Genomic DNA, 54,333 nt, shown 5'->3' on the forward strand with positions numbered 1-54,333 from the left:
AGAGCCCGCGATGCGCCCAGCGCCGGTAGCTCCGCGCCACGGTGCCGTGCCGCCCGAAGGCCGCCGGCAGGGCCGACCAGGCGGCGCGGCCGCCGCCCTCGGCGTTGCTCCGCTTCAGCGTCACGGCGCGGAAGATGGCGTCCAGCCGGCCGCGCGGATCGGCCATCCGCTCGCCCGCCCGGCCCGGCGCCGCGAGGCCGCAGCCGAGCGCCGCGAGATGCGGCGCCAGCGCCTCCCATTCGGCATCGCTCAGCGGCGCCCAGGGCGCCGGCGGCGTCAGCTTGGTCAGCGGATCGAGATAGAGCCGGCGCCAGAGCGCATGCCGGCGCAGCAGGTCGGGCGGCAGCAGGCCGGGTGGCAGCGGGCTGGGCGGCAGGGCGGCGGGGGATCGGGCGGAAGGGCGGCGGGGCATGCGGGCGGCTCCACTCCGGCGGGCCCGGGAGCAAAGCATATCATAGGAATTTTTTCAAGATGATCCCGAAACGGACGCCACCCCGGGCGCTTGCCATGGGATACCCCCCTACCCTATCCTCGCCGCCATGGCCCATACCCATCAGCAGAAGCCGAAGCTCATCGCCCGGCTGCGGCGCATCCGCGGGCAGGTCGAGGCGGTGGAGCGCGCCCTGGAGGAGGATCGCGGCTGCGGCGAGGTGCTGATGCTCGTCGCCTCGCTCCGCGGCGCGGTGCAGGGCCTCAGCGCCGAGCTGCTGGAGGAGCATATCCGCCACCATGTGGTGAACCCCGAGACCGAGCCCGATCCCGGCCGCGCCCGCGCCGCCGCAGAGCTGATCGAGGTCGTCCGGACCTACCTGAAATGAGCGCCGGCCCGCCCCCCGCCCCCCTCGGCCCGGCCGCCCTCGCCGCCGCCGCGCCAGGGGAGGCACATGAGCATGTCTTCCTCGGCGCCAGCCATGGCCGCAACGAGCGCCGGAGCTGGATCGTCATCGGCCTCACCACCGGCATGATGCTCGCCGAGATCGCCGCCGGGCATCTCTTCGGCTCCATGGCCCTGGTCGCCGATGGCTGGCACATGGCCACCCATGCGGCGGCGCTGCTGATCGCGGCGCTCGCCTACCGCTATGCCCGCCGGCATGCGCGGGACCGCCGCTTCACCTTCGGCACCGGCAAGCTCGGCGACCTCGCCGGCTTCGCCAGCGCCATCGTGCTCGCCCTCGTCGCCCTGCTGATCGGCTGGGAGAGCCTGCTGCGCCTGCGCGCGCCGGTGCCGATCGACTTCGCCGAGGCCATCGCCGTCGCCCTGCTCGGCCTCGGGGTGAACCTCGCCAGCGCCTGGCTGCTGCGCGACGCGCCGCATCACCACGGGCACGGGCCCGGCCACGACGACCACGACGACCACGACGACGATCACCATCACGGCCACCACCACGGCCACCGCCATGGCGGCGACACCAACCTGCGCGCCGCCTATCTGCACGTGCTGGCGGATGCGCTGACCTCGGTGCTGGCGATCGCCGCGCTGCTGCTCGGCAGCCTCTATGGCTGGCTCTGGCCGGACCCGCTGATGGGCCTCGCCGGCGCCCTCGTCATCGCCCGCTGGTCCGCCGGGCTGATCCGCGAGGCCGGCGGCGTGCTGCTCGACGACCTGCCGGCGGAGGCGCGGCTGCCGGCCGCCATCCGCGAGGCCGTCGAGGATGGGGAGGCGCGGATCACCGACCTGCATGTCTGGCAGCTCGGCCCCGGGCATCACGGCGCCATCCTCTCGATCGCCGCCGCGGCGCCGCGCCCGCCCTCGCATGACCGGCGCAAGCTCGCGCATCTGCCCGCGCTCTCGCATGTGACGATCGAGGTGGAGCCGGCCGCGCCACGGGGCGGCTGACCGCGCCGGCCCGACCCGCCGCGGCCCCGGCGACGCCGGGACGCGGCTTCGCGGGGCGCGGATGGCCGCGCGCCCCGCCGCCTGCCATACTCCGCGCCCAGGGGAAGAACGCCGCCCTCCACGGCCAAGCATTCGGAGGAGCGGTATGCACCGCATCGCAACCCGCATCGGCGGCCTGGCGCTCGCCGCCCTGCTCGCGCTCGCCGGCCCGGCCGGCGCCCAGACCAAATGGGTGATGGCCTCGCCCTATCCGGACGGCAATTACCACACCCAGACCATCAAATACTTCCTCGCCGAGCTGGAGCGGGCGGCGCCGGGCAAGCTGCAGGTGCAGCTGCACAGCAACGCCTCGCTGCTGCCGCTGCTGCAGATCAAGCGCGCGGTACAGACCGGCCAGGTGCAGCTCGGCGAGATCCTGCTCGGCGCCTATGGCAACGAGGACCCGGTCTTCGAGGTGGATTTCATCCCCTTCCTCGCCACCACCTATCCGGAGGCGCGCCGGCTGCACGCGGCGAGCGAGGCGGCGCTGCAGGCGCGCTTCGAGAAGCAGGGGGTGACGCCGCTCTACTACGTGCCCTGGCCGAGCCAGGCGCTCTACGGCAAGGCGGAGCTCCGCAGCCTCGAGGATCTGAAGGGCTCGCGCTTCCGGGCGCAGACGCCGATCATCGCCCGCATGGCCGAGCTGCTGGGCGCGACGCCGGTGCTGGTGCAGGCGGCCGACGTGCCGCAGGCCTTCGCCACCGGCATCGTCAACGCCATGCTGACCAGCGCCCAGACCGGCGCCGACAGCGCCGCCTGGGATTTCGCGAAATACGTCTACGACATCGGCTTCACCCTGACGCGCAACGCGGTGCTGGTGAACACCCGCGCCTTCCTGGCGCTCGAGCCGGCGGTGCGCACGGCGATGCGCGACGCGGCGGCGAAGGCGATGGAGCATGGCTGGGCGGCGGCGCAGGAATCCGAGCCGGTGCAGCTCGACCGGCTGCGCAGCCACGGGATGCAGACGCCGGAGCCGAGCCCGGCCCTGCTCGCCGGGCTGCGGGCGATCGGCGCGAAGCAGGAGGAGGAATGGGCGCAGAAGGCGGGCCCGGACGGGCGGGCGCTGCTCGAGCGCTACCGGGCGCTGGCGAAATAGGGGCGCCGCGCGGCCCCGTGCCCCCCGGTGCCGGGGGGCGCACGTTCAGGCTGGGGGCCGGCGCCGGGCCGGCCCCCATCCTTGCCGGGTTCAGCGCTTCTTGGCCGGGGCGCGCTTCTTCGCCGGGGCGGCGGGCGCGGCGGCGGCGGGCGGCGCGGGCGAGGCGGCCGGCGGGGCCGCATACTCCACCGTCACCAGCACGCGCAGCGCCGGGTTGCCCGGCAGGAAGCGCACGGTGAAGCGGTCCTCGCCGCCGAAGGCGGCATCCGGGATGTAGTCGACGCGCGTCGCGTCGCCGACCTTGTGCACGAAGACCCGGCCATGCTCCGGCCGGCCGACCAGCAGCCCGGCGTCGTAGGGCTTCGGCCCGGCCTGGGCGACGGTGACGCCGCACCAGCCGCCATCGTTCTTCATCACCATCGTCGTCTCGGCCTGCTGGCCGTTCGACAGCTCGACCTTCGGCGGCACGGTGCAGAGCGCGGACTGGCCCTGGGTGTCGGCGTAGTAGATCCGCGCCCCCTGCCGGGCCTGCTGCTGCGGGGCGCAGGCGGCCAGGCCGGCCAGGGTGGCGAGGGCAGCGAGGCTGCGCAGGCTCCGGTAGCTCACTTGCGCTTGCTCCCGTGGGCGGCGGCGGTCTTGGCGGCGGCGGCCGGCGCCGCGGCGCCGCCCGGGCAGGCGGTGACGCCGGAGGCGAGCAGGTTCTTGGTGGCGGCATAGGCCGGCAGGTCGGTCAGCCCCTGCAGCGCCATCACCTCGTCGAACAGGCCGGCGTTGCGGGTGCAGAAATCGCTGCCGAGCGCGCGCGCGTCGTTCGAGCGGGCATTGGCCAGCTCGGTGATGAAGATGTCCTGCTGCCGCTGGCCGTTGCGGCCGTAGCGGCGCGTGAAGTACTGCCCGACCTCGCGGTTGGAGACGACCAGCGCCGGCTGGTAGCGGCGGACGAAGTTGTTGTAGCGCTCCTCGTTCTCGCCCTTGCAGGTGGTGGCGACGACCATGAGCTCGGTCTTCAGCGCCTCGACCTCGAAGACCGCCTGGTCGGTCTCGTTGCTGCAGCGCTGCACGGCGAGCGCGGGCTGGCTGAGCAGCGTGGCGGCGGCGAGCAGGGAAGCGAGGCCGGTCCTGCGGCCCCGAACCCGCTGGGACCGCGGGGTTGCGTGTGACATTCCTGATGCCCTTCCTGGCAGCGGCGGGAGGCCCTGGCGTCTCTTCGTGTGGCGTCTCGGACCGGCCCGGTGGCGTGCCCGCACCGGAACCGGAGGGCTCTTTCAGCACAACCGCGCGACGGGCGCGATAGGGAGGTTGGGGAACCGATGCGGTTGCCGCGCGGGTGTGTCCTGGCGGCAGGTTGGCGCCACCGGCTGACAGGGGAAAGCGTGGTTGATCAAGGGCTTGCAAACTGTGCTTGGCGGCGTTCCGCTCCCCCACATAGGATCGGCTCCGCAACGGCGCCGGCGGCGGCGGGCGACTCGGCCGGACTCGCCGCCCCCAAGGCAGCGGGCGGGCGGGCAGCGGGCGGTCGCCCGGGTGGGGAGAGGCGGATGCGACGGCTGATCGTGATGGCGCCGCTGCTGCTGCTCGGCTGCGGCACCGGGCGCGGGCCGCTGCCGGAGGGCGGCGCCGGCGGCCTCTCCTGCGTGCCCTATGCGCGGGCCCGCTCCGGCCTCGCGCTGCGCGGCGATGCCTGGACCTGGTGGGCGGCGGCCGAGGGGCAGTACCGGCGCGACCAGCGCCCGCGCCCGGGCAGCGTGCTGGTGCTGATGCGCACCTCCCGCCTGCCGCAGGGGCATGTGGCGGTGGTCAGCCGCCTCGTCTCGGCGCGGGAGATCCGCGTCGACCACGCCAATTGGGCCTCCGGCCGGGCCAAGGGGCGGGAGGCGCGGGACCAGCCGGTGCTCGACTTCTCGCCCGGCAACGACTGGTCGCTGGTGCGGGTCTGGTATCCGCCGGCCGGCGGCTACGGCGCCAGCCAGTGGCCGGCCTATGGCTTCATCCATGCGGGATGAGGCCGGTCGCGAAAAAGGCCGGGCGGACCCCGGCCTTCGCGTGTCCCTCGATCGCCGGGGAGCCTATTTCAGGTTGACCGCCTGCCGGCCGCGCTGCCCGTCGCGGACGTCGAGATCGACCTTCTCGCCCTGCTGCACATCCTGCCGGCCGGCCCGCTGCAGGACGGAGGAGTGCAGGAACACGTCCTGCCCGCCATCCTCGGGGGTGACGAAGCCGAAGCCGCGCACCTGGTCGAACCACTTCACCGTGCCGCTGACGGCATAGGTCGGGCCGCCGCCGCCATCGCGGTCGCCGAAGTCGCGCCGCGGCGGGCGGTCGCCGAAATTGCCGCGCGGGGCCCCGAAGCCGCCGCCGCCGCCCCCGAAGCCGCCACCGCCGCCGCCGAAGTCGCGCCGCGGCGGGCGGTCGCCGAAATTGCCGCGCGGCGCGCCGAAGCCACCGCCGCCACCCCCGAAGTCGCGCCGCGGCGGCCGGTCGCCGAAGCCGCCGCCGCCCCCGCCGAACTCACGCCGCGGCGGCCGGTCGCCGAAGCCATCGCGGAAGGGCCGGCGGGCCGCGCCAGCCGCGCCGCCGCCCTCGCCGCGCCGCAGCTCGGTGATGCGGGTCACCAGGCGGCGCCCCTGGCGGTCGGTCCCGATCTCGCAGACGAGGGTATCGCCCGTGTCCGGCGGCTCGATGCCCGCCTCGGTCAGGGCCGAGGCGTGGAAGAACACGTCCTGACCATCGGGACCCAGCACGAAGCCGAACCCCTTGCGGGCGTTGTACCACTTCACCTGGGCCTCGACGGGCCCGGCATCGTCCCGCAGATCGTTGTCGGAAGGCACTTGCGCTAGTTTCCGTGTCTCGTGTTTGGCCAGCCCCAAGGTGCAGGCCCGCCATGGTTCGAAGCATGACACCCCCTCGCGGCCTTTGCGAGCGGTAAATCAACGGAACCGGGCCGGATCATAGGGCCGCGGATCGATCTCCGGCGCCCGGCCGGCGAGCATCGCCGCGACCAGCCGGGCGGTGCGCGGCGCCGCCACCAGCCCGACATGGCCATGGCCGAAGGCGTGCAGGATATCCGGGCAGCCGCGCGCCGGCCCGATGCAGGGCAGCCCGTCCGGCAGGCTCGGGCGGTGGCCCATCCAGACCCGCACCCGCTCCGCCGGCAGGTCGCGCGGCAGGCCAGGGAAGCTGCGCAGCAGGTGATCGCGAAGAATTTCGGCGCGCCGCCAATCCGGCGCCGCCTCGAGCCCGGCGATCTCCACCTGCCCGGCGCAGCGCAGGCCGCGATCGGTCATGGTGATGGACATCTTGCCGTCCGAGGGCATCAGCGGCGTGCGCGGCCCGACCTCGGCGCCCTCGATCATCGCGTGGTAGCCGCGCTCGCTCTCGAGCGGCAGGCGGTCCCCCGCCGCGGCGGCGAGGGCGCGGGAATGGGCGCCGGCCGCGATCACCGCGCGGTCCGCCGCCACCTCCCCCGCCTCGGTCCGCACCGCACGCAGCCGCCCGCCCTCGATGCGGAAGCCGGTGGCCCGCTGCGCCAGGCGCGTCGCGCCCGCCGCCTCGGCCAGCGCCACCAGCGCCGCGACATAGGCGCCGGGATCGCGGCAATGCCCGCCCTCCTCGACCAGCGCGGCGAAGCCGTAGCGCCGGTCGAGCGCCGGCTCGCGCTGGCGCAGCTCCTCGGCCGGCAGCTCCAGCCATGCGATCCCCACCTGGCGGCGGATGCGCCAAGCCATGGCCTCGGCCTCGAACTCGGCGCGCGAGGGATAGACATACATCAGCCCGCGCCGCTCGATCAGCCCGGGCACCCCCGCCTCGTCGGCCAGCGCCGCATGCAGCGCCGGGGCGTCGCGCAGCATGGCGCGCAGCGCGACGGCGGTGCGGGCGACCCGCGCCTCGGTCCAGCCGGCGGCGAGGTAGCGCGCCAGCCAGGGCAGCACCCGCGGCAGGTAGCGCCAGCGGATGGCGAGCGGGCCGAGCGGATCGGCGATGAAGCCGGGCACCTTGCGCCAGAGCCCGGGCACCGAGGGCGGGATCACCGACATCGGGCTGAGCCAGCAGCCATTGCCGTAGCTCGCCGCCTGCTCGCCGCCGGGCGGGCCGGGCTCGATCAGGGTGACCCGGTGCCCCTCCCGCTGCAGGGCAAGCGCGGTGCAGGCGCCGACGATGCCGGCGCCGATGACGACGGCATGAAGTTGCCGCGGCCGATTCACGCCCTCGCTGCCGCTCGGCCGATCGGACGCTTTGTCTTGGCGCGGCCGATTCACGCCCTCGCTGCCGCTCGGCCGATCGGACGCGAGGATGGAGCGGCCCCCGGCCCCGCTCACGGCGTCTGCACCGCGTCGCCGGCCAGCGCCCGCTCGAGGAAGAAGAGCCGGTCCTGGCCCCAGAGCCAGAGCTCGCCCCCGGGCGTCGGCAGGAAGAAGGTCGGGCTGCCGAAGACGCCGCGGGCGATCGCCTCCTCGCGGTTGCGGTCCCATTCGGCGAGCACCGGCGGGCTCTCCTCGGCGGCGACCAGCGCCGCGCCGTCCATCCCCAGCGCATCGGCGATGGCGGCGCGCTCAGCCGGCAGGGCGATGTCGCGCTCCTCCACCCAGAGCGCGGTGAGGATCGCCTGCGACAGCGCCTGCGCGTCCAGCCCCGCCGCCTGCGCCGCCATCACCATCCGGCCCGCCGGGCGCTGGTCGCCCGGCGGGTAGTGGCGCGGGCGGAGGTTGAGCGGCATGCCGAGATGCCGCCGCCAGCGGTCCAACTCCAGCGCATGGTAGTCCTGCCGCGGCTGCGGCCGGGTGCGCAGCGGGATGCCGCCGGTCTCCGGCACCACGGCGGGGAAGTCGAAGGGCCGCAGCCGCACCCGGGCGCCGTGCCGCGCCGCCATCTCCCGCAGCCGCGGCGCGGCGAAATACATCCAGGGCGAGGACAGGGTGTAGAAGCACTCGATCACCGTCTCGGCCATGCGCTGCGTCCCGTCGCTGTGGGGGGCGAGCATAGAGGCGCGCGCGGCGGGCGGGAATCCGCGGCCCGGGCGGCAGCCGTCATCCCGGCGCAACCGAAGCGTCGCCGAAGCGTCACGCGGCGGCGCTACAGCCCGGCCAGCCAACGCGACAGGAGACGGGCATGAGCACCCTCCGCATCCCCCGGCGCGCCGCCCTCCTCGGCGCCGCCACCCTCGCCGCCGGTAGCCAGAGCCGACTCGTCTTCGGCCAGGGGAGCGCGCCCGGCGTCATCGCCGCCGAGGCGGCGCGGCCGCGCGCCGACTGGGGCGCCGCCACCGGCGACGTCACCGCCGACCGGGCGCTGCTCTGGAGCCGCGCCGACCGCACCGCGCGCATGGTCGTCGAATGGTCGACCGACGAGGGCCTGCGCAACGCCACGCGGCTGCGCGGCCCCTGGGCGACCGAGGCCACCGACTTCACCGCCCGGCTCGACCTCACCGGCCTGCCCGCCGATGCCGAGATCTTCTACCGCGTCAGCTTCGCCGGGCCGGAGGCCGGGGCGCCGCTCTCCGCCCCGGTGCTGGGGCGCTTCCGCACCGCGCCGGCGGCGCGCCGCGATGTCCGCTTCCTCTGGTCGGGCGACACGGCCGGCCAGGGCTGGGGCATCAACGAGGCCTGGGGCGGCTATCGCTGCTACGAGACCATGCGCAGGACCGGCGCCGATTTCTTCATCCATTGCGGCGACACGATCTATGCCGACAGCCCGATCCCGGCCGAGATCACGCTGGCCGACGGCACGCTGTGGCGGAACCTGGTGACGCCGGAGGTGGCGAAGGTCGCCGAGACGCTCGCCGAGTTCCGCGGCCGGCACCGCTACAACCTGATGGACCGGAACCTCCGCGCCTTCCATGCCGAGGTGCCGCAGCTCTGGATGTGGGACGACCACGAGGTCACCAACAACTGGTCCGACAGCAAGGTCCTGGACGGGCGCTACACGGAGAAGCGCATCGCGCAGTTGCAGGCGATGGCGACCCGCGCCTTCCTCGACTACGCGCCGATGCGCCCGCATGGCGCGGACGAGCAGGAGCGGATCTACCGCCGGATCGGCTACGGCCCGCATCTCGACGTCTTCGCCCTCGACATGCGCAGCTATCGCGGGCCGAACGGGCCCAACCGGCAGGAGGCGGCGGGGCCGGAGACCGCCTTCCTCGGCGAGGCCCAGCTTCGCTGGCTGCTCGCCGGGCTGCGGGAGAGCCGCGCCACCTGGAAGGTGATCGCCGCCGACATGCCGATCGGCTTGCAGGTGCCGGACGGCCAGGATGCGGCGGGGCGGCCGATGTTCGAGGCGGTGGCGAATGGCGACGGCCCGGCGCTCGGGCGGGAGATGGAGATCGCCGGGCTGCTCTCGGCGATCAAGGCGGCGAATCTCAGGAACATCGTCTGGGTCACCGCCGATGTGCACTACACCGCGGCGCATCGCTACGACCCGGCGCGGGCGCGGTACCGCGATTTCGCGCCCTTCTGGGAGTTCGTCTCCGGCCCGCTGCATGCCGGCGGCTTCGGCCCCAACCCGCCGGACGACACCTTCGGGCTGGAGGTGGTGTGGCAGAAGGCGCCGGACGGGCGGATCAACGTCTCGCCGGCCGAGGGCGGGCAGTTCTTCGGCGAGGCGGTGATCGAGGGCCGCAGCGGCGCGCTGACGGTGATGCTGAAGGATATGGCCGGCGACACGCTGTGGCAGCGGAGCTTCGAGCCGGAGCGGGGATAGAGCATCGTCACCCGGTCAGGTAAGCCCACCTGATCGGGATCTGCTCGAGGAGATCAGCCAGGGCGCCGATGCACGGAACGCGGATTCGCGGCCAGGTAGCTTGCGAAATCCGCCGCCACCGCGGCGAACAGCCTCGGCGGGATCAGCCCATACTCGAACGATCCATCCGAACCCGGCACCGGCTCGAGATCGAAGGGCCAGTCATCCTCGACCGCATAGGAGGTGTAGAGATACGAGGCCTGATGGGTGAGCCCCAGATGCCGGGCGACGCGCGGCGGGATCGGGATGGCCTGCTCGCCGGCACGGGGCGCGACATGCGAGATCGGCAGATAGGTCACGCGCGTGACCAGCCGGCCGCCGGCGGCGGGTTCCCGCACCGCCTCCAGATCGACCACGAGGCAGGGCCGGCTCTTCCCGGCATCGGGCGGGGCGCGGCGACCGGCCCCCGCCCAGACGAAGCCGTAGTGGACAACCAGGCCGAGCACCGGCTCCGGCAGCGGCAAAGCCTCACTCGTCCATCAGCGCGTCGAGATCGGCATGCTCCGGCGCCATGCGGTTGCCGGCGATCCGTTCGATCCTGGCGTCGGGCATCTCCTCGCGCAGGAACGCCAGCCGCCGGTTCGTGCGGAGCAGGGCATAGTCCTCGACCGACATCACGACCAGCTCGGGCCGGCCGTGATAGGTGACCTCAACCGGCGCGCGCCGGGCCTCCGCCCGCACATACCCGCTGGCCTTCTGCAGCCGCTCGCCCGTGACGGTGACCATCGCGGTCTCCATAGTCTACGTAGATTATGGAGAATTCCGCGCCAAGCATCAAGCCCTGCGCCACGCCCAGGGCCGGGGCGAGGCGCCATCAACCACACGGTCGCCGCCCGCCCCCTGCCGCGGCGCGCAACGACGCCGTGGGGCTCACACCACCCTGAGCGCCCGCCGCCGCCCGCGCGGCCCCGCCGCCGGCAGGTCGAGCGGCAGCAGCGGCGCCACCTGCGCCGCATGCCCCACCGCATCGCCGAGGCAATCCGCCTCCTCCGGCTGCGGCAGGTCGTGCCGGCCGAGATAGTCCAGCGCCAGGCGCCGGAAGGCCCAGTCCAGCACCGAGGTGGCGCGCGGGATCGCCGGGTCGCCCTCCACCGCCCCGGCCGGGCCGAAGCGGGTATAGGCGAAGGCCTCGACATATTCGGCGAGCGGCACGCCGCCCTGCAGGCCGAGCGAGACGGAATGCGCGAAGGCCTCCATCAGGCTGCGGAAGGCCGCCCCCTCCTTCGACAGGGTGAAGGCGATCTCGAGCAGCCGCCCGGCCGCGTCCTCGGTGGTGCGCAGCGTCACCCGATGGCCGCCGACCGTCACATGCATCACCGTGCCGGCATGCCGGCGGATCGCCGGGGCGGGCCGCGGCGCCGGCCGCGCCGGGGCCGGCAGCGCCACCGGGGCGGGCGGCGGCGCGTGCAGGAAGGGCGCGACCGCGGCGCGCATCGCGGCGCGGCCGGTCTCCGGCACCGGGCCGAGCAGCGCCGCGGCGCGGGCGCCGGCCCGGAGCGCCGCCCGGGTCGGCCATTCCACCGGCTGGCCCGCCGCGTCGAGCGTGCTGCGGCTCGGCCCGGCGGCGGGGGCGATGCCGCCGGTCTCGGCGCCGAGCAGCGCCTCCACCGCATCCGGCGGCGCGAGGGCAAGCAGCGCCGCATGGCGCAGCCCCGCCATGCCGGCGGCGGCATCGAGTGCGGCGCGGGCCGCGGCGGCGAGGCCGGGCACCACCGTCGCCTCGGGCGGCGCCGGCCAGTCGAGCGCAACCGGCGCCCGCGCCCCGGCGCACGCCGCGAGCCGGCCCGACTCGGCGGCAGCGGCGCCCCGGGTGAGGGCGGCGATGGCGGCGGCGACGGCGCGCGCCTCGGGCTGGTCATAGGCGAGGCCGAGCCCCGCCAGCAGCCCGGCGAGGTCGGCGAAGCCGAGCCGCAACCGCTCCGCCGCGCCGCCCGAGAGCGACTCGAGGGCGCGCACCGCGAGGGCGCAGGCCTCGGCATAGGCGGCGGCGGCGAAGCCCCCCTCGGGCTCGAGGAAGGCCGGCAGGTTCAGCACGAAGCGCGGCGGCGCGGCCCGGCCCGCCCCTGTCCCCGCCCCCGCCTGAGGGGCGTCCCGCCAGGCCTCGATCCCCGGCGCGCCGCGGCGCCGCAGCAGGAGGTCGCGGAGCCCCGCCTGCAACGCCGCCGCGCCGGCGGCATCGAGCAGCCCGGCGCGGCGGCCGCGCTGCGCGGCGCGGGCGATCCAGGCCTCGGCGGCGCGCGGCAGGCTGACGGGCCCCTCCCCCGGGGCCAGGGCGGCAAGGGCGGCGGCGGCCTCCGGCTCCCAGTCCGCGGGCAGCGCCACCGGCCGCGGCGCGGCATCGGGATCCGCCCCCGCCCAGAGGCGCCGCAGCGCCACCCCGTCCCACAGCCTGCCCTGGATGCGTGCCATGGCCGGATGCTAGGGCGGTCGCCGCCCCGGCGGAAGCCATATTTTGTGAGTCGCCGCCATCCCGCCCCCTAGATGCGGTAGGCCGCGGGGCGGCGCCGCCGGCTTTGCGCCACCCCTGCCGCTGTGCGATGGTGCGCCCGACCGAAGACCCCAATTGAGCACCCTCGAGGAGCCTTACCGGACCCATGTCCTTCCTGCTTCGCCTGACCTCGCCGTTGCGTGGGCGCAAGGTCGGCACCGACCGCTTCGGCAACGTCTATTACGAGGGCCGCACCAACCAGCCGATCTACGACCGGCCGCGGCGCTGGGCGGTCTATGCCGATGGCGGGCGCGAGCCGACGGTGGTGCCGCCGGAATGGCATGCCTGGCTGCACCACACCGTCCCGGCGCCGCTGCCCGAAACCAAGCGTTACTTCTGGCAGCAGGAGCATCGGCCGAACCTGACCGGCACCCCGCACGCTTATCGTCCGGCCGGGCACGACTATGTGGGCGGCACCCGCCGCGTCACCGGCGGCGATTACGAGGCCTGGACACCCGGTTCGTGACGCGGGTGGGCGGAATCAGACAGGCATGAAGGGACGCAGTTTCGCCGAGATCGGGGCCGGCGCCGCCGTGCTCGCCGTCGCGGCGGTTTTCCTCGTCTATGCGGTGCTGCACAGCGGCCGCGGCGCGGTCGGCGGCGACGGCATGGTGCTGCGGGCGAGCTTCGACCGCATCGACGGGCTGGCCAACGGCGCCGATGTGCGCATCGCCGGCGTCAAGGTCGGCAGCGTGACCGACAGCCGCATCGACCCGCGCAGCTTCGCGGCCGACCTGACGATGCGGGTGGACCGGACGCTGCAATTGCCGGTCGACACCTCGGCCGAGGTCACCTCGGAGGGGCTGCTCGGCGGCAAGTACATCTCGCTGGTGCCGGGCGGCAGCGACAAGCTGCTCGCCGATGGCGGCAAGATCACCGAGACCCAGGGCTCGGTGAGCCTCGAATCCCTGCTCGGCCGCTTCATCTTCTCGGTCACCCAGATGAACGCCAACGCCCAGGGGCAGCAGGGGCAGTCCCATGGCGGCGGGGCGCCGCGGTGAGCCTCGAGCCGCCCGAGGCCTGGCCGGACGCGGCGGGCGCGCCTCTCTCCTGCCGGGAGAAGCTGAAGGTGCTCGCCGAGAACCACCGCGAGCTGGCGCAGGTGATGCGCGACGCCTTCGAGGACGCGGTGCTGATGGGCGTCGACGAGGCGGCGATGCGCCGCATCCTCGGCGCCATGGTCGAGGCGCTGCCGAGCCCGAAGCGGCGGTCCTGAGATGGCGCCGCGTCTCTGGCTGGCCGCCGTCGCGGCGGCGCTGCTGCTCGGCGCCGCCCGGCCCGCCGCGGCCCAGGGCTGGGAGCCGAAGCGCGCCGCGCAGCTGCAGCTGCTCGACAAGGTGACGGCGCGCGTCACCGTGCTCAAGGCCCGGGTCGGCGAGCCGGCGCAGTTCGGCACGCTCACCATCGATGTCCGCGCCTGCAACGCCCGCCCCGTGGGCGAGGTGCCGGATGCCGCCGCCTGGATGGAGATCACCGACAGCCTGCGCGGCAACGCCGCCGTCTTCCGCGGCTGGATGTTCGCCAACGCCCCGGGCGTCAGCATGCTCGAGCACCCGGTCTACGACCTGCGGATCCTCGACTGCCAGTGAGGCGGCGCGGATGACCGCGGCGGACCCGCCCGCGCACCATGCCGGGCGCGGCTTCCGCAACCCGCATGATCCGACCCTGCGCAGCCTGCGCGACGTCTGGCGCTGGCGCCGCACCGCCCGGCCGGCGCCCTGGCCGGCCTGGATCGAGGACCCGCCGCAGCCGCCGCCCGCGCGGCTCGGGCCGGGCGAGATCGGCGCCACCTTCATCGGCCATGCCAGCTTCTTCCTGCAGATCGGCGGGCGCTGCCTGCTGACCGACCCGATCTGGTCGATGCGCGCCAGCCCGCTGGCCTTCGCCGGGCCGCGCCGGGTGCGGGCGCCGGGCCAGCCGCTCGCCGCCCTGCCCGGCTGCGACCTGCTGCTGGTGAGCCACAACCACTACGACCATCTCGACCTGCCGACCCTGCGGCAGATCCGCCGCCGCTGGGCGCCGCCGGCGGTGACCGGGCTCGGCAATGCCCGCCACCTGGCCAAGGCCGGGATCCGCGGCGCGCGCGAGCTCGACTGGTGGGAGGCGACGGAGGTCGCCGGGCTGCGCGTCACCTACGTGCCGGCGCAGCATTTCTCCGCCCGCACCCCCTGGGACCGCAACCGCAGCCTCTGGGGCGGCTTCGTCGTCGAGACGCTCGCGGGCCCCGCCGCCTGCGTCTATGTCGCCGGCGACAGCGGCTGGTGCCCGCATTTCGCCGAGATCGGCCGGCGCTTCCCGCGCATCGACCTCGCCCTGCTGCCGATCGGCGCCTATGCGCCGCGCGACTTCATGCGCACCCAGCACATGGACCCGGAGGAGGCGGTGCAGGCGCATCGCGCCCTCGGCGCGCGGCAGAGCCTCGGCATGCATTTCGGCACCTTCGCCGGGCTGACCGACGAGCCGATCGCGGAGCCGGAGGCGCGGCTCGCGGCGGCGCTGGCGGCGGCCGGCCGGCCGGCGGCGGAATTCACGACGCTGCCCTTCGGCGCGACGCTGGTGCGGCCGGCGGGGGCGTGAGGGCCGGCCCAGCGGACGGACCATCGGGCTGACCAGCGGGCCGACCATCGGGCTGACCGGGCGTCACGCGCTCGTCATCGCCCCGCCGCGCGGCGGCCGGTGCCGCGCCGCCGCCGGCCCGGCAGTCTCGCCCGATGCTCCCCGGCTGGCGGCCCTCCGACTGGTGGCGTCTCTGGTTCTGGTGGTGGCCGATGGGCGGCTGGCGGCCGGTGCGGCCCTTCGCCGCCCGGCCGCTCGCCGGAGGCGGCCCTTGCCCTGCGCCCGCTGCACCGCACATGCTGGAGCCGATGCCCGACAGCGCGCCGCCCCTGACCCTCTCGCTGCATCCGAGCCTGGCCGAGATCCCCGCCGCCGACTGGGATGCCTGCGCCGGCGCGGACAACCCCTTCGTCAGCCATGCCTTCCTCGCCGCGCTGGAGGAGAGCGGCAGCGCCAGCGGCCGCAGCGGCTGGCTGCCGCAGCATGCGGCGCTGCGCGACGCCGGCGGCCGGCTCGTCGCCTGCTGCCCGATGTATGCGAAGAGCCACAGCCAGGGCGAATACGTCTTCGACTATGGCTGGGCCGATGCCTTCGAGCGGGCCGGCGGCACCTATTACCCGAAGCTGCAGGTCTGCGCCCCCTTCAGCCCGGTGCCCGGGCCGCGGCTGCTGACCCGGCCGGACAGCGGCGTCGGCCCCGGCGCGCTGGCCCAGGGGCTGGTGCAGGCCTGCGGCCAGCTCGGCCTCTCCTCCGTGCATGTCACCTTCTGCGAGGAGGCGGAGTGGCAGGCGCTCGGCGAGGCCGGCTGGCTGCAGCGGCTGGGCACGCAATTCCACTGGCACAACCAGGGCTATGGCAGCTTCGAGGACTTCCTCGGCGCCCTCGCCTCGCGCAAGCGCAAGGCGATCCGGCGCGAGCGGCGCGACGCGGCGGCCTCCGGCTTCGTGCTGAAGACGCTGCGCGGGCACGAGATCACGCCGCGCCACTGGCAGGCCTTCCACCGCTTCTACCGCAGCACCACGGACCGCAAATGGGGCCGCAGCGCCTATCTGAACGCCCGCTTCTGGCCGCTGCTCGGCGAGGCGCTGGGCGACCGGGTGGTGCTGATGGTGGCCGAGCGGGATGGCGAGCCGGTGGCCGGCGCGCTGAACCTGCTCGGGCGCGAGGCGCTCTACGGCCGCAATTGGGGCGCCGTGGTGGATGCGCCCTTCCTGCATTTCGAGCTCTGCTACTACCGCGCCATCGACTTCGCCATCGAGCACGGGCTGCCGCGCGTCGAGGCCGGGGCGCAGGGCGAGCACAAGATCCAGCGCGGCTATCTGCCGGCGCCGACCTATTCGGCGCATTGGATCGAGCATGCCGGGCTGCGCCGGGCGGTGAGCGAGTTCCTGGCCCGCGAGCGCCCGGCGATGCAGCGCGAGATGGCGGCGCTGGCGACGCTTTCGCCGTTTCGGCAGGAGGGCAGCGCTGAGGGTTGACGGCGGCCGCCGTTGCGACCCCGCCCCCTACATCAACCGAAACGCCCGCAGCAGCCCGAGCGTCGCCGCGATGGAAGCAACGATCAGCCCCATCGCCATGACGAAGCCCCAACTCTGCTCCACCCCGGGCAGCTCGCCGACATTCATGCCGAAGATGCCGGCGATCAGGCTGGCCGGCAGCATCACCGCCGAGATCACCGACAACACGAAGAGCCGCCGGTTGGTCTCCTCCGCCGCCCGCGAGGCCATGTCGTCCTGGGCGATGCGCGCCCGCTCCTGCAGCGCGGCGATCGAGCGGCCGGCGACGCGCATGCGGTGCAGCGCCTCGCGCAGCGCCGCCTGCCCGGCCGGCGCCATCCAGCCGCCCTCCATGTCCTCCTCCTCCAGCGTCTCGATCGAGAGCAGCAGGGGGTCGAGCGTGCGGCTCAGGCGCAGGATGCCGCGCCGGATCTCGCCCAGCACCGGGCGCTGCACCCCGGCGCCGTCGCGCAGCAGATGCTCCTCCAGCCGCTCGATGCGCGCCGACATCTCGCGTTGCAGGCCCAGCACGTCGCCCAGCACGGCGCGCAGGATGCGGGCCAGCAGCGCCTCGGGCGAGAGCCCCTCCGGCGGATGCTCGAACCGCGCCAGCGCCCGCAGCCGGTGCCGCCGCGCCGTCACCAGCAGGCCGGGGGCGAGGACGAAGCGCAGCACCGCGAGGCCGGGCTGGCCGGAGGCCTCCTCCTCGTCGGCGAGGTCCGGCACGCAGCCGAACATCGCCCGCTCCTGGGTCTCGATCCAGGGATGCTCCTCCGCCTCCACGAGGGCGTGGCGCGCCCCGGGCGGCAGGCCGGCGGCGGCGGCCAGCAGCGGCCGCGCCCCGGCATGGGTCAGGTCGAAATGCAGCCAGGCCGGCGGCTGGCCGCCCTGGAGCGCGGCGAGCGCCGCCTCGGGCGAGAGGCGGCAGGCGGGCCCGTCGCCGATCCGCCAGCCCGCGACCAGGCCGGGGCAGGCCTGCGCCACGGCCGGATCGGCCAGCCCGTAGGGGGTCTTCGGCATGGCGGGAGGTTATACGAGTGGCATGACCGTTCGATGATGCCCCGGGGGCGGGCACGGTCCGCGGGCTGCGAAACGGCTGGGCGCCGCGCCCGCGCTCGGGCAGGCTGGCGGCGCCAACGAGACCCGGAGGAACCGCCCATGCGCCTGCCCGTCGCCGCCTGCGGCCTTGCCGCGGCCTTCGCCGCCGGCCTGCTCGCCGCCCGCCTCGCCCCGCCCGCCGGCGCCCAGACCGCTGCGCCGCCCGCGCTGACGCCGCACATCGTCAACCTCGCCGCGCTGAGCGAGGAGGAGATCGGGCCGCTGATCAACAACACCGACCTGCGCAGCCGCGGCCTGGTGGTGACGGAACACGGCACGGTCGCGGTGCAGAGCGGCAACGTGATGAAGCATTTCCACGCCGACGCCAACGAGATCCAGTACGTGATCGCCGGCACCGGCAGCTTCTGGCTCGGCGACAGGCAGGTGGAGGTGAAGCCGGGCGATCTCGTCGTCATCCCGAAGGGCACGGTGCATGCCGGCTCGAAGGCGACGAGCGGGCGGTTCCGGGTGCTCGCCATCAAGCTGCCGCCGCAGCGGCCGGACGACGTGCACCCGGTGCCATAACTCCCCACGACGTCGCTGCGCGCCGCCGCGGGGGCCCCCGGAGTCATCCCCACGACGTCGCTACGCGCCGTCGCGGGGGCCCCGTGAGTCGCCTTGGAACGCAGGGGCGGCACAGCCTGCCGAGGCAAAGCCTCGGCAGGGCAACGGGAGGCGACTGCGGCCAGCCAGCGCCGGAGATGGCGGCCGATACGAAGCTGGGCCAGGAGAGGACGCCGCACGCTGCTGATCGCCTATGCCCAGTTGGCGCTGTCCATGGCCCTCGTCGGCGCCAATGTCGGCGTCGCCAAGCTGCTCGCCGCCGCGCTGCCGATCCCGATGATCGCCTGCCTCCGCTGCCTGCTCGCCTGCCTGCTGCTCTGGCCGCTGGCGCGGCTGCGCGAGGGGCGGGTGCGGGTGGCCGGGGGCGTGCTGCGGAACCTGGCGCTGCAGGCGCTGTTCGGCACCGCGCTCTACAATGCCGGGCTGCTCGCCGGGCTGCGGCTGACCACGGCGCTGGAGGGCGGGCTGGTGCTGGCCACCCTGCCCGCCGTCGTCGCCCTCGGCAGCGCGCTCTGGCTGCGCGAGCGCCTGGCGCCGCGGCAATGGCTGGCGGCCGCGCTCGCCGCCGGCGGCATGGGCGCCATCACCCTCGCCCGGCTCGGCGATGCCGGCGGCGCCGGCTCGGCGCTCGGCAACGCGCTGATCTTCGCCGGGGTGTGTGGCGAGGCCGCCTATGTGCTGCTCGCCAAGCGCATCGCCGGCCGCGTGCCGGTGATCACCGCCAGCTTCTGGATGCAGGCCTGGAGCGCGCTGATGCTGCTGCCCTTCTGCCTGCCCAGGCTCGGCGCCGTCGCGGCGCTGGGGGATCCGGCCCTGGCCGGGCTGCTGGCCTTCCACAGCCTCACGGCGAGCGTGCTCTGCCTGCTGCTCTGGTATGCCGGGCTGCAACGGGTGCCGGCCGGCGTCGCGGGGGTCTTCACCGGCTTCCTGCCGGCCACCGCGGCGCTGACCGCGGTGCTGCTGCTCGGCGAGCGCGTCACCCCGGTGCATGGCATCGGCTTCGCGCTCACCGGCGCCAGCCTGCTGCTCGCCACCTGGCCGCGGCGGGCGGCGCAATGAGGGCGTGGTTCGCCTGCAGCGGCGCGGAACTGCTCGCGCAGGATCCGCGCGCCGTCGCCGGCCGCCTCGCCGCGGCGCAGCAGGCGCGCGGCTTCGCCGGCTCGCCGGATCAGGGCCTGGCCTGGGAAGCGCAGCTCGCGGCGCTGCGCCGGGCGATCGCGGCCTGCGACGGCGCAGCCTGGACCCTCGCGCTGGAATACGCGCTGCTGCGGCTGGAGAAGCGCATCGACGCGGTGCTGCTGACCGACCGCGCCATCCTCTGCCTGGAGTTCAAGACCGCCGCGCCCTCACCCGCCGCGCCCTCACCCGCCGCTCTGGCCGAGGCGGAGGATTATGCGCTCGACCTGCGCGACTTCCATGCCGGCAGCCGGCGGCACGCCATCGTGCCGGTGCTGGTGGCGGGGCAGCGCGGCTTCACGCCGCCGGCGCAGCCCTGGCTGCTGCCGACCCAGCCGACCGAGCCGCTGCTCTGCGGCGCCGGGGATCTCGGCCGGCTCGTCGCCTGGGTGCAGGCGGTGCTGCCCGCCCCCGCCGAGCCGCTCTCGGGCGCCGCCTGGCTCGCCGCCCCCTACCGGCCGGTGCCGGGCATCATCGAGGCGGCGACCATGCTCTATGCGCGGCACGGCGTCGCCGAGATCGCCGCCGCCCGGGCCGATGCGCCGAGCCTGACGCGGACCGCCGAGGCCATCGCCCGACATGTCGCGGCGGCGCGGGCCGGGCAGCGGCGGCTGGTGGTCTTCGTCACCGGCATCCCGGGCGCGGGCAAGACGCTCTGCGGCCTCAACGCCGTCTTCGGCCCGGCGCGGCAGGATGGCGCCGCCTTCCTCACCGGCAACGCGCCGCTGGTCGCGGTGCTGCGCGCGGCGCTCGCCCGCGATGCGGTGGCGCGCGGCGCCTGCGGCCGGGCGGAGGCAGAGCGGCGGGCCGCCGCGGCGCTGCAGAACGTGCATCGCTTCCTCGAGGATTGCGCCACCGATCCCGCGCGCTGGCCGCCCGAGCGGCTGATCGTCTTCGACGAGGCGCAGCGCGCCTGGGACGAGGCCAAGGCGCGCACCGGCACGCAAAACAGGCGCTCCCGCCTCACGCTGAGCGAGCCGGCGCATACGCTCGAGATCATGGCGCGGCGGCCGGGCTGGGCCGTGGTGGTGGCGCTGATCGGCAACGGCCAGGAGATCAACACCGGCGAGGCGGGCATCGCCGAATGGGGCCGGGTGATCGACGGGTCGCGCGGCTGGCAGGCCGTCGCCGCGCCGCGCGTGCTGACGGCGACGGACCCGGTGCAGCGTCTGGCGGAGGGGCGGCCGGATTGGCTCGCCCTCGATGCCGATCTCGACCTGACCGTGCCGATGCGCAGCGTCGGCGAGAGCGCCGGCGCGGCCTGGGTGCAGGCGGTGCTGGAGGGCGACGCCGCGGCGGCGCGGCGCATCGCGGCCGGGGTGCCTGCCCTGCCCTATCTCATTACGCGCGATCTCGGCGCCCTGCGGGCGGCGCTGCGCCATCTCGCCCGCGGCCGGCGCCGCGCCGGGCTGGTCCGCGCCGCCGGCGCCCGACGGCTGCGGGCGGAGGGGCTGGCGGCCGAAGTCTCCGGCAAGGAGGTGCCGGACTGGTTCCTCCGCCGCTGGCCGGATGTGCGCGCTTCCGACGCGCTGGAGGCGGCGGCGACGGAATATGCCTGCCAGGGGCTGGAGCTCGACGTGGTCGGGCTGGCCTGGGGCGGCGACTTCCTCCGCGGCCGCACGGGATGGCAGGCGCGCGCCTTCGTCGGCCATCGCTGGCAGCGGGCGACGCAGGATTTCGCCTTCATCCGCAACACCTATCGCGTGCTGCTGACCCGCGCCCGCTACGAGACGGTGATCTGGGTGCCGCGCGGCTCGGCGGCCGACGACCCCTTCCACGACCCGACCCGCCCCGCCGCGGAGATGGACGCCATCGCCGAGTTCCTCCGCGCCTGCGGCGCCCGGGCGCTGGATGCGCCCCCCGCCACAGCGCCGCGCCCCGCCGATCTCTTCAGCACAGCCGAGGACGCCTCGTGACCGATCCCCATCCCGGCCTCGCGCAGGAGGTCGCCGACCTGCATCGCGCCGCCTTCACCGGCCTCGTCCTCGCCGCCGTCACGCGGCGCGGCACGCCCGCGGCGGCCGAGCTCGTCTTCGCCATCTTCCGCCGCCAGCATCATGAGCGCTTCCTGCCGGGGCTGCAGAAGCTCGGCCTGGCGCATCTGCCGCATGCCGTCGCGGCGGCGCAGTACCACTATCTCTCGAACCGCATCGGCGGCGTCGCGGTGGACTATGCGCGGGAGAGCGACCGCAAGGCCTGGATCCGCTACACCCCGCCGCGCTGGCTCTGGCACGGCACCGCCCTCTGCGGCATTCCCGGCGAGGTCTCGCGCGCCATGCTGCGCGGCTGGCATGCGCAGAACGGCGTCTCGCTCGGCAATCCGCGGCTCGGCTTCGTCTGCACCGGCCAGGCGGCGGATGGCGATCCGGCGCTGGAGGGCTACTACCTCGAGCACGATCGCGAGCTGGCGCCGGAGGAGCGGCTGCGCTTCGCCCGCGCCGAGGCCTCGCCGGATTACGACCCCGCCGCCATGCCCTGGATGGAAGCGGCGCACTGGCCGGCGGAGCGGCTGCGCAAGGCGCATCGCAGCTACGCCATGGCGTATCTCCGCACCGCCATCCCCTGCGCCATCGATCTCTTCGGCGCGGCGGAGGCGGTGGCGCTGGTCGGGCTGGCGCTGCGGCAGGTGGGGATGCAGTGGCACGCGCCGCTGGCTGCGGCGGCGGGCATCGCCGGCCGCGATCCGGCCGAGGCGGCGGCGCTGCTCGCCGCCATCGCCCTGGCGCAGGGCGAGCGCGGCGTCGAGCACGGCGCCGATCACGTGGCGCAGGCGAGCTGGGCGCTGATGCGCGGCGCGACCGAGCTGCATCCCGCCGCCTTCGCCTGTTGGAACGCGCTCTGGGAAGGGCTGGTCGCGGCGCATGACCCGCGCCTCGCGCTCACCGTCGAGCGCCGCCTCGATCTCGGCGAGGGCAGCTTCCGCTGGCGCATCGCCCCGCGCCCACCGATTCGGCCGGTATGACGCCTCCCGTCGCCCTGCCGCGGCTTCGCCGGGGCAGGCTGTGACGCGCCCATGACCCGAGGCGACTCACGGGGCCCCCGCGACGGCGCGCAGCGACGTCGTGGGGATGAATTATTCCGGCTCGATCCCTGCGGCGCGCGCCATGGCGCCCCATTTGGCGATCTCGTCGCGGATGAAGCCGGCGAACTCCGCCGGCGTCGAGCTCATGGCGTCGAAGCCGATCTCGCCCAGCCGCTGCACCGTCTCCGGCCGGTCCCAGACGGCGCGGAGATCGGCGTTGATCGAGGCCAGCACGGCCGGCGGCAGCCGCGCCGGGCCGAGCAGCCCGGCCCAGGCGGCGACGTCGAAGCCGGGCAGCCCGGTCTCGTCCAGCGTCGGGATGTCCGGCAGCAGCCGGCTGCGCGCCTTCGTCGTCACCCCGAGGACGCGCAGCGCCCCCGCCTTCACCTGGCCGAGCGAGGAGGAGACATCGACCACCATGCAATCGACGCGCCCGGCGACGACATCGGTGATGGCCGGCGGCGTGCTGCGATAGGGCACATGCGTCATCTCGACGCCCGCCTGCGCCGCGATCGCGCCGCTGGCGACGATGCCGGTCGCGTTGCCGGTGGCGTAGCTGATCGCGCCCGGCCGCGCCTTCGCCGCCGCCAGCAGCGCGGCGAGGCTGCGATGCGGCGAGGCCTCCGGCACCACCAGCCAGAAATTGTAGTTGCCGGTGCGGCTGATGGCGGTGAAGTCGCCGATCGGGTCGTAGTCCAGCCGCTTCATCAGCGCCGGGTTGGCGGCATGCGGCGTGTTCGTCGTCATCAGCAGCGTGTGGCCGTCCGGCGCGCTGCGGGCGCAGGCGACGGCGGCCAGCATGCCGTTGGCGCCGGCGCGGTTCTCGACCACCACCGGCTGGCCCCAGACCGGCTCCAGCCGCTGCGCCAGGATGCGGGTGATGGCATCGGTGCCGGAGCCGGCGCCGAAGGGCACCAGGATCGTCACCGCATGCGCCGGCCGCCAGGGCTGCGCCCGGGCCGGGCGGCTGCCGGCCACGGCGAGGGCGGCGCTCGCGGCGAGCAGCGCCCGCCGCCTGGCCGGGGCGGGGCTCATCCGCCGATCTCGACCACGACGCGGCCGCGCACCCGGCCGGCGAGGATCGCCTCGGCGGTCTCCGGCACCTGCCGCAGCCCGATGGTCGTCGTCATCGCCCGCAGCTTGCCGCGGTCGAGCTGCTGCGCCAGGCGCGACCAGGCCTCGAGCCGCAGCGCCCGCGGCGCCATGACGGAATCGACGCCGAGCAGCGCCACGCCGCGCAGGATGAAGGGCGCCACCGAGGCCGGCAGGTCCATCCCCTGCGCCAGGCCGCAGGCGGCGACCGCGCCGCCGTAGCGGATCTCGGTCAGCAGCCCGGCGAGCGTCTTCGAGCCGACGGTGTCCACCGCCGCCGCCCAGACCTCCTTGCCGAGCGGCCGCGCGGCGCCGCCGGCATAGCGGTCGCGCGGCACGATCTCCTTCGCGCCGAGGGATTCGAGATAGCCCTGCTCCTCCGGCCGCCCCGTGCTCGCCGCGACATACCAGCCGAGCGCCGAGAGCAGCGCGATGGTCACCGAGCCGACGCCACCCGCCGCGCCGGTGACCAGCACCGGGCCGCGATCGGGCGTGAGGCCATGCCGCTCGAGCGCCATGACGCAGAGCATGGCGGTGTAGCCGGCGGTGCCGATCGCCGCCGCCTCCTCGGGCGCCATGCCGGCGGGCAGGGGCACCAGCCATTCTGGCTTCACCCGCGCCTTCGGCGCATAGGCGCCGGGATGCGTCTCGCCCATGCCCCAGCCATTGGCCAGCACCGCATCGCCGGGCTTCACCGCCGGGCTGCTGCTGGCCTCGACCACGCCGACCAGGTCGATGCCCGGCACCATCGGGAAGCGGCGGACCACCGGCGCGCGGCCGGTGACGGCCAGGCCATCCTTGTAGTTCACCGTCGAATGGCTGACGCGGACCAGCACCTCGCCATCCGGCAGCTCGGATTCCGCGAGGTCGCGGAAGGCGGCGCGGGCGGTCTGCCCGGCCTCCGGCTTGTCCACCACCAGCGCCTGCATGCGATCTCTCCCTCTGCTGTCCTGCCGGCATGGCCGCCCCGCGGGACGGCCGCTCCCGTCCGGGACTTCCCTTGGGACCTCCCATAGACAGCGCGGGCGGCGCGGCAAAGCCCCGCGCGGCGAAGGCGGGCGCCGCGCGGCCCGGACGGCCCAGGCGCCCGCCCGTTCGGCTTCGTCGGCCCGTTCGGCCCTGCGGGGCCTATTCGGCCTTGCCGGCCTGCTCGACCCTGCCGGCCTGTTCGGCTTTGGTGGCGTGTTCCACCCTGCCGGCCTGTTCGGCCAGCAATGGGCAGACCACGGCCTCCATCGCGGTCGCCAAGTCGTCCGGCGCGAGGGCGATCTGCAGCCCGCGGCGGCCGCCATTCACCACGATCTCGGCATGCCCCTGGGCGCTGGCATCGACGAAGCAGCGCAGCCGCTTGCGCTGGCCGAACGGGCTGATGCCGCCGACGACATAGCCGGTCGTCCGCTCCGCCCGCGCCGGATCGGCCATCTCGGCGCGCTTCGCGCCCGCCGCGGCGGCCAGCGCCTTCAGCGAGAGGCGGGCATCGGAGGGGATGGCGGCGGAGACCATCTCGCCATCGTCGAGCACGCAGACGAGGGTCTTGAAGACGCGCGCCGGCTCGATGCCCATCGCCGTCGCCGCCTGCAGCCCCACCGCCTCGGCCTCCGGGTCGTAGTCGTATTCCAGCAGCCGGAAGCGGATGCCGGCAGCCTCGGCCGCGCGCACCGCGGGCGTCCTCCTCGATGCCATGGCGCCGCGTATGCTCCTTGATGCCGGGCCAGCCTATAGCGGATCGCCCCGGATTCCGAACCGCATTCCACGGCGTCCCGGCAGGGGGCGGGGCCGGCAGCACGGAAGCGTGATTCGGGAAGGATGCAACGTCGCGGCGGGAAGAATGACCGGATATCCAACCTCGCCCTAGACTGCCGCGGCCGGGCCGTCCGCGACGACAGCATATCGTTGCAATACTGATGAAAATTGGCGTGGGCCGCGGTGCCGGGCGTCCCTGGTCCGCCCTGGCGCGTGCCCCACGCCGGTCGAGGAGGAACCCCAATGGTCAAGCTGCGTGTCAACGGCGAGGAGCGCGCCTATGACGGCGACCCCGCCATGCCCCTGCTGTGGTACCTGCGCGACGAGCTGGCGCTGACGGGCACCAAATTCGGCTGCGGCGTCGCCGCCTGCGGCGCCTGCACCGTGCATCTGAACGGCGAGGCGGTGCGCGCCTGCGCCACCTCGATGGGCGATGTCGACGGCCAGGCGATCACCACCATCGAGGGGCTGAGCCCCGACGGCAACCACCCGGTCCAGAAGGCCTGGCGCGCCATCAACGTGCCGCAATGCGGCTACTGCCAGGCCGGGCAGATCATGCAGGCGGCGGCGCTGCTGCAGCAGACGCCGCAGCCCTCCGACGAGGAGATCGACGCCGGCATGCAGGGCAACATCTGCCGCTGCGGCACCTATCAGCGCATCCGGGCGGCCATCAAGGCCGCGGCACGGGGAGCCGCGTGACATGACCGACCTGCGCATCGAGAAACCCTCCCGCCGCCTGCTGCTGCGGGGCGCCGCCGCCGGCGGCTTCCTGCTCGCGCTGCGCCTGCCGCCGGCGCGCGCCGTCGAGGACGCGCCGAAGCCGAAATTCGGCGCCGACGCCATGCCGCATGGCGTGGTGAACGACCCGCTGGTCTTCGTCTCCATCGCGCCGGACGGCATCGTCACCATCATCTGCCACCGCGCCGAGATGGGCCAGGGCGTGCGCACCGGCATGCCGATGATCATCGCCGACGAGCTCGAGGCCGACTGGTCGAAGGTGCGGATCGAGCAGGCGCCGGGCGACGAGATCCGCTACGGCAACCAGGACACCGACGGCTCGCGCTCCACTCGCCACTTCCTGCAGCCGATGCGCGAATGCGGCGCCGCGGCGCGGCAGATGCTGGAGGCGGCGGCGGCCAAGCGCTGGGGCGTGCCGGCCGAGCAGGTGAGCGCGAAGAACCATCAGCTCGTCCATGCCGGCTCCGGCCGCACCCTCGGCTATGGCGAGGTGGCGGCGGAGGCGGCGAAGCTGCCGGTGCCGAAGCCCGAGACGCTGAAGCTGAAGGAGGCCGCGGCCTTCCGCTACATCGGCAAGGGCGAGCTGCCGATCGTCGACGGCTTCGACATCACCACCGGCCGCGCCAAATACGGCCAGGACACCATCCTGCCCGGCATGCTCTTCGCCGTGGTGGCGCGGCCGCCGGTCTTCGGCGGCACGGTGGAGACGCTGGATGACTCGGCGGCGCTGAAGGTGCCGGGCGTGGTCAAGGTGGTGCGGCTCGAGGGCACGCCGCCGCCGGCCAAGTTCTCGCCGCTCGGCGGCGTCGCGGTGATCGCGCGCAACACCTGGGCGGCGATGCAGGGCCGCGAGGCGCTGAAGATCACCTGGAAGGACGGCCCGAACGCCGCCTACGACAGCGAGGCCTACCGCGCCGCCATCACCGAGACCGCCCGCAAGCCGGCCAACGTGCTGCGCAAGGAGGGCGATCTCGACGGCGCCATGGCCAAGGCGGCGAAGCGGATCGAGGCCGAGTACTACGCGCCGCATCTCGCGCATGCGACAATGGAGCCGCCGGCCGCGACGGTGCGCATCGCCGACGGCAAGGTCGAGTGCTGGACCAGCGCCCAGAGCCCCTATTCGGTGCGCGGCGAGCTCGCCGAGCGGCTGAAGGTGCCGCTGGAGAAGGTCTCGGTGCATATCGAGCTGCTCGGCGGCGGCTTCGGCCGCAAGTCGAAATGCGACTATGCGATCGAGGCGGGCCTGCTCTCGAAGGCGATGGACGGCAAGCCGGTGAAGGTCGTCTGGACCCGCGAGGACGACATCCAGAACGGCTACTACCACACCGTCCAGGCCAACAAGCTCGAGGCGGGGCTCGACGCCGACGGCAAGGCGGTGGCCTGGATGCACCGCAGCGTCTTCCCGACCATCCTCAGCATCTTCGCGCCCGATCCGAAGCACGGCGCCGGCTTCGAGGTGGGGATGGGCCTCTACGACACGCCCTTCGCCATCCCCAACATGCGCATCGAGAACGGCGCCGCCGAGGCGCATACGCGCATCGGCTGGTTCCGCTCGGTGATCAACATCCCGCACATCTTCGCCGCGCATTCCTTCGTCGGCGAGATGGCGCATGCCGCCGGCCGCGACCCGAAGGACTACCTGCTGGAGCTGATCGGCCCGGCGCGGATCGTCGACCTGCCGATCGGCAAGGATTCGACCGAGTTCTGGAACTACAACGAGGATCCGCGGAAATACCCGGTCGATACCGGGCGGCTGCGCCGGGTGGTGGAGCTGGCGGCGGAGAAGGCGGAATGGGGCCGCAAGCTGCCGCCGCGGCACGGGCTCGGCATCGCCGCGCATCGCAGCTTCGTCACCTATGTGGCGACGGTGGTGGAGGTGGCGGTGGACGAGCAGGGCAACCTCTCGGTGCCGCGCGTCGACGTCGCCATCGATTGCGGCTTCTTCGTCAACCCCGAGCGCGTGCGCTCGCAGGTCGAGGGCGCCTGCGTCATGGGCATGTCGCTGGCGACGAAGAGCGCCATCACCTACAAGCAGGGCCGCGTCGTGCAGTCCAACTACACCGACTACGAGGTCGCGCGCATCGACGACGCGCCGCGCGACGTGCGGGTGCACATCGTGCCTGCCGGTCTCGAGGTGCCGCCGAGCGGCGTCGGCGAGCCGGGCCTGCCGGTCTTCGCCCCGGCGCTCTGCAACGCCATCTTCGCCGCGACCGGCAAGCGCATCCGCGAGCTGCCGATCGGGTCGCAGCTCAAGGCGTGACCGGCCGGGGCGGCCCGCCGCGGCCGCCCCGTCCCTCGCCCCTCCCCCGCGCGCCGCGGCGTGCGGGCCGCGCGGGGCGCTGCTATCCTGCCCGCCGAGACCGATCGCGGACTCCACCGCGGCGGAACCGGGAGGGATTGATGCCTTCGACCCGACATGCGCTCCCCATCCTCGCCCTGCTCGCGGCCGGCGGCCTCGCCGCCTGCAGCCGCACCGCGCCGATCCAGGATGGCGGCGGCGCCTTCCTCGGCCAGGCCTCGCTCGGCCAGCGCGCCGACCAGATCCGCCGCGCCGGCGCCGGCCTCGGCTGGGCGATGCAGCCCGAGGGCCCGGGCCTGATCCGCGGCACGCTCAACCTCCGCACCCACCAGGCCGTGGTCGACATCCCCTACGACACGCGCCGCTTCAGCATCCGCTACGTCTCGAGCAGCAACCTCGACTATGACGGGCGGGTCATCCACCGGAACTACAACAGCTGGGTGCAGAACCTGCAGAACGCCATCATCGTCGAATCCGGCAAGCCGTGATCCGGGCGGGCGGGCGATGCGCCGCCATCGCCCGCCACCTCACCCCAACCCGCCCGAGACCGCGATCGCCTGGCCGGTGATGTAGCCGGCCCGCTCCGAGGCGAGGAAGCCGACCAGGTCGGCCACCTCCTCCGGCCGCCCGGCGCGGCGCGCCGGCACGAGCTGCGCGATGCGCTCCGGCGTCAGCGCCGCGGCGACGGCCGGGCTCTCGATGATGCCGGGCGCGACGGCATTGGCGGTGACGCCGCGCGCCGCATATTCCAGCGAGAGCGACTTCACCGCGCCGATCAGCCCCGCCTTGGCCGCCGCGTAATTCACCTGGCCGCGGTTGCCGATCAGGCCGGAGATCGAGGAGATGGCGATGATCCGCCCCCAGCGCGTGCCGATCATCGGCAGCAGCAAGGGGCGCAGCACGGCGTAGAAGCCGTTCAGCGAGACGTCGATCACGCCGCGCCACTGCGCCTCGGGCATGCCGGCGAGCGGCGCGTCGGCATGCGTGCCGGCATTGTGCACCAGGATCTGCACGGCCCCTCCCAGGGGGCCGTCCCGCGCCGGCAGCCCGTCCAGCGCCGCCGCCGTGGCGGCGATGTCGGTCAGGTCGCAGGCGAAGGCGAGGGCCTGGCCGCCGCCGGCGCGGATCTCCGCCGCCAGCGCCTCGGCCCGCGCCAGCCCGGCATGCGCATGCACCAGCACGGCATGGCCATCGGCGGCGAGGCGGCGGCAGATCGCGGCGCCGATCGGGCTGGCGCCGCCGGTGACGAGGGCGAGGCGCCCCTGCGCCGCCCCCTGTGCCTCCCCTTGCGCCGCCCCCTGTTCCGCCCCTTGCGCCGCGCCGCTCACGGCGCCGCCTCCGGCAGCATCACCGCCGCTTGGCCGGCGAGCAGCACCGTCGCGCCGGCGGCGACCTCGAAGCGGTAGATGCAGCCCCGCGTCTCGGCGGCGAGCGCCTCGGCGGTGACCGCGAGCGGCCCAGGGATGTCGTCCAGCCGCGCGGCCGCCAGGGTCAGCTCGCGCAGGCTGCTGAGGAAGCCCGCGCGCGGCGGCGCCTCCCCGCCATTCAGGGCCCCACCGGTCAGGGCCCCATGCAGCGCCATGGCCTGGAGCGCGAATTCGACACCGCAGACCGCGGGCAGCCGGCCGTCGCGGCGCAGCGGGTTCGCCGGCGCGGCATGCCGCCCGGTCTCGCAGCGGATGCGCACCGCATCCCAGGCCAGCGCCCGGTCGAGCAGGCACATCGCCCCGGCATGCGGCACCAGCCGGGCGATCGCCGCGGCGTCGAGGGGCGGGCTCAGCACGGCGTCAGCTCCAGCGCCAGATGCGCATCCTCGGCCAGCGGCAGGGCGAGGCGCGCCGGCCGCCCGGCGGCCAGTGCCCGCAGCAGCGGCAGGGCGCGCGCCGCCGGGTTCGCCGCCGCCAGCGCGTCCAGCGCGTCGCCCGGCGCATCGCCCGTCGGGGGCGGCGGCGCCGGCTCGGCCTGGAAGCGCGCCGTCAGCAGCGGCCCGGCGCCGGGATCGGGGCGCAGCAGCAGGGCGGCGGCGAAGGCGGGCCCGGTCGGCCGCGCCGCATCCAGCGGCGGCGGCAGCGGCGCGTCATAGGCGCAGAGCAAAACGGGGCGCCGCCGCGCCGCCAGGGCGGTCAGCGCCGCCAGCAGCCCGGCGGCGAGGCTGTCGTCATGCAGGCCGAGGCTGACCGAGGGGGCGGGCGAGCCGGCGGCGATGTGCCAGTAGCCGGCCGGGGCGTTGTGCACCGAGTTGTGGAACTGCGTCGGCGAGAGGGCGACGCCGGCCGGGTCGTGCAGCGCCGTCAGGATGCTGCCGATGATGGCGCCGTCGCCGTTGCTGCAGGCGAAGACGGTCTCGATCCCGGCGCGGTCGGGCGCCGCCGCCGTCGCCTCGGTCGCGGCCGCCAGCGCCAGGCGGATCGCCAGGCTGGTCCGCCGCCGCTCGGTCGGCGGCAGCAGCGCCGGCGGCGGGATGACGGGCTCGGCCGCCTGCCAGGGCGCCTCCCCGGCGAGCGCCGGCCGGCTCGCCGCCCAGCCCGGCAGGCCGGGGCCGAGCAGGCCGATGCCGGCGATGCGGCCGCCGAGCGCGCTCATCCGCGGCCGAGGATCAGGCTGCAATTGCTGCCGCCGAAGCCGAAGGAGTTGCTCATCACCCGATTGAGGCCGGGCGCCGCGCGGTTGGCGATGGCGATGTCGCAGCGGAATTCCGGATCGGCCGCCTCCAGCCCCAGGCAGCCCGGCACCAGCCCCGCCTCCAGGCAGAGCGCGGCGATCACCGCCTCGACGGCGCCCGAGGCGCCGAGCGCATGGCCGGTCCAGCCCTTGGTGGAGCTGCAGGGCACGCCATCGCCGAAGATCCGGTGCACGGCGCGGTCCTCCATGGCGTCGTTGGCCCGGGTGCCGGTGCCGTGCAGGTTCACATAGCCGATCGCCGCCGGCGCCAGCCCGGCCGAGGCCAGCGCCATGCGCATGGCGGCGACGGCGCCCTCGCCCTCGGGATGCGGCGAGGACATGTGGTGGCCGTCGCTGCTGGCGCCGGCGCCGAGCAGGCGGAGCGCCGCCCCCGGGGCCGCCTCCGGCCGTTCCAGCAGGACCAGCCCGGCCGCCTCGCCGATCGAGATGCCGTCGCGGTCGGCGGCGCAGGGCCGGGTCGGGCCGCGGCTCAGCAGCTCGAGCGCGGCGAAGCCGTGCAGCGTCATGCGGCAGAGCGTGTCGACGCCGCCGGCCACGGCGGCATCGACCACGCCGGCGCCGATCAGCGCCGCCGCCTCCATGATGGCGCGGGCGCCGGAGGTGCAGGCGGTGGACAGCGCCAGCGCCGGGCCGCGCAGCCCGAGCCGGGCCCGCAGGTAGCGCGGCAGGGATTGCAGGTCGTGGGTGCGGGCATAGTCGAAATCGGCCGGCAGCGCGCCATCCGGGCCGCGCCGCGCCCAGGCCCGCTCGGTCTCCTCGATGCCGGCGGTGCTGGTGCCGAGCACCACGGCGATGCGCGCGGCGCCGTGCCGCTCGCGCGCCGCCGCCACCGCCGCGGCGAAGCCGTCGCCGGCCAGCGCCAGCTCGGCGAGGCGGTTGTTGCGGCAGGCGAAGCCGGCCAGCGCGGGCGGCAGCGCCACCGCCTCCAGCCCGCGGACGCGGCCGATCCAGAGGCCCTCCGGCATGTCCGGCAGGTCGCAGGGCCGCAGCCCGCCGCGCCGCCCCAGCAGCCCCGCCCGCAGCGGCGCCAGCCCGGGCCCGAGCGCGGTGACGGCGGTGCAGGCCGAGATCGCCAGCGGCGCGCCGGCGCCGGCCATGGCCGCGCCCTCAGCCATCGGCACGGCGCGGCGCCAGGAGCAGGGCCAGCAGGAAGGCGCTCGCCACCCCGACCGAGACCGTCACGCCGATGCCCCGCAGCACGGGGGTCGCACAGAAGGACAGCATCCCGAAGGTCAATAGTGTGGCGACCGCACAGTTCAAGACCGCATCGACGGCCGCCGCCCCGCCCGGGCCGCGCCCACCGGGCCGCGCCGCGCCGCCGAGGAAGAGCGCGTAGTCGGTGGCGAGCCCGGCCAGCAGCAGCAGCGCGGCGAGGTGGAACAGCGTCAGCCCCTCCCCCAGCGCGGCCAGCGCGGCGAGGGTGACGAGCAGGGCGCCGCCGATCGGCGCCGCGACCCGCAGCGCCGGCCCCGCCCCGCCGAGGCCGGCGCCCAGCAGCAGCAGCACCGCCGCGCCGCCGGCCAGCGCCCAGAGCAGCACCGCCCGGGCATAGGCGGCGAGCAGCCCCTCGGTCTCGGCCTTGATGTCGACCAGCAGGATCCGCGGATCGCCGAGCCCGGCGACGGCGCGGGCGATCGCCGCCGGGTCGCGCACCCCCTCGGCCAGGGCGACGCCGCGCATCGCCGCGCCCTCCCCGGCCAGCAGCGGCGAGAGCCGGGCGGCCAGCACCGGCGCCTCGGCGGCCAGCCGCGCCGCGGTGAGCGGCGGCAGGCCGCGGCTTTCGGCGAGGCCGGCGAGGAAGGGGGCGAAGGCATCGGCCCGGAAGGGCAGGCCCCGCATGGCCTCGCGCAGCGCCGCCGCGGCGGCCTCGGGCGCCGGCAGCGCCGCCTGCCGGGCCGCCTGGGTGGCGGCGCTCGGCAGCCAGCGGCTGGGCAGGTCGAGCCCGTCGAGCGCGCCCGCCGGCCCGCGCAGCGGCCCGAGGGCGGCGGCGAGCCGCTCCGAGGCCTGCAGCACCGCCTCCTCCGGGCCGGGGCCGAGGGCGATCAGCAGCCGCACATCCGGCGCGCCGAGCTGCCGCCGCAGCGTGGCGTCGAGCGCCTGGGCGGCGGCGGGGACCGGGCTCAGCCCGGCGATGTCGCGCTGCCAGGCGGGGCCGCCGAGGCCGGCCAGCAGCAGCGCGGCGAGGCCGACCAGCCCGGCCGCCAGCCGCGGCCGGCCGCGCAGCCGGGCGAGGCCGGCGGCGAACGGCGCCGGCAGCGGCCGCGCCGCGATCCCGGCGCCCGGCGGCAGGAGCCGCGGCAGGCCCCAGCGCGTCACCGCCGCCGCCGCCAGCAGCCCGCTGCCGGCAAAGACCCCGAGCTGCACGAGGCCCGGCAAGCCGGAGCCCAGCATGGCGGCAAGGCCGAGCGCGGCGCAGGCGGCGGCGAGGCGGAGCGTCGGCCAGAGCCGCGCCGCGGCCGCCGCCAGCCCCTCCCCCGGCCGTTGCAGCCCGAGCAGCAACAGCGGGTAGTCCACCGCCACGCCGAGCATGGTCATGCCGAAGCCGAAGCTGATGCCATGCGGCGGCCCGCCGGCGAGCAGCGCCGTCGCCGCATAGCCGGCGACGGTGGCGGCGCCGAGCGGCACCGCGACCAGGCCGAGCAGCAGCGGCGAGCGGAAGCGCCACCAGAGGAAGCCGGCCAGCAGCAGGCCGGCGGCGAGGCTGATCAGCTCGACATCGCCGCGGATGGCGCGCGCCGCCTCGCTGGCGAAGACGCCGGGCCCGCTGAGGAGCAGCCGCGCCGGGCCGGGCCGGGCGGCGGCGAAGGCGGCGCGGAAGGCCGCGATCGCCGCCTCCTGCGCCGCGGCATCCATGCCGCCCGCGCCGGCCATGCGGGCGAGCAGCAGGGCGCGCGGCGGCGCGGCGCCACGGGCGAACCAGGCGCCGTCGCGCGTCTCCGGCCGCGCCTCGCCGAGGAAGTCCCGGGCGAGGCCGAGGAAGGCGCCGGTCGGGTCGGCGAAGCCGAAGCGGGCCAGCAGCGGCGAGGCGGCCGAGCGCAGCCCGTCCAGCAGCGCCTGCAGCTTCGCCTGCAAGGCGGCGGTGGTGAAGGCCTCGGGCACGGTGTCCGGCGAGAGCAGGTAGCGGTAGCGGAACAGCAGCTCGCGCTCGGCCTCGGACAGGGTGGTGGTGCCGTCGCCGACGAAGGCGAAGCGCCCGGAGGCGCGCAGCCCCGCCGCGGTCTCGCGCGAGAGGCGGGCGAGCTCGGCCTCCGGCGCCCCCTCGATGCCGGCCAGCAGCAGGGTGGTGGCGGTGCCGCTGCGCAGCTCGCCGAGCAGGAAGGCGGCGGCCGGGCTGCGTCCCTCCGGCAGGAAGCCGAGCAGGTCGGTGCGCAGCCCGAGGCCGAGGCCGAGGCCGGCGCCGAGCGTCGCCAGCAGGCCGAGCACCAGCAGCAGCCGCGTGGCGGGGCGGCGGCGCCGCGCCGCGCCGGCCCCGCCCCCCTCGGCGCCGGTGCTCACGGCTGCGGCGTCACCTGCATGCGGGAGACGCCGCCCTGGCCCTCGGTCTCGACCCGCAGGACCTGCGGGCCGCGGCCGGAGACCAGGATGCGCTGCACCGCCGCCCGGACGCGGAGCGAGCGCGGCACCAGGGTCATCTGCCAGGCCTCCTCCGGCCGGGCGGCGAAGCCGATCTCGTAGTGCCGCTGCAGCGCCGCGAGGTCGCCGGCGAGGGTGCCGCGGATCGCCTCGACCAGCGCGCGCATCTCGGGCTGGTCGTCGAGGTCGAATTCCTGGCGGATGCCGCGGTCCGGCCGCTCATAGACGAGGCGGTCGCCGGCGACCCGCAGCACCTCCTCGATCGGGCTGGTGGTGCGCTTCTCCAGCCGGTCCGGCGCCTGCCAGGCGAGGCGCCCCTCGCTCGGCAGCGGCAGGTCGAGCTCGGGGATGGCCTTGGTCTCGGTGAAGCGGGCCTCCGAGCGGGGGATGGCGGCGAAGCGGCGCAGCAGCGCGGCGAGGCCCAAGGGAGCGGCGGGGGCGGCCGGCTCGGCGGCGGCGGCCGGCCGGGCGAGCAGCGCCGGGACCAGAGCCGGGACCAGGGCCGGGGCCAGGAGCAGGCGGCGCCGCCTCACGCCGCGTCCCGCCGCCAGACATCGTAGAAGTTGAACCAGTTGTAGGGGTGCTCCCGGCAGACCGCCTCGAGGCGCGCGGCGTAGCGGCGGACCCGCTCGGCGACCGCCGCCGCGCGCCCCTCCCGGCCCGGCGGCAGGGGCTCGGCGAAGGGCTCGAAGCGCACCTCGTAGTGCCGCGGGCCGCGCCAGATCCCGAAGGCGAGCAGCACCGGCGCCTCGAGCACCGCCGCCAGCAGGTGCGGCCCGGTCGGCAGCGGCGCCGGGGCGCCGAGGAAGGGCACCTCCAGCACCCGCTCGGCGCGCGGCGCCCGGTCGGCCAGCAGCCCGACCAGCCCGCCGCGCTCGAGGCATTCCCGGGCCCGCAGCATCGCCTCGGCGGTGCCGAGCGGGATCACCGCGGCCTGCCGCGCCGCGCCGCCGAGCGCGTCGAACACCGCCTTCAGCCGCGCCGCATTGGCCTCGTGCATCATCACCGCGAGATCGACCGGGCAGCCGCGGTCGGCGACCAGGCGCAGCGCCTCGAAGCTGCCGAGATGCGCGCCGAGGATGACGCAGCCCTGGCCGGCGGCGATGCGCGCCTGCAGCGCCTCCAGCCCCCGCACCTCGATGCGGTAGCGCGCGGCCTCGCCGGTGACGAGGAAGGCGCGGTCGAGGATGGTGGAGGCGAAGGCGAAGTAGAGGCGGAACAGGTCGGGCAGGCGCGGCGCCCGGCCGAGGGCGCGCGCCAGATAGGCCCGCGCCGCGGCGCGCGGCCGCGGCGAGGCGGCGAGGAAGTAGAGCGCGATTGGGTAGAGCAGGAGGTGGCCCGGCCACCAGCCGACGCGGCGGACCAGCCAGACCATGAAGCGGGCCAGCGCCAGGCTGCCGCGCTCGCGGGCGGTGGTCCATTCCGGCGCCCCCGGCGGGGCGGCCTCGCCCGGCTTCAGCGTGGCGGACATGCGAACTCCCCGCTCAGCACCACGGTCCCGGCACAACGGCAGCGGAAGGCGAGGCGTTCCGGACCGGGCGCCGCGAGCTCGATCTCGACCGCCTGGCCGGGGGCGACGGGGGCGAGGAATTTCGCCCGCAGCAGCCGCCCGGCGCCGATCCCCGCCGCCTGCATCACCGCGTCGAGCAGCAGCACGCCCGGGACGATCGGCCGGCCGGGGAAATGCCCCGGCAGCGCCGGATGCCCCGGCGGCAGGGTGAAGCGGACCGGCGCCGCGCCCGCCGGCATCCCCTCGCCCTCCGCCATCAGCCCCCCTTCTGGGCGGCGTGGCGCATGGCGGCGAGCGCCGGATGCGAGAGCTTGCCGAGCCGGTCGCGCGGCAGGGCCGGCACCAGCAGCAGCGGCCGCGGCAGGAAGAGCGGCTCGACCGTCCGCCGCAGCGCCGCCAGGATCGCCTCGGCGGAGCGGCCGGGGGCGACGGCGAAGGCCATCAGCCGCGCCGCCGGATCGGCGGCGAGGTCCTCCGGCGCGACGAAGGCGCCGTCGACGACGCCCTCGACCTCCAGCAGGCGCCGGTTGAGGTCGGCGAGCGAGGCGCGCCTGCCGCCGAGCTTGATGACGTCGGCGCGGCGGCCGAGCAGGCGGACGCGGCCATCCGGCTGCGGCTCCAGCAGGTCGGCGAGCGCGACCTCGCCGAGGCCGGGGATGCGGGCCGAGTCCGGCCCGATCCCGACGCCGCGATAGGGCAGCCAGTCCGGCTCGTGCAGGCTGCGCCGGCTGGCCATGGAGCCGGCCTCGGTGGCGCCGTAGATCTCCAGCATCGGCGCCCCCCAGTCGCGCTCGACCGCCTCGGCGAGGCCGGGGCCGAGCGGCGCCGTCGCCGAGATGACGGCGGCGAGCAGCGCCGGGGCGCGGCCCTCGGCGAGCAGGGCGCGCAGGTGCAGCGGCGTCGTCACCAGCACCCGCGGCGCCGGGACGCCCTCCAGCGCGTCGAGCACGTCGTTGGGGAAGAAGCTGGCGCCGGCCTGGATCGCCACCGGCGCCCAGAGCGGCAGCATGATGGTGGTCTCGAAGCCGTACATGTGCTGCGGCGGCACGGTGGCGACGAGGCTGGCCGGCGCCGCCGGGTCGTCGAGGCCGAAGCGCTCGGCCGCCGCCTGCGCCGCGGCGACCAGCGCCTCCCAGGGCTTGCGGTGCTCGGTGGGCGCGCCGGTGGAGCCGGAGGTGAAGCCGATGGCGACCACCCGGCGGGCGGGGATGCGGGGCAGCGGCCCGGGCGCGGCGGCCTCCGGCGCCACCGCCGGCACCTGCAACACCGGCAGGCCGGGATCGCCGGCGACCGGCGCATCGGCCAGGACATAGGCGCCGGGATGCCGCTCGGCGAGCGCCCGCAGCCGCTCCGGCGCCGGATCGGCGTTCAGCAGCGTCGCATGGCCGCGCAGCAGCGCCGCGACGAAGCCGACCAGCATGCGGTCGCGCCCGGCGCAGACATTGATCGCCCGCGGCGCGGCGGCGGGCCCCTCGGCAGGCCCCTCGGCGCCCCCATCGGCGGGCAGGCGGCGGGCGAGCGCGGCGGCGGCGGCGAACAGGGCGCCGGCCGTGATCGCCCGGCCGTCCCGCCGGCAGATCACCGAGTCGGGCCGCCGGTCGGTCAGCGGCAGCGTCGCCTCAGGCGCCATGTCGCACCGGGGGCCGCACCAGGGGCCGCAGATGGGGCCGCAGAGGCCCGTGGCAGAGCCAGATGGCGCGCAGCGTGCCGAGCGGCGAGACCGGGCCGAGGCCGGGGAAGCGGCGGCGGCGCAGCGCATGCTCGCCGAGGAAGAGGCCGAGGCAGGCAAGCGGCTGCAGCCGGGCGAGCGGCCCGGCCCCGCCGAGGCCGGCGGCGGCGAGGAAGCCGAGCGCGAAGCCGCCGAGCAGCAGGGCCCAGAGCAGGGTCAGCCGCCGCGTGTAGCGCCCATCGGCATCCGGCATCCCGGCCGCGTCGCAGCGGGCGTAGCGCGAGACCAGCGGCTCGCGGCCCGGGCGCAGCGTCAGGCCGAAGCGGAGGCAGGCGAGAAGGTTGCCAAGGGCGGCGAGCAGCGCCGGCCCGGCCTGGCCGGCGAGGTCGAGCAGCGCCGCCCCGGCCGCGGCCTCCAGCCCGAGCAGCAGGAGGAGGGCGAGGAGCGCCCCGCCCGCGGCGGCCGGACCGCCCGCGGCGCCGCCCGTGCCGGCCCCGATGCCGGCCCCATTGCCGGCCCCATTGCCGGCCATGCCGTCACCGCGCCCGATGCGTCTCGATATACGCCGAGAGGCTGCGCAGCGAGGCGAAGATGCGGTGGTTGCGCTCATCGTCGGACCGCAGCTTCACGTCGTAGGTTTTCGAGACGGCGAGGGCGATCTCCAGCGCGTCGATCGAATCGAGGCCCAGCCCCTGGTTGAACAGCGGCGCCTCCGGCGCGATCTCCTCCGGCGCCACCTCGAGCGACAGGACGGAGACGATCAGCCGGGCGAGATCGAGTTCCTGCGGCAGCAGCGCGGCGGGCGCGGCGATGGTCTCGGATGCGGGAGCGCCGGATGTCATGGAACCGATATCACCTCGAATTCTGGATCGCCGCCCTGCTTGCATCACGGCCAGTTTCTCGATCGTTATCAGAACCTTGGACGGTCTGACAAGGACGGTTCCGCGCCGGCGCCGAAAGCCGGCCCGCGCCCCTGTGCCCGCCCCGCCGCGCCCGGTCCGTGCGCCGGCGCACGGCGCCGTCACGCGGGCGGCGCGGCCGGACCCACGGCCCCCCGCCGCTCCGCCCGCAGCAGCATGTTGGGCAGCGGCGTGCCGGCCCAGCAGGGCGTGACGGTGACGCCGAAGCCGGCCTCCTCCAGCAGGTGGCGCAGCGCCGGCAGCGGCAGCGGACGGATCTCGACGCCGTCGCCGCGCACCCGCCGCCCGAGCCGCTCCATGGCGAAGCCGAGGCGGGCGCGCCAGCCGAGGGACGGATCGAAGGCGCGGATCAGGATGCGCCGGCGCGCCGCCGCGGCGACCCGGGCGAGCAGCGCCCGCTGCGCCGGCTCGGGCATCTGCAGCAGCACGTCGATGAGCAGCACCGTGTCGCAGGCAGGCACCGGGGCGGTGGCGAGGTCGGCCTGCTCGAAGCGCGCCGGCAGGCCGGCCGCGGCCTGGCGCGCCTCGGCGATCTTGCCCGGGTTGCGGTCGAGCCCGACCAGGCGCTCGGCCGCGCCGGCGAGGAGCAGCGCCAGGCCGAGCTGGCCGCGGCCGCAGCCGCAATCGACCACCGCGCCGAAGGGCGTGGCGGCGCCGAGGGCGAGGATCGCCGCGCTCGCCGGGTCGCGCCGTAGCTTGCCGCGCACGAAGCCGCGGGCGAAGCGCGAGGCGCCGGCATAGCGCGCGGCCACCTGCCCGGCGATCGCCGCGAGCGCGGCGGCCGGGAGGGGGCGGAGGGCAGCGCCCGGGGCCTCGGCGGGCAACGTCACGGCGCCCCGTCGGGGCCCGTCGGGCGCTGCGCGACATAGGCGCGGAACAGGCCGAACTGCGCCTCGCAGCCGACGCCGCGGAACCCCGCCTGGCGCAGCGCATCGAGGATGGCGGCGGGCGGCACGCAATGGTCGATCGTGTCCCAGTAGTACTGCATCAGCCGCCGCGCCCCCTCGCCGCCCCGCCGGCCGCCGCCGAGCCGGGCGCTGACCGCCGGCACGACGCGCCCGAGATAGAACCGCGCCGCGGCATAGGCGAGGCGTCCCTCCGGCCGCGCGATCTCGAGCAGCAGCAGCCGGCCGCCGGGCCGCAGCACGCGGCGGTACTCGGCGAAGGCGACGGGCAGCGAGGCGACGTGCCGCAGCGCGTAGCCCATGCTGAGGAAATCGAAGGCCGCATCGCCGAGGGGCAGCGCCTCGGCGCGGCCGGCGACGAGGCGGATCGGCAGGCCGCGCCGCGCCTGCCGCAGCATCTCGGGGCTGAGATCGAGGCCGGTGACCTCGCCCCGGCCGCCGAGGACCCGCAGCGCCTCCCGCGCCACCAGCCCGGTGCCGACCGCGACGTCGAGCACCCGGTCGCCCGGCCGCAGCCCGGCGCGCCGCAGCGCCTGCCGCCGGTACCAGCCGCCCGAGCCGAAGGAGCAGGCGGCGTTGATGCGGTCGTAGACATCGGCCGTCTCGGCGAAGAGGCGGCGCACGAAGGGATCGCGCTCGGCGGCCGTGCCATAGAAGCGGGTGAGCGGCGGATGCGGCGCTGCCGGGCCAGGCTCCGTCATCGTGCCCGCGTCATCCTGCCTGCGTCATCGTGGTGCTGCGGCTCCTGCGCGGGACGGCGGAATCCCCGGACGCGCGAGGCGGTTTTGCCACTTCACCTCGCGGGGCCGCGAAACTACGCTGCGGGCCCAGACGAGGCAATAATGCAACCAACCGGCCCGCGCCCCACTGGTCCGCGCCCCACCGGCCTCTCCTCGATCGGCCCCTCCCCGACCGGTCCTGCCTCGACCGACACCCTCGCGACCGGCGCCGGCACGGCCCCGGCGGCGGGCCGGGCGAAGGGCCTCGCGGCGCTCTATTACGGCATCGCCTTCCATCTCTGCCTGCTCGTCTTCGGGCTGACCAGCCTGGCCTGGAGCCTGCCCGCCGGCCTGCTGCACCGACTGCTGCCGCGGCGCTGGGGCGAGCCGCTCGGCCAGGCGGCGATCGCCACCGGCTTCCGCTTCTTCCTCGGCGTCATGCGGCTGACCGGCGTGCTGCGCGCCGACCTCTCGGCGCTCGACGCGCTGCGGCGGGAGGGCGGGCTGGTCATCGCCGCCAATCACCCGACCATGCTGGATGCGGTGCTGCTGGTCTCGCGCCTGCCGCGCGCCGTCTGCATCACCAAGGCGTCGCTCTGGACCAACCCCTTCCTCGGCGGCGGCATCCGCCTCGCCGGCTACGTCCCGAACGACGCGCCGCTCGGCATGATCCGCCGCGCCGCGACGGCGGTGCAGGGCGGCCGGCAGCTCATGATCTTCCCGGAAGGCTCGCGCACGCGGCAGGCGCCGGTCGATGCCTTCCACCGCAGCTTCGCGGTCATCGCCCGGGCCACCCGGGCGCCGGTGCAGACGGTGCTGATCGAGGCCGAGAGCCCCTATCTGCGCAAGGGCTGGCCGCTGTTCCGCCGCCCCGCCCTGCCGCTCGTCTTCCGCGTCCGGCTCGGCCGGCGCTTCGAGCCGGTGGCCGATCCCGACCGCTTCGTCGCCCGGCTCGAGAGCCATGTCCGCGCCGAGCTCGGCGGAGGATGACGCGGCCGATGCCGGCCCCGCGCCCGCTGGTCCTGATCCCGAGCTACAACACCGGGCCGCTGGTGCTGCGCACGGTGCGGCAGGCGCGCGCCGCCTGGAGCCCGGTCTGGGTGGTGGTGGACGGCAGCACCGATGGCAGCGGGGCGTTGCTCGAGAACCTCGCCCGCGGCGATCCCGGGCTGCGGGTGATCCGGCTGCCGGCCAACCGCGGCAAGGGCGCGGCGGTGCTGGAGGGGCTGCGCGCGGCGCTCGCCGAGGGCTTCACCCATGCGCTCGTCATGGATGCCGACGGGCAGCATCCGGCGGACTGCATCCCGGCGATGCTCGCCGCCTCGCGCGCCGCGCCGGCGGCGATGATCCTCGGCGACCCGCGCTTCGGGCCGGAGGCGCCGCTGGTCCGGCTGCATGGCCGGCGGATCTCCAACTGGTGGGCGCGCGTCGAGACGCTCGGCGGCGGCATCGGCGACGTGCTCTTCGGCTTCCGCGTCTACCCGATCGCGCCGCTGGTCGGGATCATGCGGCAGAGCCGCTGGATGCGGCATTTCGACTTCGACCCAGAAGCGGCGGTGCGGCTCTCCTGGCTGGGCGTGCCGGCCATCAACCGGCCGGTCCCCTGCCGCTACCTGCGGCCGGAGGAGGGCGGCGTCTCGCACTTCCACTACCTGCGCGACAATCTCCGCCTCACCTGGATGCATGCGCGGCTGGTGCTCGGCATGCTGCGGCGCGCGCCCCGGCTGCTCAGGCGTCGCCGGCTGCGGCGTCGCGCGGCACCGCCTGCCGCAGCGACACCGCGCTGAGGCCGCGCCGGGCGAGCGCCTCGAGCAGCGCCGGCAGCACCGCGAGGGCCGGCGTCCCGCGCCGGCCCGGCCGGTCGTGCAGCACCAGGATGTCGCCCTCCCCGAGATTGCGCAGGAGGCGGGCGATCACCCGCTCCGGCCGGGCGCAGGCCGTGTCGTAGCCGCGCCGCGTCCAGGTGACGAGGCGGAGGCCGGCGCGCCAGAGCACCGGGTCGAGCAGCGGGCTGCGGATGCCGGCCGGCGGGCGGAAGAAGCGCGGCGCCTCGCCGGCGGCCGCGGCGATCGCCGCCTGCGCCTGGGCGATCTCCCGCCGCATCGCCCCCGGCCCCCAGGCGCCGAAGCTCAGCGGATGCGAATGGGTGTGGTTCTCGACGCTGTGGCCGCGCGCCCGGATCTCCCGCACCAGGGCGGGATGCCGCTCGGCGAGATGGCCGAGGACGAAGAAGCTGGCCTTGGCGCCGTGCCGGTCCAGCAGGTCGAGGATGCGCGGCGTCACCGCCGGGTCGGGGCCGTCGTCGAAGGTGAGGGCCACGGGCCGCGTCGCGGGGTCGCGCGCCGGCGGCAGGCGGGTGAGGTTCGGGCCGAGCAGGGCGCTGCGCGGCCGCATGCCGAGGCCGAGCAGGGCATGGTTGCCGAGCAGCAGCCCGGCGAGGCCCGGCCAGTCCTGCGGCGAGGCCAGGCCGGCGCCGAGCGCCAGGGCATGCACGAGCAGGGAGGCGCGGATGGCCGGCGCCGGGCGCCAGCCCGCGCCCGCCTCCCAGGCGGCGCCGAGCCCGCCCGGCAGCGGCGCGCCGGCCCTGGCCTCCAGCGCCGCCGCGGCGGCCCCGGGGCCGGGTTCGGTCCCCGGCGGAAGAAGGCGGAGGGGACGCACCGCGCTGACTGCTCCTCGATCCCTGACGCCCCAGGGCCCCGAGGCCTGGAGCAGATCCCGATCGGGTGGACTCACCTGATCGGGTGAAGATGCCCTGAAAACAAAGCCTGGGGCGCTTCTCCTGAACCGGTGTTCAGGGGAGGCGCCCTAGCAGCCCAGGACCATCCGGGCGCCCGCCGCCGTTACACCATGATGATGGCGATCGGAAAGCGGCGGTTCCGCGGCGCCGGCCTCAGCCGCGCTCCGCCCCCAGGGCCTCCGGCATCGCCGGGCCGAGCCCGATCCGGCGCAGCGCGGTCAGCGCGTGATAGGCCGCCTTGAAGGCCAGCACCGGCAGCTCCGCCCGCAGGCTGCCGCGCAGGTTGCCGGCCAGCATGTTCACCACCCCGTCCCGCATCCAGAAGAAATTCGAGGGGGCGAGGAACATCGAGCGCAGCACCGGGTCGTTCACCCGGTAGATCAGCCAGCTGATGCGGTCCATGGCGGCGGCGAGGTCGCGGTTGGTCCGCCGCGCCAGGGCCCGGCCGCGCGCCGGGTCGTCGAGCCAGGCATCGGCGGCCTGCGCCCCGAGCTCGCCGGCGGTCATCGCCATCAGCACGCCGGTCGAGAACATCGGGTCGACGAAGCCATAGGCGTCGCCGATCATGAGGAAGCCGTCGCCGGTCCCGACGCGGGCGCGGTAGCTGTAATTCGCCGTGCTGAAGACCTCGGAGGCCAGGCGGGCGCCGCGCATGCGGGCCGCGACGGTGGGGCTGGCGGCGATGCGCGCCATGAGCAGCTCGGCCGGGGTGCCGCTGCGGCCCTTCCAGGCGCTCTGGTTGCCGACGAAGCCGACGCTGGTGACGCCCCCCTGCAACGGGATGATCCAGAACCAGCCATCCTCGGCGAGGTGGATGCTGATATAGCCCTCGAACTCCGCCTCCCGCCGCGCGACGCCCTCGAAATGCGCATAGGCGGCGGCGGTGTTGTTGTACCTGTTCGCGCTCTTCACCCGCATGCGGCTGGCGAGGAAGGTGTCGCGGCCGGAGGCGTCCAGCACGTAGCGGGCCGCGACGGCGAGGGGCGTGCCATCCTCCCGGCGCGCCCGGACCACCGCCCTCTCCTCCATGCCCTCCCCCGTCCCCTCTGGGGCGAAGTCGATGCCGGTCGCCTGGGTGCGCTGCAGGGCCTGGGCGCCGCGGCGCGCGGCATTCTCGAACAGGATGTGGTCGAACTCGGCGCGCTTCACCTGCCAGGCGAAGGTCCGGTCCCGGTCGAGGGCGCGGGCGAAGGGGAAGGCCTGGCTGCGGCCGGTGCGGTCGGAGACGAACTCGGCCCCCGGCTTGTGCACGCCGATGCGGCCGATCTCGGGCAGCACGCCGAGGCGCTCGAGGATGTCGAGGTTGCGCGGCAGCAGGCTCTCGCCGATGTGGAAGCGGGGATGCGCCTCCTTCTCGAGCAGCACCACCGCCCGGCCCCGCATCGCCAGCATCGCCGCCGCGGTCGATCCCGCCGGCCCGCCGCCGATGACGACGACATCGGCGGCGAGGCGGTCCGGCCCCGCCTCCGGCGCCGCGTCGGTCACGGCGTCATCGTTGCATCGGTGCGCATGCCGGAGTCTCCCCCGGCGGCCCGGCCATGGTCAAGCGGCCGGCGCGGCCCGCCGCTCCTTCATGGCGAAGACGCCGCTGACCCGGGCCACCCGCTTGCCGTCGGCCAGCATCTCCCCCTCGGTGAAGGCGATGCTGCGGCCGAGGCGGGTCACCCGGGCGCGGGTCTCGAGCCAGCAGCCCTCCTTCGGCGGGCCGATGAAATCGACCGAGAGCGTCACGGTCGAGAGCGCGGCGCGCGGCAGCCCGGCCCGCTCCCGCGCGACGGCCACGGCATGCACCAAAGCGAGGTCGGCGAGGCTGGCGACGAAGCCGCCATGCGCGCCGCCCATCGAGTTGCTGTGCCGGTGCTGCACCCGGATGCCGAGCGCGGTGTAGTCCTCGGCCCGGTGCGAGAAGAAGGGCCCGAGCGCCTGGGCATAGGGGCCGCCATGGCTCGCCGGCACGAAGCCGGGCGGCGTCTCGGGGGCGAGGCTGGCGGGCTGGTCCATTCCGGGATCCGTGCGGTTGTGCGCCGCACACTCGCCCGGCCGGGCGGCGCGGTCCAGGGGGCGGCGCGGGCGGGCGCACCCCTTCCCTTCCGGGCGCGGCCGCGCGAAGGTCCCGCCGCGCCGCGAGGATGGCGGCCCAGATAGGGAGGGAAAGCCTGCGTGTTCACCCACATCATGATCGGCAGCAACGACATCGCCCGGTCGAAGGCCTTCTACGACGCCCTGTTCGCGGCGATCGGCGGCAAGCCCGGCACGGTCGATCCGAAGGGGCGCCTGATCTACGTGCATAACGGCGGGCGCTTCATGCTCACCCCGCCGATCGACGGCAAGGCGGCCACCCATGCCAATGGCGGCACGATCGGCTTCGCCATGGCGAGCCCGGCCGAGGCGGATGCCTGGCACGCGGCGGGGGTCGCGCATGGCGGCACCGCGATCGAGGATCCGCCCGGCGTGCGCGAGGGCGCCTCGGGCAAGCTCTACCTCGCCTATCTGCGGGACCCGGACGGCAACAAGCTCTGCGGCCTGCACCGGATGGGCTGATCCCGGCGACACCGCCGCGCAGCGTCGCGGGGGCCCCGTGATCCGCGCCTGATCGAGCGGGCGTCCCAGCCTGCCGCGGCGACCCCGCGGCAGGTCAGGCCGCGGGGTCGATCCGCCGGACGATGGCCCAGGCGCGCTCGGCCATCTCCCGGTAGCGATGGCGGTAGCCGATGGCCCGCGGATCGGCGGCATTGCCGTCGAGCGCCCGCCGCCACACCCCGGCGACGATGGAGGCGAGGCGGAACATCGAGAAGACGACGAAGACATCGAGCGCCGCCGGCACCGGCCGGCGCATCAGCGCGCTGTAGCGGGCGACGAATTCCCGCTCGTCCGGGATGCCGGTGCCGGCGAGGTCGAGCCCGGCGACGCCCGTCACCCCCTCCGGCCCCGGGTCGAAATGGTAGGTGAGGCAGCAATAGCCGAGATCGGCCAGCGGATGGCCGATCGTCGCCAGCTCCCAGTCCAGCACCGCGACGATGCGCGGCTCGGTCGGGTGGATGATGAGGTTGCCGAGCCGGTAGTCGCCATGCGCGATGGTCGCCGGCTCCTCCGGCGGCAGGTTCGCCGCCAGCCAGGCGCCGAGCCGGTCCATCTCCGGCATCTCCTCGACCTTGGCCGCCTGCCATTGCCGCACCCAGAGATCGACCTGGCGCGGCATGTAGCCCTCGGGCCGGCCGAAGCCCTCCAGCCCGGCGGCGCGCCAGTCCACCCGGTGCAGCGCGGCCAGCACGCGCGCCATGTCCTCGTAGATCGCGGCGCGCTCGGCGGGGGGGGCTGCCATCGGCACGCGGTCGAAGAAGATGCGGCCCGGCACGTGGTCCATGACGAAGAAGACCGTGCCGATGACGCCCTCGTCCTCGACCAGGAGGCGCGCCCGCGGCACCGGCACCTCGCTGCCCTCGAGGGCGCGGAGGATGCGGTATTCCCGCTCCACCGCATGCGCCCGCGGCAGCAGCTTGCCGGGCGGCTTCTTGCGCAGCACGTAGTCGCCGGCGCGGGTCGCGACATGGAAGGTCGGGTTGGACTGCCCGCCCTGGAACTGCCGCACCTCGATCGGCCCGTCGAAGCCGGGCAGGTGCTGCGCCAGGTGGCGCGCCAGCGCCGCCTCGTCGAAGCGGTGCCGCTCCAGCACCGGCACCAGCTCCGGCCGGCCGTCGAGCGGCGGGCCGGCGGCGGCTGCGGCCGCGTCCGCGGGCATGGCCTACTCCGCTGCCTGCGCCTCGGTCCTCGGCGGCTTGTACTGCGAGAGCTCCATGCGGGCGAGCTGGTCGCGATGCACCTCGTCCGGCCCGTCCACGATGCGCAGCGTGCGGGCGTAGCGACACATCTCGGCGAGGCCGAAATCGCTGGTGACGCCGCCGCCGCCATGCGCCTGGATGGCGATGTCCACCACCTGGCAGGCCATGTTCGCCGCCGCCACCTTGATGGCCGCGATGTCCTTGCGCGCCACCTTGTTGCCCACCGTGTCCATGCGCCAGGCGGCGTGCAGCGTCAGCAGCCGGCACTGGTCGATCATGATCCGGGCATTGGCGATGCGCTCGCGCATCACCCCCTGCTCGGCCAGCGGCTTGCCGAAGGGCCGCCGCTCCAGCGCCCGGCGGCAGGTCTTCTCCAGCGCCCGCTCCGCCATGCCGATGGCGCGCATGCAGTGATGGATGCGCCCCGGGCCGAGCCGCCCCTGGGCGATCTCGAAGCCGCGGCCCTCGCCGAGCAGGATGTTCGAGGCCGGCACGCGCATGTTCTCGAAGCGCAGCTCGGCATGGCCGTGCGGCGCGTCGTCGAAGCCGAAGACCGGCAGGTGGCGCACGATGGTCAGGCCCGGCGTGTCGCGCGGCACCAGGATCATCGATTGCTGGCGGTGCCGGTCCGGGCTGTCGGGCGCGGTCTTGCCCATGACGATGAAGACGGCGCAGCGCGGGTCGAGCGCGCCGGAGGACCACCATTTGCGGCCGTTGATGACGTAGTGGTCGCCGTCGCGGAGGATGCGGGTCTGGATGTTGGTGGCGTCCGAGGAGGCGACGTCCGGCTCGGTCATGGCGAAGCAGGAGCGGATCTCGCCCTCGAGCAGCGGCTTCAGCCAGCGCTCCTTGTGCTCGGAGGTGCCGTAGCGCTCGATCGTCTCCATGTTGCCGGTATCGGGCGCGGAGCAGTTGAACACCTCGGAGGACCAGCCGACGCGGCCCATGATCTCGGCGAGCGGCGCGTATTCCAGGTTGGTCAGCCCGGCGCCATGCTCGGATTCGGGCAGGAACAGGTTCCACAGCCCGGCCTCGCGCGCCTTCGGCTTCAGCGCCTCGACGATCGGCACCGGCTGCCAGCGGTCCTTGGCCTCGGCCATCTGCTGCCGGTGGACCTGCTCGTTCGGGTAGATGTGCTCGTCGAAGAAGGCGAGGAGGCGGGCGCGCAGCTGCTCGACCTTCTCCGGAAACGCGAAGTCCATGACGTTCTCCCCAACCGTGCCACCGTTCTGGCCGGCAGCCTGACTCAGCGAGGGCGGGGCGGCAAGCGGCCCCTTGCCTTGCGCCGCCGGGCCGGCCAGCCTCCCGGCGAAGCGGGAGGATGGGATCGATGCGCGCCGTGCTGTGCCGGGAATTCGGACCGCCCTCCAGCCTCGTCCTCGGCGAGGCGCCGGCGCCGCGGCCGGGCCCGGGCGAGGTGCTGATCCGGGTCGAGGCGGCGGCGGCGAACTTCCCCGACACCCTCATCATCCAGGGCCGCTACCAGGCGCGGCCGCCCTTCCCCTTCGCCCCCGGCGGCGAGGTGGCGGGCAGCGTCGCGGCGCTCGGCCCGGGCGTCGCCGGCCCCGCCCCCGGCACGCGGGTGCTGGCGATGACCGGGCATGGCGGCTTCGCCGAGCTGGCGGTGGCGCCCGAGGGCAATGTCGTCGCCCTGCCGGACGCGATCGATGCCACGACCGGCGCCGCCCTCTCCTACGCCTATGGCACGGTGCTGCACGCGCTGCGCGACCGCGCCCGGCTGCGGGCCGGCGAGACGGTGCTGGTGCTCGGCGCCGGCGGCGGCGCCGGCCTGGCGGCGGTGCAGGTGGCGCGGCTGATGGGCGCGCGGGTGATCGCCGCCGCCTCCCCGGCCAAGCACGCGGCCTGCCGCGCCGCCGGCGCCGAGGCGGTGATCGACTACACCGCCGAGGGCTGGCGCGAGGCGCTGAAGCCGCTGGCGCCCGAGGGCGTCGAGGTGATCTTCGACACCGTCGGCGGCCCCTATGCCGAGCCGGCGCTGCGCAGCATCGCCTGGGGCGGGCGCTACCTCGTCGTCGGCTTCGCCGCCGGCGACATCCCGCGCCTGCCCTTCAACCTGGCCCTGCTGAAGGGCTGCGACATCCTCGGCGTCTTCTACGGCAATGCGGTCAAGCGCGACCCGGCGGCGAACCGGGCGCTGATGGCGCAGCTCTTCGACTGGATCGCCGCCGGCGCGCTGCGCCCGGCCATCGCCGAGACCTGGCCGCTGGAGCGCGCGCCGGAGGCCCTGCAGGCGCTGCTGGAGCGGCGGGTGACCGGCAAGATCGTGCTGGTGGTGTGATGCCAGGCGCGCGAAGGTTTCACCTTCGCGCGCCCCCTCAATCGCCGGGCGCTGCCTCCGGCAGCTTGGCTTCGCGCCGTCGCGCCGTCAGGCGCGCCTAGCGGCGCGACGCGCGGCGCCCATTCGGGGGCTCGGCCCTGCGGGCCGCAGGTTGGAATTGCGTGCGCCGGGGCCGATCCCGCCGCTCACCCGCGGACGATCAGCCCGTCCACCGCCAGGATGCGGCTGCCGGCGCAGATCAGCGGGTTGACGTCGATCTCGGCGATCCGCTCGCGCTGGTCGGCGGCGAGCTCGCCGACGCGGCGGATGATCGCCGCCAGCGCCGCCTCGTCGACCGGCGGCAGGCCGCGGAAGCCCCGCAGCAGCCGGTATCCCTTCAGGCGCCGCAGCATCGCCCGCGCCTCGGCCTCGCCCACCGGGGCGAGCGCCGTCGCGCTGTCGCGCAGCAGCTCCACCAGGATGCCGCCGAGCCCGACCACCACCATCGGCCCGAAGAGCGGGTCGCGCCGGGCGCCGACCACGATCTCGATCCCCTGCGGCACCATGGGCTGCACCAGCACGCCGTTGATCCGCGCCCCCGGCGCGGCGCGCGCGGCATTGGCCAGCACCGCCGCATGCGCCGCCCGCACCGCCGCGGCATCGGCGAGGCCGAGGCGGATGACGCCGGCCTCGGTCTTGTGCGGGATGTCGGGCGATTCGACCTTCAGCGCCACCGGATAGCCGAGCGAAGCCGCGGCGGCGACGGCCGCCTCGGCATCGGCCGCCAGCCGCTCCTCCACCACCGGCACGCCATAGGCGGCGAGCACCGATTTCGCCTCGCGCTCGGTGAGCGTGGGCCCCGCCGCGTCGAGCAGCGCGGCGGCGCGCGCGGCGGCCTCGGGCGGGGCCAGGCGCGTCGCCGGATCGGGCGCCGCCGCCCCTTGCGTCGCCCGGCGCTCGGCGCGCGCCTGCCAGGCGGCGAGGGCGGCGAAGCAGCGATCCATGGAGCGGAACAGCGCCACCTGCGGATTGGCCTCGGCGGCGCGGGCGCCCGGCCCCTCCAGCCATTCCGTCAGCCAGACCACCGCCGCCGCCTTGCCATGCGCCGCCGCCAGCTCGCCGAGCAGGGCGAAGCGCGGCGTGGCGAATTCATAGGCATAGCCGTTCGGCAGGATCACCGCGCCATAGGCGGGATCGGCGCAGAGCGCCTCGGCACAGGCGCGGAGCGAGTCCGGGTCGTTCAGCACCTGCGCGGTGATGTCGACCGGGTTGCGGCTGGAGCCGAATTCCGGGATGCGCGCGGCGAGCACCGCCTGCGCCGCCTCGCCCGGCTGCGGCAGCGTGACGCCATGCGCCTCCGCCTTGTCGGCCGCCATGATGGCGGCGCCGCCCGAGGTGGAGACCACCGCGACGCCGGGCGCCCGGCAGGGCGGCGCCTTGGCGAGGAAGGCCGCGGTCTCGAGCAGCGCGTCGAACTGCTCCACCATCACCACGCCGGCGCGCTCGAAGGCGGCGCGGTAGGCGGCGTCCGAGCCGGCCAGCGAGCCGGTATGCGACAGCGCCGCCGCCGCCCCCTGCTCGCCCGTCGCCAGCTTGAAGACGGCGAGCGGCTTGTCCGCCGCCCAGGCGATCTCGGCCGCCTCGACCAGCCGGCGCGGCTCGGCCATGCCCTCGAAGACGCAGGCGATGGCGGCGCAGCCGGGATCCTCGGCCAGCAGGGCGACGCCATCGGCGACATCGAGATCGGCGGAATTGCCGAAGGCGAGGACGCGGCCGATGGCGACGCCGCGCTCGACGCCCTGCGCCAGGGCGAAGCCGAGATTGCCGGACTGGCTGACGATGCCGATGGCCGGCCGATCGGGCGGCGCTGCCGGGCGCGGCACGGCGGCGAAGCTGATGGTGGCGCCCGAGGCGTAGTCCAGCATGCCGATGCAATTCGGCCCGATGAGCCGGACGCCGCCCTCCCGCGCCATGGCGGCGATGCGCGCCTGCAAGGCGACGCGCTCCGGCCGGCCGGTCTCGGCGAAGCCGGCGGCGTAGAGGATGGCGGCGCCGACCCCGGCCTCGACGCAGTCGCGCACCACCCCCTCCACCGCCTCCATCGGCGCGGCGCAGACGACGAGGTCCGGCACCTCGGGCAGCGCTGCGATGGCGGCGTGGCAGGGCTGGTCGCCGAGCCGCTGGTAGCGGCTGTTCACCAGGTGCAGCCGGCCCGCATAGCCGGCGAGGTTGCGCTGCGTGCGCTCGCCGAAGGAGCCGGCGCGCTCCGAGGCGCCGATGATGGCGATGCTGCGCGGATGCAGCAGGCGGCCGAGCGCGGCGGCGCGGGCGAGCGGGCGGGGGCCGGTGGGCAAGGCGGGACTCCTCACGCGGGCAGGATGCGGCGGCGCTGCAATTCCGCCAGCCATTCGTCGAGCATCACGGCGCTGTCGATGCAATCGCCGAAGCCGGCCTGGCGGATGGCGATGGTCGAGAGGATGGAGGCGGTCTGGCCCGGCCGGGCGAAGGCGAAATCGGCGAATTGCCAGGAGCCGCCGATGAGCTGCTCCAGCGTCCAGGGCGCCAGGCCGTGCCGCACCGCGATGCGCTGCCAGACCGGGCCCTTGTCGCCCATCAGCACGGCGAGCGACATCGGATGCGGCGCCCCCATCTCCAGGCCGAAGCGCCGCGCCACCAGCGGGAACAGGTCCTGCCAGAGGAAGACATCGCCATTGGTGACGTTGAAGGTGCGGTTGGCCGCGCCCTCCGCCCCCGCTGCCCAGAACATCGCGCGCGCCAGCAGCCGCACATCCGTCGCCTCGGTGTAGCGCGCCCCGGCGCCGGGCCAGACCAGCGGCACGCCGAGCTCGCGGCTGATGGCGGCGTAGCAGCCGATGGCCGAGAGCAGGTTCATGGAGCTGCCGAGGGCGAAGCCGATCAGCGCCTGCGGCCGGACGATGGTGAAGGACCAGCTGGCGCGGGCCTGCCGCTCGCGCACCAGATCCTCCTGCGCCCAGTAGAAATTCGGGTGGATGTGGCGCGGCGCGCTTTCCTTGCCCGGGATCGGCATCTGGCCGAGATGCACGCCATAGGCCTTGGTGCCCTGCAGCAGCGAGAGGTGCCGCAGCCCGGGATTGCCCGGTTCCAGCGCATCGAGCAGGTTGCGCAGCATGGCGGCGTTGGTGGCGATCTGGTCCGCCTCCAGCCAGCCGCGGCCGAGATCGGGCTTCTCGTAGAGCGCGCCGTAGACGATGCGCCCGATGTCGCGCAGCGGCGCCAGCGCCGCGCGGCAGGCCTCGGCATCGGTGAGATCGACCGAGAGGAAGCGCGCCCGGGTCTCGAATTCCGGCTGGCGCCGGGCCAGGGCGATGATGTCCCAGCCCGCCGCCTCGTACTCCGCCAGCGCCGCCCGACCGACCAGGCCGAGGGCGCCGGCGATGAGCACCGTGCCTGTCATGCCGAGCGCAGGCCGGCTTCGCCGCCCTGCCCCTCGGATGCCGGGCGCCACGCATCCGCGTGGCTTGGCTTCGCCACGCTTGCGGCGGCGCCCATTCGGGCGCTCGGCCCTGCGGGCCGCGGGCCGGAGGCTCGCGCGCCCGGCCTCACGGCCGCCCGCCGCTGACGACGAGGGTCTGGCCGGTGACGTAATTCGATTCCGGGATGCAGAACAGATAGACCGAGCCGGCGGCCTCCTCCGGCCGGCCGCCGCGGCCGAGCGGAATCATCTTCTCCGCCGTCTGCAGCACCTCCGGCCGCACGCCGACCGGGATCTCGCGGCCGGAGATGTCGATGCTGGCGCCGCCATGCGCCGGCGCCTCGGTCAGCCGCGTCATGATCAGGCCGAAGGCGACGGCGTTGACGTTCACCTTGTAGCGCCCCCACTCCTTCGCCATGGCCCGCGTCAGGCCCTGGATGCCGGCCTTGGCGGTGGAGTAGTTCGCCTGCCCGGCATTGCCGAAGACGCCGGAGGTGGAGGAGATGTTCACCACCTTGCGGAACACCTCCCGCCCCTCCTCGGCCTCCCGCCGCGCCGCCTCGCGGATGAAGCGCTGCGCCGCGCGCATGATGCGGAAGGGGGCCGTCAGATGCACGTCGAGGATGGCGTACCACTGCTCGTCCGTCATCTTCTGGATGACGTTGTCCCAGGTATAGCCGGCATTGTTGACGATGATATCGAGCCCGCCCCAGCTATCGATGCCGGCGGCGACGAAGCGCTCGGCGAAGCCCTCCTTGGTCACGTCGCCGTTGCAGGCGATGGCCTCGCCGCCCATCGCCTTGATCTCGGCCGCGGTCTCGTTGCCCGGCGCGTCATCGAGGTCGTTGACCACGACGCGCGCGCCCTCGCTGGCCAGCTTGAGGGCGATCTGCCGCCCGATGCCGCGCCCCGAGCCCGAGACCAGCGCCACCTTCCCCTCGAGCGTCCCTGCCATCTCCGATCCTCCGTCCTCTCGGTCTCATACTCGTTGCCGGACGCCTGGCCCGCAGCCGGCCGAGCGCCCGAACGGGCGCCGCGGCTCATGCCGCGCAGCCAAGCTGCCGCGGGCAGCGCCGGCGACTGAGGGCAGCGATGGGTCACCATCGCTGCACACCTCCATCAGCGCCCGGTCCAGCGGGGCGCGCGCTTCTCGATGAAGGCGCGCGGGCCTTCCTTGAAGTCCTCGGTGGCCCGCACGCGCCCGCTGGCCTCGCGGCTCACCGTCCAGAGCTCGGCCTCCGGCAGGTCGGCGGCGCGGCGCGCCACGCCGAGGCTCTCGCGCACCGCGATCGGGGCATTGGCGGTGACGCGATGCGCCAGGTCGAGCGCGACCGGCATCACCTCATTGGCCGGCACCGCGGCGTTGATCAGGCCGAATTGCGCCGCCTGCGTCGCCGGGATCGGCTCGCCCGTCGCGATCATCTGCAGGGCGATCGCCTTCGGCAGGGCGCGCGGCAGGCGGAAGACGCCGCCGGCGCCGGCGACCAGGCTGCGCTTCACCTCCGGCAGGCCGAGATTGGCATGCTCGGCCGCGACCGCGAGATCGCAGGAGAGCAGCAGCTCCAGCCCGCCGGCCAGCGCATGGGACTGCGCCGCGGCGATCCAGAGCTTGCTGCGCTGCGCCCGCACGAAGCCGCCGAAGCCGCCCTTCTCGGTGGCGAGGCTGGCGCTGTTGCCGGCCGCCACCTCCTTCAGGTCGGCGCCGGCGCAGAAGGCGTGCTGCCCGGCGCCGGTGAGGATGGCGACCCAGAGATCGGGATCCGCCTCGACCCGCTCCACCGCCGCCTCCAGCCCGGCGGCGACGGCGCCGTTGACGGCGTTGCGCGCCTCGGGCCGGTTGATGGTGACGAGGGCGATATGCGGCGCGGTGACCTCGAAGAGAACGGCGTCGGGCATCAGGCGGGGCTCCAATCCTGCAATCCATCCGCGGCGGGGCGCAGCACCCCCGGCGCGCCGATCGGCGTGCGGTCGGCGCGCTTGAGCAGGGCGATGGTCGCCGCATCGCTGCCCGGCACGCGGCCGAGGGCGCGGCGGCCATCGCCGGTGCGCAGGATCACCACGCCATGATGCGGCGCGCCGTCGCGGTCGTGCAGCACGGTGAAGGTCTCGATCGCCGCATCGCCCTCGGCCG

58 protein-coding genes (2 of these 58 cut by a window edge) are annotated in these 54,333 nt (G+C 75.3%); 22 read left to right on the forward strand and 36 right to left on the reverse strand.

Annotation, left to right across the window (positions count from 1 at the left end; all coding sequences use genetic code 11):
• Positions 1-412, reverse strand: partial view of a transposase gene (locus DOO78_RS14795; RefSeq protein WP_165838906.1) — the 5' portion only. The gene continues 347 nt to the left of window position 1, outside the view; 412 of the gene's 759 nt are visible here — the first part of the coding sequence; the start codon lies at positions 410-412; its stop codon lies off the left edge, out of view.
• Positions 413-539: 127 nt separating this feature from the next.
• Between DOO78_RS14795 and DOO78_RS14800 the strand changes: the two genes are divergently transcribed.
• From DOO78_RS14800 to DOO78_RS14810, 3 genes are all read left to right on the forward strand, one after another.
• Entirely contained in the window at positions 540-818 is a 279-nt protein-coding gene (locus tag DOO78_RS14800; RefSeq protein WP_111470621.1) for a metal/formaldehyde-sensitive transcriptional repressor, read from the forward strand.
• Positions 815-1,837, forward strand: a complete 1,023-nt coding sequence (gene dmeF, locus DOO78_RS14805; RefSeq protein ID WP_111470622.1) for a CDF family Co(II)/Ni(II) efflux transporter DmeF — start codon at positions 815-817, stop codon at positions 1,835-1,837. The genes DOO78_RS14800 and dmeF overlap by 4 nt, the downstream gene beginning before the upstream one ends.
• 145 nt (positions 1,838-1,982) lie before the next feature.
• Positions 1,983-2,972: a TRAP transporter substrate-binding protein gene (locus DOO78_RS14810; RefSeq protein ID WP_111470623.1), complete on the forward strand. Its 990-nt coding sequence runs from the start codon at positions 1,983-1,985 to the stop codon at positions 2,970-2,972.
• A gap of 90 nt (positions 2,973-3,062) precedes the next feature.
• Here the strand turns inward: DOO78_RS14810 and DOO78_RS27520 are convergent, their stop codons facing one another.
• Both DOO78_RS27520 and DOO78_RS14820 read right to left on the reverse strand, forming a co-directional pair.
• Positions 3,063-3,578, reverse strand: coding sequence for a hypothetical protein (locus DOO78_RS27520; RefSeq protein WP_111470624.1), 516 nt, complete (start codon positions 3,576-3,578; stop codon positions 3,063-3,065).
• Complete coding sequence (locus tag DOO78_RS14820; RefSeq protein ID WP_111470625.1) at positions 3,575-4,135, reverse strand: hypothetical protein; 561 nt, start codon at positions 4,133-4,135, stop codon at positions 3,575-3,577. Before DOO78_RS14820 ends, DOO78_RS27520 begins: the two co-directional genes overlap by 4 nt.
• Before the next feature lie 375 nt (positions 4,136-4,510).
• Between DOO78_RS14820 and DOO78_RS14825 the strand changes: the two genes are divergently transcribed.
• Positions 4,511-4,975: a CHAP domain-containing protein gene (locus DOO78_RS14825; protein WP_111470626.1), complete on the forward strand. Its 465-nt coding sequence runs from the start codon at positions 4,511-4,513 to the stop codon at positions 4,973-4,975.
• A 63-nt stretch (positions 4,976-5,038) separates the two neighbouring features.
• Here DOO78_RS14825 and DOO78_RS14830 read toward each other — a convergent pair whose 3' ends face one another.
• The 3 genes from DOO78_RS14830 to DOO78_RS14840 all read right to left on the reverse strand — a co-directional run bounded on the left by DOO78_RS14830 (position 5,039) and on the right by DOO78_RS14840 (position 7,950).
• On the reverse strand, positions 5,039-5,800 hold the full coding sequence (locus DOO78_RS14830; protein WP_165838907.1) for a cold-shock protein: 762 nt from the start codon (positions 5,798-5,800) through the stop codon (positions 5,039-5,041).
• A gap of 99 nt (positions 5,801-5,899) precedes the next feature.
• Positions 5,900-7,174 carry an NAD(P)/FAD-dependent oxidoreductase gene (locus tag DOO78_RS14835; RefSeq protein WP_111470686.1) on the reverse strand — a complete coding sequence of 425 codons (1,275 nt, stop codon included), beginning with the start codon at positions 7,172-7,174 and terminating at the stop codon, positions 5,900-5,902.
• 110 nt (positions 7,175-7,284) lie between these two features.
• Positions 7,285-7,950, reverse strand: coding sequence for a 2-hydroxychromene-2-carboxylate isomerase (locus DOO78_RS14840; RefSeq protein ID WP_207802910.1), 666 nt, complete (start codon positions 7,948-7,950; stop codon positions 7,285-7,287).
• Positions 7,951-8,078: 128 nt separating this feature from the next.
• On the opposite strand from DOO78_RS14840, the gene DOO78_RS14845 reads away from it, so the two are divergent.
• Positions 8,079-9,665, forward strand: a complete 1,587-nt coding sequence (locus tag DOO78_RS14845; protein WP_111470628.1) for an alkaline phosphatase D family protein — start codon at positions 8,079-8,081, stop codon at positions 9,663-9,665.
• 53 nt (positions 9,666-9,718) lie between these two features.
• On the opposite strand, the gene DOO78_RS14850 is transcribed toward DOO78_RS14845, so the two are convergent.
• From DOO78_RS14850 to DOO78_RS14860, 3 genes are all read right to left on the reverse strand, one after another.
• The gene (locus DOO78_RS14850) at positions 9,719-10,168 is read right to left on the reverse strand and encodes a hypothetical protein (RefSeq protein WP_111470629.1); all 450 of its coding nucleotides are present in this window, start codon (positions 10,166-10,168) and stop codon (positions 9,719-9,721) included.
• Between the two features lie 4 nt (positions 10,169-10,172).
• A complete protein-coding gene (locus tag DOO78_RS14855) occupies positions 10,173-10,430 on the reverse strand; it encodes a type II toxin-antitoxin system prevent-host-death family antitoxin (RefSeq protein WP_165838908.1) in 258 nt (85 codons plus the stop codon).
• Positions 10,431-10,574: 144 nt separating this feature from the next.
• On the reverse strand, positions 10,575-12,113 hold the full coding sequence (locus DOO78_RS14860; RefSeq protein ID WP_111470631.1) for a TSCPD domain-containing protein: 1,539 nt from the start codon (positions 12,111-12,113) through the stop codon (positions 10,575-10,577).
• Between the two features lie 185 nt (positions 12,114-12,298).
• On the opposite strand from DOO78_RS14860, the gene DOO78_RS14865 reads away from it, so the two are divergent.
• From DOO78_RS14865 to DOO78_RS14890, 6 genes are all read left to right on the forward strand, one after another.
• Positions 12,299-12,658, forward strand: coding sequence for an NADH-ubiquinone oxidoreductase subunit NDUFA12 family protein (locus DOO78_RS14865; protein WP_111470632.1), 360 nt, complete (start codon positions 12,299-12,301; stop codon positions 12,656-12,658).
• A gap of 25 nt (positions 12,659-12,683) precedes the next feature.
• Entirely contained in the window at positions 12,684-13,193 is a 510-nt protein-coding gene (gene mlaD / locus DOO78_RS14870; RefSeq protein WP_111470633.1) for an outer membrane lipid asymmetry maintenance protein MlaD, read from the forward strand.
• Positions 13,190-13,408: a hypothetical protein gene (locus DOO78_RS14875; protein ID WP_111470634.1), complete on the forward strand. Its 219-nt coding sequence runs from the start codon at positions 13,190-13,192 to the stop codon at positions 13,406-13,408. The genes mlaD and DOO78_RS14875 overlap by 4 nt, the downstream gene beginning before the upstream one ends.
• 1 nt (position 13,409) lies before the next feature.
• The gene (locus DOO78_RS14880) at positions 13,410-13,781 is read left to right on the forward strand and encodes a DUF2155 domain-containing protein (protein WP_111470635.1); all 372 of its coding nucleotides are present in this window, start codon (positions 13,410-13,412) and stop codon (positions 13,779-13,781) included.
• 10 nt (positions 13,782-13,791) lie between these two features.
• Positions 13,792-14,769: an MBL fold metallo-hydrolase gene (locus DOO78_RS14885; RefSeq protein WP_111470636.1), complete on the forward strand. Its 978-nt coding sequence runs from the start codon at positions 13,792-13,794 to the stop codon at positions 14,767-14,769.
• Between the two features lie 287 nt (positions 14,770-15,056).
• Positions 15,057-16,226 (forward strand): GNAT family N-acetyltransferase, encoded by a 1,170-nt coding sequence (locus DOO78_RS14890; RefSeq protein ID WP_111470688.1) that lies wholly within the window; start codon positions 15,057-15,059, stop codon positions 16,224-16,226.
• Positions 16,227-16,253: 27 nt separating this feature from the next.
• On the opposite strand, the gene DOO78_RS14895 is transcribed toward DOO78_RS14890, so the two are convergent.
• Positions 16,254-17,264, reverse strand: a complete 1,011-nt coding sequence (locus DOO78_RS14895; protein WP_111470637.1) for a CorA family divalent cation transporter — start codon at positions 17,262-17,264, stop codon at positions 16,254-16,256.
• Between the two features lie 138 nt (positions 17,265-17,402).
• On the opposite strand from DOO78_RS14895, the gene DOO78_RS14900 reads away from it, so the two are divergent.
• The 4 genes from DOO78_RS14900 to DOO78_RS14915 all read left to right on the forward strand — a co-directional run bounded on the left by DOO78_RS14900 (position 17,403) and on the right by DOO78_RS14915 (position 22,044).
• Complete coding sequence (locus DOO78_RS14900) at positions 17,403-17,867, forward strand: cupin domain-containing protein (protein ID WP_111470638.1); 465 nt, start codon at positions 17,403-17,405, stop codon at positions 17,865-17,867.
• A 252-nt stretch (positions 17,868-18,119) separates the two neighbouring features.
• On the forward strand, positions 18,120-18,965 hold the full coding sequence (locus DOO78_RS14905) for a DMT family transporter (RefSeq protein ID WP_207802911.1): 846 nt from the start codon (positions 18,120-18,122) through the stop codon (positions 18,963-18,965).
• Positions 18,962-20,998, forward strand: coding sequence for a DNA/RNA helicase domain-containing protein (locus DOO78_RS14910; protein ID WP_111470639.1), 2,037 nt, complete (start codon positions 18,962-18,964; stop codon positions 20,996-20,998). Before DOO78_RS14905 ends, DOO78_RS14910 begins: the two co-directional genes overlap by 4 nt.
• A complete protein-coding gene (locus DOO78_RS14915; protein WP_111470640.1) occupies positions 20,995-22,044 on the forward strand; it encodes a hypothetical protein in 1,050 nt (349 codons plus the stop codon). The genes DOO78_RS14910 and DOO78_RS14915 overlap by 4 nt, the downstream gene beginning before the upstream one ends.
• Positions 22,045-22,155: 111 nt before the next feature.
• Here DOO78_RS14915 and DOO78_RS14920 read toward each other — a convergent pair whose 3' ends face one another.
• The 3 genes from DOO78_RS14920 to ybaK all read right to left on the reverse strand — a co-directional run bounded on the left by DOO78_RS14920 (position 22,156) and on the right by ybaK (position 24,855).
• Positions 22,156-23,139: a Bug family tripartite tricarboxylate transporter substrate binding protein gene (locus DOO78_RS14920; protein WP_111470641.1), complete on the reverse strand. Its 984-nt coding sequence runs from the start codon at positions 23,137-23,139 to the stop codon at positions 22,156-22,158.
• A complete protein-coding gene (gene acuI, locus DOO78_RS14925; RefSeq protein WP_111470642.1) occupies positions 23,136-24,125 on the reverse strand; it encodes an acrylyl-CoA reductase (NADPH) in 990 nt (329 codons plus the stop codon). Before acuI ends, DOO78_RS14920 begins: the two co-directional genes overlap by 4 nt.
• A 199-nt stretch (positions 24,126-24,324) precedes the next feature.
• Positions 24,325-24,855, reverse strand: coding sequence for a Cys-tRNA(Pro) deacylase (ybaK, locus tag DOO78_RS14930; RefSeq protein WP_341538240.1), 531 nt, complete (start codon positions 24,853-24,855; stop codon positions 24,325-24,327).
• Positions 24,856-25,182: 327 nt separating this feature from the next.
• Here ybaK and DOO78_RS14935 point away from each other — a divergent pair, with 327 nt between their 5' ends.
• The 3 genes from DOO78_RS14935 (at position 25,183) to DOO78_RS14945 (ending at position 28,464) form a co-directional block, all read left to right on the forward strand.
• Entirely contained in the window at positions 25,183-25,638 is a 456-nt protein-coding gene (locus DOO78_RS14935) for a (2Fe-2S)-binding protein (protein ID WP_111470644.1), read from the forward strand.
• Position 25,639: 1 nt separating this feature from the next.
• On the forward strand, positions 25,640-27,937 hold the full coding sequence (locus tag DOO78_RS14940) for a xanthine dehydrogenase family protein molybdopterin-binding subunit (protein WP_111470645.1): 2,298 nt from the start codon (positions 25,640-25,642) through the stop codon (positions 27,935-27,937).
• A gap of 140 nt (positions 27,938-28,077) precedes the next feature.
• Entirely contained in the window at positions 28,078-28,464 is a 387-nt protein-coding gene (locus DOO78_RS14945) for a hypothetical protein (RefSeq protein ID WP_111470646.1), read from the forward strand.
• Positions 28,465-28,503: 39 nt separating this feature from the next.
• Here DOO78_RS14945 and fabG read toward each other — a convergent pair whose 3' ends face one another.
• From fabG to DOO78_RS15005, 13 genes are all read right to left on the reverse strand, one after another.
• Positions 28,504-29,304 (reverse strand): 3-oxoacyl-ACP reductase FabG, encoded by an 801-nt coding sequence (fabG, locus tag DOO78_RS14950; protein ID WP_111470647.1) that lies wholly within the window; start codon positions 29,302-29,304, stop codon positions 28,504-28,506.
• Entirely contained in the window at positions 29,301-29,759 is a 459-nt protein-coding gene (locus DOO78_RS14955; protein WP_111470648.1) for a hydroxymyristoyl-ACP dehydratase, read from the reverse strand. The genes fabG and DOO78_RS14955 overlap by 4 nt, the downstream gene beginning before the upstream one ends.
• A complete protein-coding gene (locus DOO78_RS14960; RefSeq protein ID WP_111470649.1) occupies positions 29,753-30,559 on the reverse strand; it encodes a beta-ketoacyl synthase chain length factor in 807 nt (268 codons plus the stop codon). The genes DOO78_RS14955 and DOO78_RS14960 overlap by 7 nt, the downstream gene beginning before the upstream one ends.
• Complete coding sequence (locus DOO78_RS14965) at positions 30,556-31,773, reverse strand: beta-ketoacyl-[acyl-carrier-protein] synthase family protein (protein ID WP_243634562.1); 1,218 nt, start codon at positions 31,771-31,773, stop codon at positions 30,556-30,558. The genes DOO78_RS14960 and DOO78_RS14965 overlap by 4 nt, the downstream gene beginning before the upstream one ends.
• Positions 31,766-34,153 carry an MMPL family transporter gene (locus tag DOO78_RS14970; protein WP_111470651.1) on the reverse strand — a complete coding sequence of 796 codons (2,388 nt, stop codon included), beginning with the start codon at positions 34,151-34,153 and terminating at the stop codon, positions 31,766-31,768. The genes DOO78_RS14965 and DOO78_RS14970 overlap by 8 nt, the downstream gene beginning before the upstream one ends.
• On the reverse strand, positions 34,150-34,764 hold the full coding sequence (locus tag DOO78_RS14975) for a LolA-related protein (protein WP_111470652.1): 615 nt from the start codon (positions 34,762-34,764) through the stop codon (positions 34,150-34,152). The genes DOO78_RS14970 and DOO78_RS14975 overlap by 4 nt, the downstream gene beginning before the upstream one ends.
• On the reverse strand, positions 34,761-35,702 hold the full coding sequence (locus DOO78_RS14980; protein WP_111470653.1) for an LpxL/LpxP family acyltransferase: 942 nt from the start codon (positions 35,700-35,702) through the stop codon (positions 34,761-34,763). The genes DOO78_RS14975 and DOO78_RS14980 overlap by 4 nt, the downstream gene beginning before the upstream one ends.
• Complete coding sequence (locus DOO78_RS14985) at positions 35,687-35,998, reverse strand: 3-hydroxyacyl-ACP dehydratase FabZ family protein (RefSeq protein ID WP_111470654.1); 312 nt, start codon at positions 35,996-35,998, stop codon at positions 35,687-35,689. Before DOO78_RS14985 ends, DOO78_RS14980 begins: the two co-directional genes overlap by 16 nt.
• Complete coding sequence (locus tag DOO78_RS14990) at positions 35,998-37,371, reverse strand: AMP-binding protein (protein WP_123060030.1); 1,374 nt, start codon at positions 37,369-37,371, stop codon at positions 35,998-36,000. The genes DOO78_RS14985 and DOO78_RS14990 overlap by 1 nt, the downstream gene beginning before the upstream one ends.
• On the reverse strand, positions 37,361-37,942 hold the full coding sequence (locus DOO78_RS26965) for a hypothetical protein (RefSeq protein WP_165838896.1): 582 nt from the start codon (positions 37,940-37,942) through the stop codon (positions 37,361-37,363). Before DOO78_RS26965 ends, DOO78_RS14990 begins: the two co-directional genes overlap by 11 nt.
• Before the next feature lie 4 nt (positions 37,943-37,946).
• On the reverse strand, positions 37,947-38,252 hold the full coding sequence (locus tag DOO78_RS14995) for a phosphopantetheine-binding protein (protein ID WP_111470656.1): 306 nt from the start codon (positions 38,250-38,252) through the stop codon (positions 37,947-37,949).
• Between the two features lie 179 nt (positions 38,253-38,431).
• The gene (locus tag DOO78_RS15000; protein ID WP_165838909.1) at positions 38,432-39,082 is read right to left on the reverse strand and encodes a methyltransferase domain-containing protein; all 651 of its coding nucleotides are present in this window, start codon (positions 39,080-39,082) and stop codon (positions 38,432-38,434) included.
• Between the two features lie 74 nt (positions 39,083-39,156).
• Positions 39,157-39,936, reverse strand: coding sequence for a class I SAM-dependent methyltransferase (locus DOO78_RS15005; RefSeq protein WP_111470658.1), 780 nt, complete (start codon positions 39,934-39,936; stop codon positions 39,157-39,159).
• Between the two features lie 141 nt (positions 39,937-40,077).
• On the opposite strand from DOO78_RS15005, the gene DOO78_RS15010 reads away from it, so the two are divergent.
• Together DOO78_RS15010 and DOO78_RS15015 are read left to right on the forward strand one after the other, a co-directional pair.
• A complete protein-coding gene (locus DOO78_RS15010; RefSeq protein WP_111470659.1) occupies positions 40,078-40,944 on the forward strand; it encodes a lysophospholipid acyltransferase family protein in 867 nt (288 codons plus the stop codon).
• Between the two features lie 8 nt (positions 40,945-40,952).
• Complete coding sequence (locus tag DOO78_RS15015) at positions 40,953-41,741, forward strand: glycosyltransferase family 2 protein (RefSeq protein ID WP_207802912.1); 789 nt, start codon at positions 40,953-40,955, stop codon at positions 41,739-41,741.
• On the opposite strand, the gene DOO78_RS15020 is transcribed toward DOO78_RS15015, so the two are convergent.
• The 3 genes from DOO78_RS15020 to DOO78_RS15030 form a co-directional block, all read right to left on the reverse strand.
• Positions 41,683-42,612: a polysaccharide deacetylase family protein gene (locus DOO78_RS15020; RefSeq protein WP_207802913.1), complete on the reverse strand. Its 930-nt coding sequence runs from the start codon at positions 42,610-42,612 to the stop codon at positions 41,683-41,685. The two genes, DOO78_RS15015 and DOO78_RS15020, sit on opposite strands and share 59 nt — an antisense overlap.
• A gap of 232 nt (positions 42,613-42,844) precedes the next feature.
• Positions 42,845-44,176, reverse strand: coding sequence for an NAD(P)/FAD-dependent oxidoreductase (locus DOO78_RS15025; protein WP_111470661.1), 1,332 nt, complete (start codon positions 44,174-44,176; stop codon positions 42,845-42,847).
• A gap of 57 nt (positions 44,177-44,233) precedes the next feature.
• A complete protein-coding gene (locus DOO78_RS15030; protein ID WP_111470662.1) occupies positions 44,234-44,692 on the reverse strand; it encodes a PaaI family thioesterase in 459 nt (152 codons plus the stop codon).
• Between the two features lie 159 nt (positions 44,693-44,851).
• On the opposite strand from DOO78_RS15030, the gene DOO78_RS15035 reads away from it, so the two are divergent.
• Positions 44,852-45,232, forward strand: coding sequence for a VOC family protein (locus tag DOO78_RS15035; RefSeq protein WP_111470663.1), 381 nt, complete (start codon positions 44,852-44,854; stop codon positions 45,230-45,232).
• Positions 45,233-45,326: 94 nt separating this feature from the next.
• Here the strand turns inward: DOO78_RS15035 and DOO78_RS15040 are convergent, their stop codons facing one another.
• A complete protein-coding gene (locus DOO78_RS15040) occupies positions 45,327-46,430 on the reverse strand; it encodes a phosphotransferase family protein (RefSeq protein WP_111470664.1) in 1,104 nt (367 codons plus the stop codon).
• Positions 46,431-46,433: 3 nt separating this feature from the next.
• Positions 46,434-47,672: an acyl-CoA dehydrogenase family protein gene (locus DOO78_RS15045; RefSeq protein ID WP_111470665.1), complete on the reverse strand. Its 1,239-nt coding sequence runs from the start codon at positions 47,670-47,672 to the stop codon at positions 46,434-46,436.
• Positions 47,673-47,800: 128 nt separating this feature from the next.
• Here DOO78_RS15045 and DOO78_RS15050 point away from each other — a divergent pair, with 128 nt between their 5' ends.
• The gene (locus tag DOO78_RS15050; protein WP_111470666.1) at positions 47,801-48,769 is read left to right on the forward strand and encodes an NADPH:quinone oxidoreductase family protein; all 969 of its coding nucleotides are present in this window, start codon (positions 47,801-47,803) and stop codon (positions 48,767-48,769) included.
• Between the two features lie 185 nt (positions 48,770-48,954).
• Here the strand turns inward: DOO78_RS15050 and DOO78_RS15055 are convergent, their stop codons facing one another.
• The 5 genes from DOO78_RS15055 to DOO78_RS15075 form a co-directional block, all read right to left on the reverse strand.
• Positions 48,955-51,102, reverse strand: coding sequence for an acetate--CoA ligase family protein (locus tag DOO78_RS15055; RefSeq protein WP_207802914.1), 2,148 nt, complete (start codon positions 51,100-51,102; stop codon positions 48,955-48,957).
• An 11-nt stretch (positions 51,103-51,113) separates the two neighbouring features.
• Entirely contained in the window at positions 51,114-52,184 is a 1,071-nt protein-coding gene (locus DOO78_RS15060) for an SDR family oxidoreductase (RefSeq protein WP_111470668.1), read from the reverse strand.
• Positions 52,185-52,329: 145 nt separating this feature from the next.
• Positions 52,330-53,157: an SDR family NAD(P)-dependent oxidoreductase gene (locus DOO78_RS15065; protein ID WP_111470669.1), complete on the reverse strand. Its 828-nt coding sequence runs from the start codon at positions 53,155-53,157 to the stop codon at positions 52,330-52,332.
• A gap of 164 nt (positions 53,158-53,321) precedes the next feature.
• Positions 53,322-54,098, reverse strand: a complete 777-nt coding sequence (locus DOO78_RS15070) for an enoyl-CoA hydratase-related protein (protein ID WP_111470691.1) — start codon at positions 54,096-54,098, stop codon at positions 53,322-53,324.
• Positions 54,098-54,333: the final stretch of an acetyl-CoA acetyltransferase gene (locus DOO78_RS15075; RefSeq protein ID WP_111470670.1), read on the reverse strand. 1,270 nt of this gene lie beyond the right edge of the window; only the last 236 of its 1,506 coding nucleotides appear in the window; its start codon lies beyond the right edge, outside the window; the stop codon is at positions 54,098-54,100. The genes DOO78_RS15070 and DOO78_RS15075 overlap by 1 nt, the downstream gene beginning before the upstream one ends.

Origin of the sequence: Roseicella frigidaeris, from assembly GCF_003258945.1 — a bacterium.
In the GTDB taxonomy this organism is placed as follows: Bacteria; Pseudomonadota; Alphaproteobacteria; order Acetobacterales; family Acetobacteraceae; genus Paracraurococcus; species Paracraurococcus frigidaeris.

Bases quoted from the DNA above. Each gene is read 5' to 3' on its own strand.
- DOO78_RS15050 (WP_111470666.1), top strand. From the start codon at position 47,801: ATGCGCGCCGTGCTGTGCCGGGAATTCGGACCGCCCTCCAGCCTCGTC.
- DOO78_RS14995 (WP_111470656.1), bottom strand. From the start codon at position 38,252: ATGACATCCGGCGCTCCCGCATCCGAGACCATCGCCGCGCCCGCCGCG.
- DOO78_RS15015 (WP_207802912.1), top strand. From the start codon at position 40,953: ATGCCGGCCCCGCGCCCGCTGGTCCTGATCCCGAGCTACAACACCGGG.
- DOO78_RS15005 (WP_111470658.1), bottom strand. From the start codon at position 39,936: ATGACGGAGCCTGGCCCGGCAGCGCCGCATCCGCCGCTCACCCGCTTC.
- DOO78_RS14800 (WP_111470621.1), top strand. From the start codon at position 540: ATGGCCCATACCCATCAGCAGAAGCCGAAGCTCATCGCCCGGCTGCGG.
- DOO78_RS14880 (WP_111470635.1), top strand. From the start codon at position 13,410: ATGGCGCCGCGTCTCTGGCTGGCCGCCGTCGCGGCGGCGCTGCTGCTC.
- DOO78_RS14935 (WP_111470644.1), top strand. From the start codon at position 25,183: ATGGTCAAGCTGCGTGTCAACGGCGAGGAGCGCGCCTATGACGGCGAC.
- mlaD (WP_111470633.1), top strand. From the start codon at position 12,684: ATGAAGGGACGCAGTTTCGCCGAGATCGGGGCCGGCGCCGCCGTGCTC.
- DOO78_RS14965 (WP_243634562.1), bottom strand. From the start codon at position 31,773: ATGGCTGAGGGCGCGGCCATGGCCGGCGCCGGCGCGCCGCTGGCGATC.
- DOO78_RS14905 (WP_207802911.1), top strand. From the start codon at position 18,120: ATGGCCCTCGTCGGCGCCAATGTCGGCGTCGCCAAGCTGCTCGCCGCC.
- DOO78_RS14845 (WP_111470628.1), top strand. From the start codon at position 8,079: ATGAGCACCCTCCGCATCCCCCGGCGCGCCGCCCTCCTCGGCGCCGCC.
- DOO78_RS14885 (WP_111470636.1), top strand. From the start codon at position 13,792: ATGACCGCGGCGGACCCGCCCGCGCACCATGCCGGGCGCGGCTTCCGC.
- DOO78_RS14900 (WP_111470638.1), top strand. From the start codon at position 17,403: ATGCGCCTGCCCGTCGCCGCCTGCGGCCTTGCCGCGGCCTTCGCCGCC.
- DOO78_RS15045 (WP_111470665.1), bottom strand. From the start codon at position 47,672: ATGGACTTCGCGTTTCCGGAGAAGGTCGAGCAGCTGCGCGCCCGCCTC.
- DOO78_RS14865 (WP_111470632.1), top strand. From the start codon at position 12,299: ATGTCCTTCCTGCTTCGCCTGACCTCGCCGTTGCGTGGGCGCAAGGTC.
- DOO78_RS14980 (WP_111470653.1), bottom strand. From the start codon at position 35,702: ATGTCCGCCACGCTGAAGCCGGGCGAGGCCGCCCCGCCGGGGGCGCCG.
- DOO78_RS14825 (WP_111470626.1), top strand. From the start codon at position 4,511: ATGCGACGGCTGATCGTGATGGCGCCGCTGCTGCTGCTCGGCTGCGGC.
- dmeF (WP_111470622.1), top strand. From the start codon at position 815: ATGAGCGCCGGCCCGCCCCCCGCCCCCCTCGGCCCGGCCGCCCTCGCC.
- DOO78_RS15040 (WP_111470664.1), bottom strand. From the start codon at position 46,430: ATGCCCGCGGACGCGGCCGCAGCCGCCGCCGGCCCGCCGCTCGACGGC.
- acuI (WP_111470642.1), bottom strand. From the start codon at position 24,125: ATGCAGGCGCTGGTGGTGGACAAGCCGGAGGCCGGGCAGACCGCCCGC.
- DOO78_RS14945 (WP_111470646.1), top strand. From the start codon at position 28,078: ATGCCTTCGACCCGACATGCGCTCCCCATCCTCGCCCTGCTCGCGGCC.
- DOO78_RS14855 (WP_165838908.1), bottom strand. From the start codon at position 10,430: ATGGTCACCGTCACGGGCGAGCGGCTGCAGAAGGCCAGCGGGTATGTG.
- DOO78_RS14985 (WP_111470654.1), bottom strand. From the start codon at position 35,998: ATGGCGGAGGGCGAGGGGATGCCGGCGGGCGCGGCGCCGGTCCGCTTC.
- DOO78_RS15070 (WP_111470691.1), bottom strand. From the start codon at position 54,098: ATGCCCGACGCCGTTCTCTTCGAGGTCACCGCGCCGCATATCGCCCTC.
- DOO78_RS14840 (WP_207802910.1), bottom strand. From the start codon at position 7,950: ATGCTCGCCCCCCACAGCGACGGGACGCAGCGCATGGCCGAGACGGTG.
- DOO78_RS14810 (WP_111470623.1), top strand. From the start codon at position 1,983: ATGCACCGCATCGCAACCCGCATCGGCGGCCTGGCGCTCGCCGCCCTG.
- DOO78_RS14940 (WP_111470645.1), top strand. From the start codon at position 25,640: ATGACCGACCTGCGCATCGAGAAACCCTCCCGCCGCCTGCTGCTGCGG.
- DOO78_RS15010 (WP_111470659.1), top strand. From the start codon at position 40,078: ATGCAACCAACCGGCCCGCGCCCCACTGGTCCGCGCCCCACCGGCCTC.
- DOO78_RS15060 (WP_111470668.1), bottom strand. From the start codon at position 52,184: ATGACAGGCACGGTGCTCATCGCCGGCGCCCTCGGCCTGGTCGGTCGG.
- DOO78_RS14960 (WP_111470649.1), bottom strand. From the start codon at position 30,559: ATGAGCGCGCTCGGCGGCCGCATCGCCGGCATCGGCCTGCTCGGCCCC.
- DOO78_RS14920 (WP_111470641.1), bottom strand. From the start codon at position 23,139: ATGAGCCCCGCCCCGGCCAGGCGGCGGGCGCTGCTCGCCGCGAGCGCC.
- DOO78_RS15065 (WP_111470669.1), bottom strand. From the start codon at position 53,157: ATGGCAGGGACGCTCGAGGGGAAGGTGGCGCTGGTCTCGGGCTCGGGG.
- DOO78_RS14990 (WP_123060030.1), bottom strand. From the start codon at position 37,371: ATGGCGCCTGAGGCGACGCTGCCGCTGACCGACCGGCGGCCCGACTCG.
- DOO78_RS14890 (WP_111470688.1), top strand. From the start codon at position 15,057: ATGCCCGACAGCGCGCCGCCCCTGACCCTCTCGCTGCATCCGAGCCTG.
- DOO78_RS15030 (WP_111470662.1), bottom strand. From the start codon at position 44,692: ATGGACCAGCCCGCCAGCCTCGCCCCCGAGACGCCGCCCGGCTTCGTG.
- DOO78_RS14820 (WP_111470625.1), bottom strand. From the start codon at position 4,135: ATGTCACACGCAACCCCGCGGTCCCAGCGGGTTCGGGGCCGCAGGACC.
- DOO78_RS14910 (WP_111470639.1), top strand. From the start codon at position 18,962: ATGAGGGCGTGGTTCGCCTGCAGCGGCGCGGAACTGCTCGCGCAGGAT.
- DOO78_RS14860 (WP_111470631.1), bottom strand. From the start codon at position 12,113: ATGGCACGCATCCAGGGCAGGCTGTGGGACGGGGTGGCGCTGCGGCGC.
- DOO78_RS26965 (WP_165838896.1), bottom strand. From the start codon at position 37,942: ATGGCCGGCAATGGGGCCGGCAATGGGGCCGGCATCGGGGCCGGCACG.
- DOO78_RS14895 (WP_111470637.1), bottom strand. From the start codon at position 17,264: ATGCCGAAGACCCCCTACGGGCTGGCCGATCCGGCCGTGGCGCAGGCC.